The following is a 57,671-nucleotide window of genomic DNA, read 5'->3' on the forward strand; positions in this document are numbered from 1 at the left end:
GCTCGAGCAGCAGTTCCATTCGCCGAGCCCGGGCCTTATTCCTACCGTCGGCATAAGCCCGGTTATCCAGGCGATCGCTTCCGCCGCCGTTCGGAAAGCCGGCTGTATCTCCGATTGTTGATCGTTCATCGTTGCCATGCCTCCATCATCCCCGCAGCCGGCGATCCTAGCCAGCACTTTGTCGCTTGTCGCGGTAATCGTCGCCCTTGCCCGCTCCTGCTCCACGACGTGAGCAGGCGCTTTGGCGATGTAGCCTTCGTTGCCGAGCTTTTTCTCGACACGCTCTACCTCGGAATTCAGCGCCGCAAGCTCTTTCTCCAAACGGGCGATTCCTGGCCGATATCGATTAGTCCGCCAGCGGCAAATAAGCTCCGCGCCCGTCATCATAGCCGACATCGCTTGTCCGGCGCCGATAGCGAGGCATCGATCGCAAGCTGCGACGTATTGCAGAAGCGGCGCAAATAATCCTCGTTGCGAAGCATGATTCAAGCTCCGCTTCTCCCGCAGGCTTGATGAGCAGCTCGATCTTTTGCCCGCGCAACGTTTACTTCTGCGCGAACGTTGCGGACGGAACGAATCGCTTCCATCAGAAGCTCCATTTCCTTGACCGCATCCGGAGCTTCGAAAGCAGGATCGTACTTCGGCCACTCGGCAAGCGAGATTGTCTCGCCCGCTCGTGCGGCAGATGCTGCCAAATCTCTTCGACAAAAACGGCATGAAAGGATGGAGCAGACGCTGGGTCCGATCCAGCACGTAGGCAAGCACCGACTGCGTTCCTTTTTTGGCTTCCGCGTTATCGCTCCACAGGTTCAGCTTGGCGAACTCGATATACCAGTCGCACAGATCGTCCCAGATGAAATTATACAGCAGACGTCCCGTCTCTCCGAATTCGTAGGAATCCATCATGCGGGTAATGTCGCGCGTCGTCTCGTGGAACCGGTGCAAAATCCAACGGTCGGCAGTCGAAAGCGGTCCGGTCAAATCGATATCGGATACGGAGAAGCCTTCCAGATTCATAAGCGCGAATCGGGACGCGTTCCATATTTATTGGCAAAATTGCGCGCTTGCTCGACCTTCTCCCAACGGAAACGAAGGTCTTGCCCCGGCGTGCTTCCCGTCGAAATCATGAAGCGCATCGCATCCGCGCCGTACCGCTCGATAACTTCGATAGGGTCGACGCCGTTGCCGAGCGACTTCGACATCTTGCGCCCTTCGGAATCGCGGACGAGTCCGTGAATAAGCACGTCCTTGAACGGAATTTGCTCCGTAAATTCAAGGCGGTGAAAAATCATCCGGGCAACCCAGAGAGTAAATAATATCGTAGCCGGTAACGAGAACGTCGTCGGGTAATATCGTTGCAAATCTTTCGTGTCGTCAGGCCATCCGAGCGTTGAAAACGGCCATAGCGCGGAGCTGAACCACGTGTCGAGAACGTCCTCGTCCTGACGCCATGGAGAACCCGGCTCGCCCGACCCTTCCGGAGCTTCCATGCCGACGTGCAGCTCGCCCGTTGCATCGTTGTACCAGGGGGAATGCGATGCCCCCACCACAGCTGACGGGAAATGCACCAATCGCGGACATTCTCAATCCAATGCAAGTAAATTTTCTCGAAACGGTCGGAACGAACTGGACTCCCGTACCCGATTTTTGCGAATCGATCGCTTTCTCAGCGAGCGGCTTCATGGATACGAACCACTGCGTAGACAAATATGGCTCGACGACCGCACCGCTGCGCTCGCTGTGGCCGACCTGATGCACGTGCTCCTCGATTCGAATGCACACTTGCTGCTCCTGCAAATCCTTCACGATCGCTTTGCGCACTCCGCCCGGTCCATCCCTTGTACGGACCCGCATTGTCATTCATGCGGCCGCTCTCATCCATCACGATGATTTGCGGCAATTGGTGACGCGCGCCCACCTCGAAATCGTTCGGATCGTGCGCAGGCGTAATTTTGACGGCGCCGCTGCCGAACTCCTTGTCGACATACTCGTCGCCGATAATCGGAATTTCCCGACTGACGATTGGGAGCAGAAGCATCTTGCCGATCAAATGCTTATAGCGCTCGTCTTCCGGATGAACCGCTACGGCCGTATCTCCCAGCATCGTTTCCGGACGCGTCGTCGCGACGGTCAGATGACCGCTTCCGTCTGCGAGCGGGTAGCTCAGATGATAGAGGTTCCCGTTCACTTCTTTGTATTCGACCTCGATATCGACAGAGCCGTACGCGCCGCCGGATCCCAGTTGATGATCCGCTTCCCGCGATAGATCAATCCTTTGTCGTACAGACGAACGAACACTTCGCGAACCGCTTTGGAAAGGCCTTCGTCCATCGTAAACCGTTCACGCGAGTAATCGAGGCTTAGGCCCATCTTGGCCCATTGGCTCCGAATCGTGCCCGCGTAGTGTTCCTTCCAATCCCAGACTTTCTCCAGGAACGCTTCGCGGCCGTAATCGTAACGGCTTTTGCCTTCCTCCTCGCGCAGCTTCTGCTCGACCTTCGTCTGCGTGGCAATGCCCGCATGGTCGGTGCCGGGCAGCCAGAGCGCGTCGAACCCTTGCATTCTTTTGAAGCGAATCAGAATATCCTGCAGCGTGTAATCGAGAGCGTGGCCGATATGAAGCATGCCCGTCACGTTCGGCGGCGGAATGACGATCGTATATTTCGGTGCGTCGGGACGGCGTCCCGCTTGGAAATAGCCGCCTTCGATCCAAGCGTCGTACCACTTTTTCTCGGCGCTAGTCGGATCGTAGGTTGTCGGCATTTCAAGATTGACCCGATCTTGGGTTTCGGACATAAAAGATTAACCTCCAGCAGGCGATCTATTCTAAAAAACACAAAAACCTCCCGTCACAAAGGACGAAAGGTTAACTTCCGTGGTGCCACCTTAATTCCGAACAGGCTTCCATTCGCGGGAACCGTTCGGCGCTTGGTGCAGGATAACGGCTGCAACCGTCCCGTCTTAGTCCAGCCGCAAAGGCCGGTTCGAACGGGAAACTCCGGGGCGACTCGTACAAGCGTTCGTTCCTGCGGAAACCTTGCAGCGCCGTCTGACCGGCGGTTCCGCTCTCTGTAGGGATTTCGCTCGCACTCTTCCCTTTCCACGTCTTTCTCTCCTATTCTACCCGTCCCGCAAAAAGAGTCAACTGGCGGCCGCCCCAGCCGTCGGCCCATCTTGGGCTCCTATGCGTCTCAACCCGGCTTAATGGATTTTCCGGTTTCCGGCGTCGTCAGCTTGTCGAAAAAACCGAGAGACTTGTCCCGGTCAGGGGAACCCCGAAGCGCCATAGCCGAACGAGGATGCTCCCCGAGCGTGCCCGTTATCATATACGGAACGATATAGCCCCATTCCTCCTTTTCCCTTAGAGGAATCATATAATCGTCGATCATTCTCAAGATCGGCCGGAGGCTGTATTTGGCAGGGTTGAGCCGGGCGGCCAGCAGCTCCGTCGGACAATTCCCCGCCGCTCGTCCCATCCCGTAGACGGAGCCGTCCAGCAGCTCCACGCCTTTCTCGGCGCATAGCAGCGTATTGGCGAACGCCAGCTGCAAATTGTTGTGCATATGGGCTCCAGCCGTTTGTTCGGCAGAAGCTTACGAAACTTCTTTACCAAATAGCCGATATCGCTCGGCATCAGGCTGCCGTAGGAATCGACGATATACACGACGTCTACGACGCTGTCGTTGACAAGGCCGAACGCGCTGTCGAGCTGATGTTCTTTGACGCCCGAGAGCGCCATGATATTCAGCGTCGTCTCGTAACCCCGATCATGGAAAATGGAAATGAGCTCCAACGCCTTATCGACTTCATGAATGTAACAGGCGACCCGAATGAGATCGAGAACACTTTCCTCGCGCGGCAAAATGTCGTCAACGTCGACCCGTCCGATATCGACAAGCGCGGACAGCTTGGTGCTTCCCTTTCCGTAATGACCGCCCGCAGCCAGTCGTCGTTCAGGAAACGCCAAGGGCCCGATTTCTCGGCCCCCGGCAGCAGCTTGGGCGAATTTTTATAGCCGATTTCCATATAGTCCACGCCGGCTTCGTTCAAGCATCTATAGAGGCTCCTCACGAAATCGACGCTGAAATCCCAATTGTTCACGAGGCCGCCGTCGCGAATTGTGCAATCGACGACTTTATGATGACGTTTTTTTGCATCCATTGACGGTAAGCTCCTTTTGGCAAACCTTAATTTGATCCGATTAACGCGCCCGCCTCTTTCGCGCGGCCGGCTTGGTCCTGATCCGGACTGCGCTTCTGCGGGCGGCGGCTTTCGGACTTCGTTTGGTCTTCTTTTTGAATACGGCTTTTTGCCGGGTCCCGCTTGCAGCTTTGGTTCGATTGACAGGGACCCGTTTCCTAGTCCGTACGGGCTTGCGCGCCGAACGCGATCGTGGACGCCGGCCTTCGGCAACAGCGGCGGCAGCCGCGTTCGAAGGCTCGGACAGCGGAATTGGAGCCGCTGGTATCACGCTGTCGACTATCGCAGGCAGCATCGGCTCGCTAGCAACGGCGACGATGGCATCTGTCGGCGCAAAATCCGCGATTGCAATGGCAGCTTCAGGCTTAGGATTGGGTGGCTCGATTGCTTCGACATGCGCAGGCGTATGAATCGCGTTCCCTGCAACATGCGTTGGCTCGGGAAGCTTCTTTTCGGCAATTGGCGGAGACTTGTGCCATTCTCTGGCTCCCCGCTCAAATCTGCGTGGCTCGTTCCTTTCGCTCCTTGTCGGTTCGAGCAGTTCTTTGCGGATTTTGCGCTCCTTCGCCGGTTCGGGGGCTGTTTTCTCTGCCGGCTTCACAGGCTCGGACGGCTTCTTCTCGGCTTTCCGTTTGAGAACTTTGGACTCCGCGCCGGTCGGAGCCGCGGGAATTGCCCGGGGACTGGCGGGAATGACGGCTGGCGCCAACGGAATTCCTACATCAGAAGCGCCTCTGCCGTTAGTCAATGGCTGCCAGTCGTCCGCACTCGTTCCATGCTTCTTAATCAGTTCCTTCCGTATAAATTGCGCCCACTCCAGCTCCCCGTCGTCTTTTGGCGAATCGGCTTCCCGGGCATCCTCCTGTTGCTCCGGCGTCAAAATTTCTGCGGCCGGCGGTTCGATGGAATCGCGCTCGCCCTTAGAGGAATCCGCTTCAATAGGCCGATTGCGCGGCTCCGTTCCTTCATCGTCCACACGTATTCCTCCTTGATAGTTATGAAAGCTTACACGCTATTCTTTTTTAGAAAGACTTACTTCCCTATCAATATGTCGGAACGCGCGCCTTCGGCATGTACAGGAGCGGAAAATGGCTTAAACCTAACACTAATAACGCTCGGTCACCATACCGTGGAATGTGATTTCCATTTAGGAGGTTGATATATGGCACAGGAGGACTCCGGCGACAAACGGCTGAAAGAAGCCGTTAAGCTGCTGCGAAAAGGGGTGGACGGGGATAAAAAAGCGGCAAAGGACGCTTATGAACGCTTCGTCGAAATACGCGCCGCCAACCCATCGGATGCGCTGATTGAGGCCTATTACGGCAGCGCGCTCGCATTGACGGGCCGGGACGCCGTGAAACCGTTGGACAGGTCGGACAAAGCCCAGCAAGGATTGGACGCTCTGGATCGCGCGGTTGCGATGAACCCGGAAAGAGCGGAAATCCGACTCATACGCGCGGGCGTGTGCTCGCGTCTCCCCGAAGATTTTTTTCACCGCACAAAAACGGCCGTCGAGGATTTCGAATGGTTGCTGTCCCGCCATCGGACGGATCCAGGCTCGCTAACTGATCGGCAGCTCATCCAGGTATTGCTCGATCTCGGCGCGGCATACGAAAAAACCGATAAACCCGAAGAGGCGAAGGCCGCTTGGAAGCGTCTCGCGCAATTGGATCCGAAATACAAGCATTTGGCGAAATAGATTCACGTACGGAACATTATAGGGGAGAGATTGGAATGGAAAGGAAAAGCACGGGGAAGACGGAAAAAATATTGCTCATTATCGGCTTTATTCTCGGCGGCATCATCCTGATTCTGTTCATAGCAGCGATCATTGCGGCGATGCTGAAAAGGCCGAGAAAAAGCGCAATGGCCATAAAGGAGCTTCCGGTGAACCCGGATACGGCCGCCGAGCTTGCCGTTCCGCCTCCGCCGACAAACGAGCAACGGCTTGCCCGAGCCATCGACTTGCATAATGAAGGAGTGGCGGGTAATGCGGAGGCCGTCAAGGAAGCCGACCGCGAGTTCGAGCGGCTGCGCCGAGACTGCCCCGGCAATCCGGTCGCGGACGCGTTCCACGGCAGTGTAAAAGCGATGCTGGCGAGGGACGAGACCGACCTGGAGGAGCGATTTCTGAAGGCGATCGACGGTCTGTCGCTGCTTGACGAGGCGGTCGCCGCTTCCCCTCAAGACGTAACAATCCGAATTCTTCGCGGCAAAGTCGCTTATTGGCTTCCCGAGCCTGTATTCCAACGGACGGAAACTACGATTGAAGACTACGTTGTCGTCATCGACAAGGAGCTGCGCAAGCCGGGAAGTCTCGACGGTGAAATCTATTTCGAATTGATCGACGAGCTTAGCCAAGCCTACCGGCGGCTGAATCGGCAGCGGGAAGCGGAATTATGCGGAAGAAAGCTGCTCGTTCAGCGGGCGAACCGGCGAATGAAGCAAACGGGAACTATCACTTAAAGGGAGGCGGATTTCGACTTGTCGTCCTTAATATCGGAAAAAGGGAATACGCAGATGCTGAAAAAAAAGGCGGCCGGGCTTACCCGGAAAAGCTCTCAATCGGAACTATCGCCTGATGCCCCTCCTTCCACGCCGTTCGAGTACGGGCTGGATCTGGCGATTCGTCTTCATCATCAGGGCATCGAGGGTGATGCGAATGCCGTCAGAAAAGCGAACATCGCTTTCCAGCGATTGCGCGACGGACATCCCGGCCATCCTATCGCGGACGCTTACCATGGCAGCGTCATGGCCTTGATGGCTCGAGACGAGACGAATGTGATGCAGAAGATGCAATTGGCGAAACGCGGCCTCGAACTGCTCGACCAGGCGGTAGCTTCAGAGCCGCGCGACCGAACGATTCGAATGCTTCGCGGCAAAGTCGCTTATCGTCTTCCGGAGTCGTTTTTTCGGCGAACGGAGACCGCCATCGAAGACTACATCATCTTGATCGACGGTGAGATTCGTTCGCCGGGCGGCTTCGATAAGGAGACTTATTCGACGTTGATCAGCGAGCTGGCCGAAGCGTACGAGCGGATCAATCGTCATGAAGAAGCGGCGCTTTGCTGGAAAAACCTGAACAAGCTGACGGAAAATCCGGCATATCGCAAGCTCGCGCAACGAAAGATGAAGCCGGAAAAAAGCCTCCCAAGCTCCTCCAAGGCCGTCGAGACAAAGCCTCCGGAGCTTCGCGATTGGATCGGAGCGGCGGTTCTCGTCGCCGGGGCATCCGTCGTGCACTGGATAGGGAGGAGGTGAATCGCATGTCGAAAGCTAGCGAGGAATTTTCCAGTTTCGTCGGCGGACTGAAGCAGGAGTTTGATCAATTCTCCGCCAAATTCGCCGCAGCCGTCAAAGAAGGCGCGGAAGCGGCCGGCGAGCAAATTATGCCGTCGGTAGAAGAATTCTCCCGGCCGTCTTCGGTATTCGCCGAGAAGTTCGCCGCGGCCGTCAAAGGCGGCGCTACCGTCGCCGGCGGGCAGATCATGGCGGCGGGCATGGAGTTCGTTCAAGCGCTTATCGCGTCCAAAACCAAAAAACAATAATTGATCGTCTTCATAAATCCTTGCGGATATCGCGCAGCGTAAAAGAATGGCGAGTGCCGAAAGCTATCCGGCATTCGCCTTTCTTAATTTTTATATCTACGTCAGGTCGTCCTTTTTTTGATTGTCGACGATCGTCCGTTGGACTCGATGCATCACAATGCCGGGATTAAAATATTCGAGTAATAGAATACCGGGAACGGGGCCGAAGGACATCGTGTATTTTTTATAGGGCGCCTTGTCTTTCATGCGGGGAAATTGAAGCGCAAGCGGCCGATCGAACAAATCGACCGCTTCATCGGCCGATTTCCACCCGTATTCGGTCAATTTTCGCAATGTCTGCAAGCCTAGAGCGCTGATTGTCTTTCCGATTCCTTCCTGCTTCGAAGAGATAGCTTCGAACAAAGGCAGCGGCACGTGCGGGGAGCAGACGAGCGCGATATTGTGCGATACGACGAACCCGCTCTTTTCTCCGATCAGAACGGATTCCCTTACATAATACGGCCCGCCCGACGGTTGTCCGAACGGCGCCGCTTCCCTATCGTCCAGCTGCTCTTGCCGAATGACCTTCACCGTCATTTTGTCGTCCATCAACGTTTCAAGCATATCCGTCGTCCGTCCGTCGGTCGTGAGCAGAATATCGAACAGCAAGCCGTGCAAATAGTCGAACATCGGCTTGTCGTACGGAGATTCCTCATCCTTGTCTTCCTCGTTGGTCACATAAAAACCTCCCTCAACCGAATGTCCCTTCCCTTGGCAGAACTGCCCTTTGCGCCAATCTGCGGCGGTCTGCCTTTCCGGCAGCGTTGACCGGAATATCCTGAACGAACCATACCGCCGCGGGAACCTTGTAACGAGCCAGCCGGCTCTCGCAGTGTGCCAGCAGCTCTTGTATTTTGGCCGATTCCGAGCTCCCGTCCTTCCGTCCTTGATCGCGCAAACGAATGAATGCGACAGGCTCCTGCATCCGTTCCGGGTGATCGAGTCCGACGACTACGGCATCTTCAACGTCACGCGCGGCCCGCAGAACGTTTTCCACCTCTTCGGGGAAAATATGAAACCCGCTGCGATTGATCAAATCCCGCTTTCTTCCGGACAAGTGCAAATACCCCTGCTCATCGAGAAAACCAAGATCCCCGGTTCCGATGTAATCGTCCTCTATCGTTTCGCTCGTCGCCGCGGGATCTCCGTAATACTCCCGCATCCGGTAACGCGTTTTAACCCATACCTCCCCTACCTCGCGCGCGGGCAGCTCCTTGCCGTTCTCTCCTCTGACGACGGCATGCAGGAAGAAAGCGGGCTTGCCGCACGAGCCTCCCCTAGCCGCCCATTCGTCGTTATCGATCATTGCTATCGCTCCGGTCTCGCTCGTCCCATACAGATCGGTCACCTTCAAGTCCGGCATTCGCCGCGTTACGGTCGCCTTCAAGGAATCCGGCAACGGCGCGCCGGTTATCATGAGATGGTTCACCGAAGACGGGAATTTGGCTCCGGTACGTTCGAAAAATTTCAGCAAGCCCATCAGATCGATCGGGCCCATGCTAACAAACGAGACGCGGCGCAGAGCCATAGCGTTTATCCATGCGTCGAAATCGGCTTGCCCGGACAACACGACCGTGCCTCCTTCTTGCAGAATGTTGCATGCAGCCGTCAAATGCGCGCGAAAAAAGAGCGGACGGCACAGCAAATGCGCTTGCGGAGCCGTTCCGGAATCCGCTGGCGGCAGCGCCATATCGAAGACCGATTTCGGCACGACGATACCTTTGGGAGCCCCGGTCGTCCCCGACGAAAAAAAGACGATGTCCGATCCGAGCTCCGTTGCCGACCCCGCGCAATTCGGATAATCGCAGAGGTCCAGCTCCTCCAAGCAATAGACGCGAAAAGAAAGCTTCTCTTCGAAATCCCTTTCGTTCGCGAACGTACGAGTCGTTATCAATATCGACGCACGCGTTCTTGCCGCCAAGCTCGCGATATCCTCCGCCGTAAAGTGGACGTTCAGCGCAATCGGAACGAAATCCGCCCTTACTGCCGCTATCAGCACCGCTACGAATTCGGCGCGATTATCCAATAGCAGCAGAATTTCATCGCCCGGAGCAACCCCTGCCGACTGAAGAAAACCGATCCATCGTCCTGCATGCTCATCCAGCTCTCCGTAGGAAAGGGCAACGTTCTCGTCAACGACAGCAGGACGTTGCGGTTGAACGGAAGCCCAGCGGGCTATCGATTTCGAGACATCCTTCATTGGTCTTCGCGCACCTCTCCATCGGAGGGGGATGCTTCGGAATTGCCGGCCAATTGCCTCATCCATTCGTTCGCCCTCACATGCTTCGGAGAACGATCCAGCGCCTGCCGAAGCGATTCTATCGCTTGGCGCGAATCGCCCAGCTTCATATAACATTCGCTTAGAGAAACCCAAACGTCCGCATCGGCTTGCCCATGAGCGATGCAATAGCGGAACTCCTCTGCGGCAGCGGAGGGATCTCCTCCGAGCGTCCCGGGCGTATTCAGCAGCCTTGCTCCGTTCATGCGTCTGGCGAATGGAAGCTTCTGATCGATCGCGAGAGCGGCGGCAATTTCTTTCTCCAGCTGAGGGAGAAGCTTGATCTTCTCGAGCATGTTCCCCGCTTCGATCAGACGTCCGTACGCCGCTGCCAGCAAAGCGTGCGCTTCCGCGTCGGAAGGATCGAAAGCCGTCGCTTGCCCGAACAAGCGCCTTGCTTCCGAAAACCTCCCGTCGATCAGCTTGCGACGTCCCCGTCCGAGCCAATCGCGGACGGGATTGGCAGCGGGCGCATCGGGAGCGGCGTCGCCGTTGCGTTGAATATATACCGGTTTTTTCGACGGCGCATTGCGAACAAGCTCATCGCGATCCAGAAGCATCCCTTCCGCTGCAAACTCAACGTCGACCGGTACGCCTAACCGTTCGGACAAGCGAGCCCGAACCCCTTCCTCCGACCATTCCTTTCTCCGATGAGAATCGAGCAGGAATCGGATACCGTCCGCTTGTTCGACCGCTTTCCACGCATCCGGAGCCGGAACGAGCGAATAGACGGCATCTTGAATGTCCTTGCCGTCCAGGACGATCTCTCCGAACCTTATTCGATCCTTCGCCCTGCCGTAATGAACGAGCTTGCTCCCCGTCCGGCCGCAAGCGCATGCGCATGCCTCCACGCTAACGACGTCTTCGTTAAAATACCGCAGAAGCGGTGAAGCTTCGTGGGTTAGCGTCGTGATCGCGGCAAAGCCTTTCGCTCCCGGGTCGACGGGAGCAAAGCCGTCCTCCGCCAACGTTTCAACGACGAAATCCTTCTCTACAATGTGCATGATGCCGTGCTCGCACATCGCGGCGATATTCCCGGTCTCGGTAGAGCCGTACAAGTTGAATACCGGCACGCCCCATAACCGTTCGATATGCTGTCTGCGAAGCTCCCCCGTCAATTCTCCCGCCACGCAGAGCGCCCTCAAATCGGGATAGTCCTTCTTGATATCCGACCCGAGAAGACGAGCCGTCTCTGCAAGCAATTCCATCTCCCGGGGCAAGCCCGCGACGATGGTGACGCCAAGCCGTCTCATAAGCTCCAGCACGCGAGGGTACGGAGTAACGGGAGTCCGGCCGCTGGCGGGAACGACCCCCGCTCCGGCTTGCCTGGCCGCGTGCTGCATCAGAAACGCGGGAAGCGACATCGCGTAAGGAAACCGAATCAGCACCAAATCGTCCGGATTCAGCCCGACTCCGCACTCCCGCATCTGCTTTCCGCCCGTCTTCAAATCTTTGGACGTGAACCAGGACGCCGATGGCTCTCCCGTCGTCCCGAACGATTCGTGATATTGCGCGACTTCCCGCATGTCGACGGCAAGATGTCCGAATGAACCCGCTCTCCTAAGCTCCTCCTTGCGGGTTAGCGGAAGCAAGCCGATTTGAGCGAGACTAAGGCGCGTCACGTTTCTATTCCCTAGCTTTTCGATGTACAGCGGCGACTTGGTCAAGCGCTCCAGCAATTCCCGAAAAACTCGCTCCCGGCTCTTCATCTCACAAAAACCCGCGTCGCTTTGCCGAATGTCCGCGGCAAATCGCGCTTGATTTCGACATGGCAATCGACGCCCGTGCGGTTCGACATATGAGCGCGGATTTTCTCGGCCAACTGCGAATCGGTTAGCTTGGTGCGATACGGCTCGGCTTCGATCGTTAAACGACCTTGTTCGAGAATAAAGTGATACCACATGCCGACGTCGGGAACTTCCATCAGAAAATGCTCCAATAAGAACGGGGAGTAGTCGTCGCCGTTCAGGTTGATCATATTTTCCATTCTGCCCCTCAGCTGCAGGACGTCCATCCGAATCCCGCAGGCGCATTGCGACTTCTGCAAATAACCGATGTCTCCGCTCCGGTACCGAACCATCGGCATGCCTTCGCGAAGGAGCGTCGTGACGACGATTTCCCCGGTTTGGCTGTAGCCTAGCGGCGCTCCGGAAGCCGGATCTACGATTTCGACTTTGACATGGCCTTCCATGATGTGATAACCGTTATGTTCCTTGCATTCGACCGCAACGACGCCGCACTCGGTCGATCCGTAGAAAAACGACACCTCGCAGCCCCAGGCTTTTTCCAGACGCTTGCGAAAAGTGTGGGAGCAGCCTTCCCCCGTCAGCATAATTCTCCGCAGCTTAATATCTTCGCCAAGCCTGAAGCCGATTCGCTCGCTTTCTTCCGCCAGGAGCGCCGCGTAAGACGGCGTGGTGGCAAGCACGGTCGCTTCATACTCCTTCATCAGCGCAAGAGATTTGTCGACGGGAGCCATATATCCGCCCTTGCCTAGCGAAAGAACGGCCGTTCCGAACGCAAATTGGTACAGCCTTTGAAACCCGAGACCCGGAAGCGCGAATTCGTAAGGCAGCGCAATAGCCGCGACATCCTCTTCCTTCTCCGTGAAAAGCTCCAAATATTTGGGCAACAAATCGTAGACATATTGGTCGGCCAACGTGTAGGACGTATAGATCGGCTTCCCCGAAGTTCCGCTTGTAAGATGGACTTGACCTATTTGCTTCGGCTCGACGCAGAGCAGCTTTCTCTTATCTCCGCGAATGACATCCTTGTTCAACAGGGGCACGGTCGACAATTGCTCAAGGCTATCGATGCGCGGCTCCGCGAAACCGGCCTCCTCCAACGCAGTACGGTAAAACTCGTTATGGCTCCAAATGTGCTCTAGGGTCAAATTGACGGCCTCGAGTTGGTATTGTTCGCGTCTCTCCTGCGGGAGCTTCTCGATCGTTGTTCCTTCCTCGTCCAATCGGGTGAAAAACGGGATGAGCCGCTCCAAATGAGACTGATGCTCGTCAATGGAAACCGACATTTTATGGGACTGGGTTTTCACGAGTATCCTCCTCTTCGCATCGTGACTCTAGTTGCTCGGATCATGATATGTTAGAACCTTGCGAACAACTATCAACATACACCCAAAAGCTCGTATTACCCGGGGAAATTGGTGCAATCGCTCATGCTCTCGCACCTGCTGTATGAAGAAGAAAGGCAAGAACGAGGACGGAAGGACTGGCGCGACGGAGTTGTGACGCTTTTCAGCACAACGGGGGCTGGCGGCGGTGAGTTGGAGAGTAATTGTGACGCTTTCGAGCACAACTGCGACTATATGCGGGGAGTCGAGGCAGGGTTGTGACGCTTTTCAGCACAACGGGGGCTGGCAGCGGTGAGTTGGTGAGTAATTGTGACGCTTTCGAGCACAACTGCGACTATATGCGGGGAGTCGAGACAGAACTGTGACGCTTTTCAACACAACGGGGGCTGGCGGCGGATAGTTGGTGAGCAATTGTGACTCATACGAACACAACTGCGACTATATGCGGGGAGTCGGGGCAGAGTTGTGAAGCTTTTCAGCACAACGGGGGCTGGCGGCGGTGAGTTGGAGAGTAATTGTGACGCTTTCGAGCACAACTGCGACTATATGCGGGGAGTCGGGGCAGAGTTGTGAAGCTTTTCAGCACAACGGGGGCTGGCGGCGGTGGATTGGAGAGTAATTGTGACGCTTTCGAGCACAACTGCGACTATATGCAGGGAGTCGAGGCAGGGTTGTGAAGCTTTTCAGCACAACGGGGGCTGGCAGCGGTGAGTTGGAAAGTAATTGTGACTCATACGAACACAACTGCGACTATATGCGGGGAGTCGAGGCAGGGTTGTGACGCTTTTCAGCACAACGGGGGCTGGCAGCGGTGAATTGGAGAGTAATTGTGACGCTTTCGAGCACAACTGCGACTATATGCGGGGAGTCGAGGCAGAGTTGTGACGCTTTTCAGCACAACGGCAACTTTCTGCGAAGAGTCTGTTTGCAGCTCTTCCCTTCTCCCGAAAGCGCACAAAAGCGGTCCCGAGGTCTTTTCAGACCTGTCGGGACCGCTCTTGGCAGAAGCGTTGACGCTATGGAATATAGAGCACCTGGCCTTCCGAAATGTACGGATCGGTCAGCCGATTATGGAGCTGCAGCTCCCGCGTCTGCACATTGTAGCGGGTCGCGATCGCTTCCAGCGTGTCTTGCCGCTGTACGATGCACAGCTTTACTTTACGGAACGATTGATGCTCGGAGTCTTTCGCGAGGAACAGCTGCGTCCATTCCACTTCGTCGCCGGTGCTTTCCTTCGCTTCTTTTAACAAAGCGGCTTCTTCTTCCGCAAGCTTCGCGGCCAGAAGCTTCTGCTCGGCTTCGCGAATCGCTCCCTTTTCTCCGAGCAAGGAGAGCACCGTGACCGAAGCCGTCGGCTTGACCGGAGCATCGAGCGGCCTGCCTCCTACGGCAACCTTCAAATCCGCTTTGTCGTCCTTTGGAGCCTCCGAAGGAGACTCCGAAGGAAACTTCGATGACTCCTCCGCCGCATCGAGCTCGTCGCGGCGATCGGATACGTCGCCCCACAGGTTCGCGGAAGACGATCCGTCTGAATATACGATCCGCGACAATTCATCCTGACCCAAGAACCCGTCGGAAGCTTGAACAGCCGCTTCCTGCTCCGGCTCCCTGCCGACTTCTTCCTCGTATTGTACCGCCTTATGGCCGAACGAGGGATTCCCGTTCTGAAAAAAGGACAGCCAGCCGTTGTCCGGCTGCGTCTGCTGCTCGGCGGAAGACAGCGTCGCGCTTGAATAAGCCTCGCCCCCGCCTCCGCCATCATCGCGCCCGACTGGCGCGCCTTGCTCCTCAAGCTCGTATCCCGGCCATGCCGGCGTGAACGCTTGTTGTCCGCCGGTCCCCCAGACGTTGTCTTGCTGAGCCGGCGCAGGCTCATAAGGCGGGCGCTCCGTCGTTCCCTGAACCGACTGGGCATAATCCGAATAATAAGGCTCTTCCACAGGCGCTTGATGAACGACCGTAAAGCTGTCCTCCCGCCATACGGGCGCCCCGCGCTCGCTACTTCCAGCCCTCGCAAAGCGAGCACTCCCGTCACGTTAAGCGAACGGGTGGACAACAAATCGACATCGAAGTTGTCGATCTCCACCGCCAAATCCTCGACCCGGTGAACCCTGCTCAGCGGCAGTGTAATTTCGACCGGAATCCAATGCTCCAACTGCGAGATTCCGGGCGAATCTTGCGATTTGTACACGCCGGATAGCAGCAGATGCCCCTCAGGAGCACCTCGTCCTCCTGCGGAAGCGCCTGCATATGCGGGACGAGCTCGATTTCCTCGAGTTCTTCGATAGCGGCCACTTCATCGGGTAGATGAACCCGCTCGTAAATATCGAAACGCAAACCGTTAGACTGATCCGTCACGACTGACGTCCTCCTTTCGGCATTGGCGCCGGAAGCTCCGTTTTCCGGGCCGTTCCAACTCACTAACTATCTATATGCCGCCGAAAGTCGGGCATGCCACCTAAGGGCACAAAATACAAACAACCCCTTCTTCTGCCGAACCGGCTCGCCTCATTCGATCGGCAAAGAAAACCGGTTGCCCAATTACCGAGATCAGACTATTCTATAAATAGAATTTTATTACAAAATATACAGAGAAAAAGAGGGGTCGCATTGAAAAGCTCAAAAGCAAGTTCGTCTCTAATTCTATTGCTATGTTTGTTGCTGTTGTCCGCCTGCTCCCAAGACGGCAAAAAGCTGAAGCCGTTCGATCCGAAGAAATCTACCCGCATTAAAATCATGTACGACAGTCCGGGCTATTACGATCAGGATTACGGCCGATATTTATCTGCCAAATATCCGAATTTGGAGGTAGAGGTTGCCTCTACGGACACTCTGTTCGGAAAACCGTCGTCGGAGTATAAAAAATTCATCCAAAATGAAAATCCCGACGTACTTCTGCTCACTCCCGATTTGTACGAGGAATACGTATTGGCCGGAAAGCTGATGCCGCTGGACGAATTAATTACGCAAGACGCGTTCGACATCGAGAACATTCAGCCTTTTATCGTCGAGTATCTTAAAGAGAAGGGCGAAGGAAAAATTTACGGGCTTGCCAACAGCTTCTACAGTCTAGGACTGTACTACAACATCGATTTGTTCCGGAAGCACGGAATCGAAACACCTCGAAACGGCATGACCTGGGAGGAGGTCGCCGCATTGGCGGGCCGGTTCCCTCATAGCGGCTCCGGCGATGATCGAGTCTATGGCCTGCAAGTGGACGGCGACTACTCTCCCGCGCTTAATCTGCTGTTGTCGCTGACCGGCACGCAAAATTTAAGGCTTGTCGACAAAGACGGCTCCAAGCTTCTGCTCGATACGGCTTCCGTCAAATCGGCTTACGAGAAGACCGTAGACATGCTCGCTTCGGGAAGCTTGTACGCCGATCCGATCGACAAGACGCTGCAAATCGGCGATACGCTCGAAGGCTTTTTGGAGCGCGATCCATTCCTCATGAATAAAGTAGCCATGACCATTCGCCCTTCCTGGTATATGTCCGACATCAGAGGATTCTCGTCCGGCCCGAAAAAACATAAGCCTGCCTCCTACGGCGTCGCCACCGTCCCGGTCGATCCGTCCAACCCCGGCGCTTCGGCTCATGTCGGGTTAAGCAAAATTTTTTGCGTGAGCGCTTCGGCTTCAAACCCCGGCGCCGCTTGGGAGTTCGTGAAATACGTTAACGGCGGGGAGCTTGCAGCCATCAAATCCAAAACGGACTTGCCCGAACTCCCGGCCCGAACTGCCGCCAAGGAAGACAAGGACGGTCGAAGCCTGGAAGCCTTCTACTCTCTCAAACCAAACATTTCCTTTCATCCTCTAACGGAAGACGTTCCGCGAGCCTTCCTTCTGGATTGGGACAAAACCGTATCCGAGCAGACGACGGCTGCTATTGAAGGCAAAATTTCGAGCGAAGCCGCCCTCAAGTCCATCCAATCTGAAGGTCAAGCGAAGCTTGCAAAAGCGGGCAGCGCCGAAAGCAAGAAGTCCTAAACAAGCGAAAGAGCCTCTCCTCATCCGATGTGCCGGTTGAAGAGAGGCTCTTTCGCTTACCTAATCATTCAGCTCTGAAAAAGCGTCTTTGTATGCCTCGATAGTCGAATCGATATCCGCTTCCGTATGGGCCGTCGACACGAACAAGCCCTCGAACGGCGATGGCGCGATGTTGACGCCCCGATCGAGAAGCTTCGCGAACAAGGAGCGGAACCGTTCCGTATTCGCTCTTTTCGCCGTCTCGAAATTGATAACGTGCTCATCCGTGAAAAATGGACAAATCATCGATCCGATCCGATTGATCGTCAGCGGAATGCCGGTTTCCCGGGCGCTATTCTCAAGCCCAAGCTGCAGTCTGGCCGACAATCGCTCAAGCAGTTGATAGCTCTCCGCGTTCATCAGCTTCAACGTGGCGAGTCCGGCGGCCATCGCCAGCGGGTTGCCCGACAGCGTTCCGGCCTGGTAGATCGGACCTACAGGCGCCATCTGCTCCATAATGTCTCTTCGGCCTCCGTAAGCTCCGACCGGAAGCCCTCCCCCGATCACTTTGCCGAGACAGGTCAAGTCCGGCGTAACGCCGAACAAGCCTTGGGCGCAATTCAAGTGAACGCGGAAGCCCGTCATGACCTCGTCGAAAATGAGCAGACTGCCGTAATTTGTCGTCAGCTCGCGAAGCCCTGTCAAAAAGCCGGGCAGCGGAGGCACGACGCCCATATTGCCGGCAATCGGCTCGACGATAACCGCCGCGATATCGCCCCCGAACTTCTCGAAGGCGGCCTTCGCCGATTCCAGATCGTTATAGGGAACCGTTATCGTATGCGCAGCGACGCTCTCCGGAACGCCTGGACTGTCCGGCAGCCCGAGCGTCGCGACTCCTGAGCCCGCTTTAATAAGCAAGCTGTCCGCATGCCCGTGATAGGAGCCTTCGAACTTCAGTATTTTGCTCCGCTTCGTATAGCCTCTTGCGAGCCTAAGCGCGCTCATAGTCGCTTCCGTACCGGAGTTGACCATCCGAACGATATCAATGGAAGGAACCCGCTCGCTGACCAACTCGGCCATCTCCGTCTCCAGTTCCGTCGGCGCTCCGAAGCTCGTTCCCTTTTCCGCCGTACGCTTGATCGCTTCGACCACGGTCGGATGCGCATGTCCCGCGATCAGCGGTCCCCAGGAAAGCACGTAATCGATATAAGTCTGGCCGTCGATGTCCGTAATGCGGCTTCCGGACCCGCTCTCGATAACGAGAGGAGTAAGTCCGACGGATTTGAACGCCCGAACCGGGCTGTTCACGCCGCCAGGGATAAATCGCTTCGCTTTTTCAAAAGCGGCTTTGGAACGGGAATCCGACCGATTACGACGATTTTCACTCATGTTCGTCACATCCTACTATCTGAATTGGAAAAGGCTGTGGTACACTAAGAGACGTCAAGCAACTCACAGGAGGGTACGATAATGATAGAGTGGCTCAAAAAAGTATCCCTATTCGACAATCTAAACGACGACCAATTGGAACATATTTTACGTATCGCCAACCGGAGGACGTTTCAAACCGGAACGATTCTGTTTCAGGAAAAAGACTACGGCAACACGTTCTATGTCGTCTTGACCGGAACGATCAAGCTGTTCACGCGAAGCAATTCCGGCGAAGAAAAGATTTTATCGCTCGTCAACGCTGGGGAAAGCTTCGGAGAGCTGTCCTTGCTAGACGGAAGGCCGCGGTCGGCTTCGGCGCAAACGCTGGAGACGACAACCGTGCTCGAGCTGTCCTCCCAGACGTTCATGGAGCTGCTGCAAACCCATTTCGACATTACCCGCGGCATTCTGGCCGAGCTTTGCAGAAGGCTGCGCCAGACGAACGAGCACGTCAACGACTTGACGTTCCTCGACGGCCGCACCCGCGTACTCAAAAATCTGATTACGCTGGCCAACCAGAACGGCAAGCGCGACGGCCAGATCATCACCGTCCATATGGCTCTCAACTTCGACGAGCTGGCCCAGATGGCTGGCGTCACCAAGATCGTGCTGACCGACGTTATCCGGGAATTCGAGAGCCGAGGCGTACTTCAATTCGGCATCGGCGAATATAAAATCAATCTGCTCAAGCTAAGAGGCTGACCGTCGGTCAGCCTTTTTCGTTCAGCCAGCGAGCGGCATCCTTGGCATGGTACGTAATGATCATATCCGCTCCAGCGCGCTTCATCCCCGTCAGCGTCTCCAGAACGATCGCTCTCTCGTCGATCCATCCTTGCAAAGCCGCCGCCTTTACCATCGCGTATTCCCCGCTGACGTTGTAGACTGCAATCGGCAGATCAAAGCGGTCTTTTAGCAGACGAAGAACGTCCAGGTAAGCAAGACCAGGCTTCACCATAAGGAAGTCGGCGCCCTCGTCCACGTCGGCTTGCGCTTCGCGAAGAGCTTCCCGGACGTTGGCCGGATCCATCTGATACGTCTTGCGGTCGCCGAATTGCGGTGCGGAATGAGCCGCTTCGCGGAACGGCCCGTAATACGCCGACGAATATTTGACCGCGTAGGACATAATCGGCACGTGCGACAGCCCCGCCTCGTCAAGCCCGGCGCGGATAGCGGCCACGAAGCCGTCCATCATATTGGACGGCGCGATGATGTCCGCGCCCGCCTTCGCTTGCGATACCGCTGTCCGCGCAAGAAGCGCGAGCGAATCGTCATTGTCGATAACGGGACCATCGGCGGTATGATGCACGACTCCGCAATGCCCATGGTCGGTAAATTGGCACAAGCAGGTGTCCGCTATGACGATTAACTCGGGATAAAGCTGCTTAATTCGGCGAATGCCCTGCTGAACGATGCCATCCTCGGCGTAGGCCGACGATCCGACCGCGTCTTTGCTATCCGGAACTCCGAATACGAGCACCGATCGGATTCCTGCGGACACAAGCTCCGACAATTCCTGTTCGACAGTGTCAAGCGAAAAGTGAAAGACGCCGGGCATCGACCTGATTTCATGCTTGATGCCGGTGCCGGGCACGATATAGATCGGAGCTATGAAATCGTTCGCGGTCAGAATGGTCTCTCTTACGAGCGAACGCATGGATGCGCTGTTTCTGAGCCTCCGATTGCGAGTTACGGGAAAAGTCATTGGAAGATTAACCCCTTTCTTTCGAACGCCGATTGGCCGCCAAAGCGTCGATCAATCCTTCGATCGTCGAATGCTCCGCGGTCACGGTCACTTGAAGTCCGTTTTCTTCCGCCGTCCGGGCCGTTATCGGTCCGATACATACGATGTCGATGCCCTTCAGCCATGCGGCGGGATCTTCCGCCCCGAGTCTTCTGAGCGCTTCCAGCAAGTTAGTAACGGTGGACGAGCTGGTGAACGTGATCGCATGGATATCTCCGTCGCGGAGCATTTCCGGCAGGAAAGGATCGTTGTTAACCGCCAGCGTCGTCTCGTAAACGTCGATTCCTACCGTCTCGACGCCTCTGCCCGCGAGCTCGCGGACTAGAACGTCGCGCGCCAAATCGCCGTGCGGCAACAGCGCCTTCTGGCCCGGGAGCAGCTCTTCCGCCAAGGAATCGAGCAAGCCCTCGGCATGAAATTTATCCGGTAGGACGGCGGCTCTGACGCCTCGAATACGAAGCGCCTCCGCCGTCTTCGGTCCGACCGCCGCGAACTTTGCCCGGTGAAAATCCCGAATATCTCTGGAGCACTCATCCAGCCAGCGGAAAAAGTAGTCAACGCCGTTGACGCTCGTAAGCACGACCCAATCGTACGTCTCCGAACGAAGAAGCGCGTCTCGAACGGCTTGAACGGCCGTCTCGGAAGACACGGCCCGTGTTTCGATAACCGGGAATTCGTAAGGCTCGCCGCCAAGCTCGTCGATCCGGTTCGTCAGCTCGCTCGCTTGAGATCGTGCCCGCGTAACGAGTATGCGCATCCCGAAGAGCGGCTTATCCTCGACCCATGCAAGCGTCTCGCGCTGACGGACGACATCTCCGACGATAATAACGGCGGGCGGCTTAAAGCCCGCTTCTTTCACCTTGTCCTCGATATTGGCCAGCGTGCCTACAATCGTTCGCTGTTCCGCCCGAGTCCCCCAGCGCACTAGCGCGATAGGAGTTTCCGGCGAGCGTCCGTGCTTGACGAGCTGCTCGCTAATATAGCCGACCTTGGCGACTCCCATCAAAAAGACGAGCGTGCCGGTGGCGTTCGTTACTTTGTCCCAATGAATCGATCGATCCAGCTTGTCCGGACTTTCATGACCGGTAATGATCGAAAAGGATGAGGCCAAATCGCGATGAGTTACCGGTATGCCAGCGTAAGCGGGAACCGAAATCGCCGATGTGATGCCGGGAACGATTTCGAACGCGACGCCGTTCTGCTTTAGCAGCTCAGCTTCCTCCCCTACCCGTCCGAACACGGTAGGGTCGCCGCCTTTCAACCTCGTTACCGTTTTGCCTTGAAGGGCAAGATCGACGAGAAGCCGATTAATGTCCTCTTGCTTCATCGTATGGCGGTCAGGCAGCTTGCCGACGTAGATTCGTTCGGCATCCGGTCGAGCTTCCGCAAGAAGCTGAGGGCCTGCCAGCCGGTCGTATACGATGCAATCCGACTTGCGAAGCGCTTCAAGCCCTCTTACGGTAATCAGCTTCGGATCTCCCGGACCCGCGCCTACGAGATACACTTTTCCTTTGGCCATCGCCTATTCCCTCGCTTCCGCCAATATCCGATCGGCTCCTTGCCCGATGAGCGCTTCCGCTACGGTGCGCCCGACCGAGACAGGATCTTGACCTTGAAAGCTTTCGCGCAATATGCGCAAGCCGTCCGGCGAAGCTACCATGCCGGTCATCTTGACTTGATCTTCCACAACTTCCGCGAAGGCTCCGATCGGCACCTGACAGCCGCCGTTCAGCAAGCCGAGAAACGTCCGCTCCGCGGTAACCGCCTGCCTTGTCGCATCGTCATCGAATCGGGCAAGCAGCGAAAGCAGCTCTTCGTCGTCGGCTCGGCATTCGACCGCAAGCGCGCCCTGCCCAACGGCAGGCAAGCAAACCTCAGGAGGTACGTAAGCCGTTATCCGGTCTTTCCAGCCCATTCGATGCAGCCCTGCCGCAGCCAGCATAATGGCGTCGAACCCTTCTTCCGTCAGCTTCCTTATCCGTGTGTCGATATTGCCGCGAAGCGATTCGATCGCAAGATCCGGACGAAGCGCCTGCAGCTGGGCTCCGCGCCGCAAGCTGCTTGTGCCGACCCGCGCTCCTTGCGGCAGCTCTTCGACGGAACGCGCCGTCAGGCTGACGAGGCAATCCCTGGGGTCTTCCCGCTCCGGTATGGCGCCGATAACGAGTCCTTCGGGCAGTTCGAACGGCATGTCCTTCATGCTGTGAATGGCGCAGTCGATTTCCCCGTCCAGAAGCGCCTGCTCGATCTCTTTCACGAACAGACCTTTGCCTCCAACCTTGGACAGCGTTACGTCCAATATCCGATCGCCTCGCGTTACGATCTTTTTGATTTCGAATGCAAACGGCAGTCCGGCTTGCTCGCAGATAGCCGTAAGCTTATCGATCGTTTGTTGCGTCTGCGTCAGCGCCAAGGCGCTCTGCCGGGTTCCGACAACGATAGTGCGCATGGATGATTCCTCGATTCTTTGGGGTATCTTCAAGCAACAAACGGTCCGGCAAGAGCGGCCGCTTATGCGGACTCCGACTCCCCGGCTCGTTCTCTCAATCTAGCTATAAGCTTATCCGAATCGACCGGCCAATCGCCTGTCCGCCACTCCTCCAGAGCTTCCTCGGTTACGGCAGCCGCCAGCAAACGACGACGCTCCGACCGATCGGACACGCTTGCTTTCACGATGGTTCGAATATGGCGCAAGCGGCTTGCGTAGTCCGAGTAGGCTTCTCCGTACCGCACCGCCAATTCTCCGGCTATGCGCGCCGCCAAAGCGGGCCCAGCGCCGGAAGCGCTCGCAGCCAGAATCAGCTCGCCCCGGCGAACAACCGCCGGAACGATAAAATCGCCGCTCTCGCCGTCATCCGCCACGTTCGCCAATCCGCCTGCCTTTCGCGCCGCCTCCGCCATTGCCCGGTTCGCTTCCGGGAGGCTCGTTGCCGCAAATAGCAATGCAGCTCCCTGAACGTCCGTTTCCTCCGCTTCCCGACGGCGCCATTCGATACGACCCTCGCTTGCGAGTCGATGCAAGCCCTCCGTCAGCCGAGGCGACACGACGCATACGCTCGCTCCGGCTTCCAACAGCCCGTTCGCTTTGCGTTCCGCCACCGGTCCTCCGCCGACGACCACGCATCTTTTTCCGGTCAAATCAAGCAATATCGGATACCATGCGGCCATCGGCAATCGAGCTCCTTCCCTACATCCAGCTGTGAAAAGAAGACAACGAGCTGGAAAAAAAGTCCGCAATTATAAGCGCGTATCCCGACAAATTCCACCAAGCCAGCCGAGAACCGTCATCCTTCAACGCGGCTCTCCTGAGCAAGTAAATGATGTACAATGCCGCCGCTGCGTACGATAACAACAGCTTCTCGTCCAGCAAATTCCCGTATCGTCCTTCCGCGAGCAACGCAGCCGTCCCCGTCGATAACGACAAGAACAAAAGCGGAACGCCGATCAAGCCGGCTCGATAGGAGTAACGGTCGATCAGCTCAAGTCCCGGCATTCGACTCATCACGTGCGACCATTGCTTGCGCTTTAATCTGCCGTGCAGGAACAAATACATTCCCGACAGAATGGCCGCCACCGTCAACACCGCGAAGGCAACGACGATAAGCGAAACGTGAACGATCAGCAGACGGCGCGCCGCTTCGTGGGAAGACAGCGTGATCGCATTGTCCGGACGCTGGATCAGATTTAGCGCCAGCACGGCGAAGCCTACGGCGTTCACCAGCAGCACGAGGAGATCGGCCCGAATCCACTTGTTCAATATGAACGAAGCGGAGACGAGCAGCCACGATACGAAAAACAAATACTCCCTAATCGTTAAGGCCGGTTCCGAAAACTGTCTGATTAGCAGCATGAGTAGAAAAGCCGTCTGAAGAACCCATACGAAAACAAGCAGCCCTGTTCCCATCTTTTTCGCCGTCCGATTGCCGGAAGCGGCGTCGGATACGAAAAAAAGCAGGCTCAGGGCGTAAATGTACAAAATGGCGTCTGTCAGCCAATCTTGCGTTATCATGGGAGCAGCTCCTCCCGTATCCCATGCGCACCCCGTCTAATCCATCTTCTGTTGCCGCGCCGGGCAAGCGCCCGCAAGGCTGATTTATCACCTCATGGCGCCGGCCAGCTGATTAAGCAAGTGCTCGACATCGCGAAGGACGGAAGAAGAGTGCTTCTCCTCGGCTTTGACGGCGACGACCGATTCTTTGCGAGCCAGCTCCTCGGCCTTCGCTTCCGTACGAAGACGGTCAACGTCTTCCTCCAGGGAGAACAAATCGACGAACAGGCTCATCGCCTCGTCTCCGCGCTTTTCCGCGGCGAGCTCTTTGATTCGAAGAATCGGATCATGAATGACTTGGGTTACGATGCTTTTGGTTAATTTGCGAATCACTTTCGCTTGTCGTTCATCGAGCTCCGGCAGCTTGCGGAACAAGCTTTCCATCGTGTTCTCGTGCACGGCGGCCGCTTTTTCCTGAAGCGCCCGGATCAAGGGGCTGACGCCGAGCGTCGCGAACCATTGCCGATAGGCTTCTTGCTCAACGACTATCATATCCTCGATTATCGAAGCTTCCTTGCGGCGCTGAGACAAGTTCGTCTCCACAATTCCTTCCAGATCGTCAATATCGTAAAGGAACACATTGGGAATGTCTCCGCATGCCGGATCGATATCGCGAGGCACGGCGATGTCGATCAGGAACAAAGGCTTTTTCTTGCGTCTTGCCATGGCGGCTTCTACCGTCTTGCGATCCAATACGAAGCGTTGAGCTCCCGTGCTGCTAATTATGATATCGGTCTCGTTCAATCGGTCCAGCGCTTCTTCAAGGCCCAGCGCCGTTCCCTGAAACTTGACGGCAAGCTCTTCCGCGCGCGCGACCGTACGGTTAACGACCAGAACCTTCTTCGCACCGTTCGCATGCAAATGCTGGGCGGTCAGCTCGCTCATCTTGCCCGCGCCGAGAATCATGACCGTCTTGTCGTCGAAACGTCCGAAAATGCGCTTGCCGAGCTCGACAGCCGCGTAGCTGACCGATACGGCTTTCTCGCCGATCGACGTCTCCGAATGGGCGCGCTTGGCTAGCGTAACCGCCTGCTTGAACAAACGGTTGAACATCGTGCCCGTTGCCCGCTCTTCTTGAGCGAGCAGGAAGGCGTCGCGAACTTGACCGAGAATTTGCGTCTCCCCGAGGATCATCGAATCGAGCCCGCAAGTAACGCTGAACAGATGCTCGACCGCCCGATCGTCCTCGTACATGTACAGATGCGGATTGAACTGCTGACGCGGAAGCTTGAACCATTGCTCCATGAAGGAGCGGATAAAATGGCCGCACAGCTGCTGCCTGTCTACGACAGCGTATATTTCCGTTCGGTTGCAAGTCGCCACGATGACGCCTTCGAGAATACCCGGCGTCTGCTTCAGCCCCTTCAACGCGGCCGGCATATCGCTGTCCGATAAGGCGAACTTCTCGCGAACCTCGACTGGGGCTGTGCGATAGTTCAAGCCTACGACGATCAAATGCACGGGTAATCACTTCCTCTCCGGTCATGGTGTGGACTTGCACATTCAACGATTATTATAGCATAGTTGCTTCGCAGGGTTCACCGCAAATTTGAACAGTTTTTGAAAATGCGCAGCCTTGTCCGGCACCGCTGCCGATCGTTGAAGCGTCGCGAGTTGCGGCATGTCCTGCACCGTGAACCATTCGCATGGGCGCTTTCTTGTCTAACACCTATAATTGTCAATAAGGATCATCGCTATTCCACTGCTGCAAGACCGAAAGCGATGCCGTTGTACGCGTCGGGCAATCGGGCGTTGCGTCTCGGCTGCCTGACGGGCCAGTTAATTAACTGCAATAGATACAACTATTCATCCTGTAGAGTCGCGCCGCTCGGATTGAACTGCAGAAAGTACCGTTATTTTTTGCCATTTCAGAGCTGGACGCCAAAAACGCTCTAAGTAAATGCACCTTCTGCAGTTAATATTGTTTGAACACCGATCTAATATCAAAATAAAGATATGTTTTACAGTTGAACATCAGGCTTTTCGCGCTGCTGTTTGCCATATAGCGTATCCAAATGGTGCAGAATTTCCTTTTGCAGCAATGAAGAACAAGCCGCGCATATCAGCAGCTTAAAACCAGCCCTCAAATAGTTATAGGTCCTAACATATTCAAAAAGCCGACGCTTTCGCGTCGGCTTCGCTCGCATACCGCTATTATCAAACCAATTCGACTTGCTTCATCTTCGGCTCTTCGACTTGAAGTTCGCCGAGGCCGCGCACAAGCTTCTTGGCATAAGTGCGTTCCGGCTTGAGTACGCTAACCAGGTAGTCGATAGCAGCTTGCGGATCGACCGTCTCGCCGCAGGTGTAGCAATCGATCGCGGCAAAACCTTTCTCAGGATACGTGTGAATGGAGAGGTGACTCTCCGAAAGCAGTACGAGAACCGTCGCGCCTTGTGGCTCGAATTGTTGTGCTTGAACCGAGAGTACCGTGGCTCCGCAGGCTTCCGCCGCTTCTACCATGTGAGCTTGGAGCAGTTCTGCGCTGTTCAGCATATCGAAGCTTACTCCCCAAGTGTCCACCGCAACATGCCGTCCGAAAGTTGAATATTCCATCTTCCGGTTCCCCCTTCCTAGGAATAAAATTGTGAAACTGATTTCATCCGCTAGGACCTACGTCATTCACTACCCGAGGGAATTTGCTCATTCATCGCATTCCTTTGAGTGAATCCTGGTTCCTATTGTGTTGTCAACGAAACTAAAAATACCATCTATCCGCCCGAATTGCAATAGTTTTTTTTGGATAGGCGGAATGCTTGGAATCCCGCGCCGCGGCTAGGAAACGCAGCCATGACTTTACAATCCGCGCCATGCCGTACCGTCAAAGCTTATGCGGGGCGGTTGCGGGGCGTGAGCCCGATTCGTGAGCGTCCGAAAATAATAAAGAGGAGAGCCGTCTTCCGGCTCCCCTCGAATAAAGGCGTACAATAGCAATCTAGGCTTCCAATGCGAACAGCAGGCGGCTGTGATACTTGAGCCGCTCGTCAATCTCGCGCACTTGCGCGCTGCCGACCGACTGATTCCGAATGTCGAGCAGTTCGTTGACCGCGTTCTTTATTTTCCTAATCTCTTCTTCGACGAAGACAAGCTTGAACTGATGCTCCAGACGACCGATCGTATCCGAATATTCGAACACGGTTCTGTACTCGGCGCCTTTGCATTCCACGATTCGGACGACGGCTCCCGCCATGTAGTGGTAAACCATCGTAAATCCATGGTAAATCCGGTTCACAACCGCGTCGCCTTTGAAGAAGGAGACAAGCTTGCGAAGAGTATTCGTCAGCTTAGGCTGGACTACGCGGCACGACAGCACGCATCTGTACCTTCCGTTGGAGCGCTCGAACGTGAGGCGGATCGTCTCGCCGCCGGCATCGTCGTCAAGAACGACTTCCTGATTTCCGTTATCAAGCACGAATACTTGCATTCTAAGAAGTTGCGTTTCGCATAAGGACAGCAATTTCGGCATTTCGGCTTCCGTCAAATTAAAATTCGCGTTGACATACTCCGTGGCTACCCGATGAGCCATAAAATCTACCCCAATTCCATTTTCTTGCGGATTGTAATTCTTTGTTACCCACCTTTATTATACGATAATCACGGCCGCGTTTCCTGCTGTCCGTTCTCGATTTTCCCGCAAAAAACCCGCAAAAAACGAAATTTCCCGCCTTCTCGCCGGAACTTTACCCGTTATCCTCTGTTTCCTGCATGACTTTAGCGGGTTCTGAGGGGGACTCGGTCTCAATTCCGCAAGCTTGCGCGATGATGCTCCATAATTCATCCCTTCCCATGCCGGTCTCCGAAGAGAACAAAACGAGCGGTACGTGACCGGGCATGCGAAGACCCGTACGGATAATTTTAGCATGCTTTGGCCATTGGCTCTTCGAGATCTTATCCGCTTTCGTGGCGACGACGCACATCGGAAATCCATAATGCGCCAGCCACTCGTACATCGCGCAATCTTCCGCGGATGGCGGATGGCGCAAATCGACCAGTTGCAACACTAAGCGGAGCGGCTTGCGTTCCCGCAAAAACCGCTCCACCATCTTACCCCACGATTGGCGCTGGGATTTGGATACTTTCGCGTAACCGTAACCGGGAAAATCAACGAAATACATCTCGCCGTTAATCCGATAGTAGTTCAGCGTCTGGGTTTTGCCCGGCTGCGCGCTCGTGCGGGCCAAATTCCGGCGCAGCAGGAGCTTATTGATAAGAGAAGACTTGCCGACGTTGGAACGTCCTGCAAGGCATATTTCCGGCAATCCGTCGACGGGACACTGGTCCTCGCCGACGGCGCTAATGACGAATTCGCTGGTTTTAATTTTCATGACTTTCGATAATCTCCTGTCAATGGGTGCCGAGCGGCGGAACGTCTTCGGCATCGGATTCCGCGGCTGCTCCGAGAGGCGGCATATCGTTCCGCTCCTCTTCCGCAGAGTTGGCAGCCTGAGCCGGCAGCGGATCGGACAATGCATGTCGCAGCACTTCGTCCATATGGGCCACCGGAACGAACGTCAATTCGTTGCGGACGCTCTCCGGAATGTCCTTCAGATCCCTTTCGTTATCCTTCGGCAGCAGTATTTTGCGAATGCCCGCTCGGTGGGCGGCAAGCGATTTCTCCTTGAGCCCTCCGATCGGCAGCACCCTTCCCCGCAGCGTAATCTCGCCGGTCATGGCGACTTCGCGGGATACCCTTAAATTGGTCAACGCCGAGATAAGAGCGGTAGCTAGCGTAATGCCGGCGGAAGGGCCGTCTTTCGGAATAGCTCCTTCCGGAATATGAATATGAACATCGTTCTTCTCATGGAATTGCGGATCGATACCGAGCTCCTTGACGCGGCTGCGCGTGTAGCTGAACGCCGCCTGAGCCGATTCCTTCATGACGTCCCCGAGCTGGCCCGTCAGCGTCAGCTTGCCCGTACCCGGCATGACCGTTACTTCGATGACGAGGGTGTCGCCTCCGACTTCCGTCCAAGCCAGACCCGTCACGGCGCCGATCTGGTCTTCCAGCTCGGCCATGCCGAACCGGAACCTTGGAGGTCCCAGCAGTTCCTTCAGCTTCGGCAGGTCGACGACGATCGGAGCTACGTCCGGATTCGTTACGATTGCCTTCGCCGCCTTCCGGCAAAGCGATGCGAGCTGCTGCTCCATGTTGCGCACCCCGGACTCCCGGGTATATTCCCGAATCAAGGATCGCAGCGCCTCCGGCTTGACATCGAGCTGCTCCGGCTCAAGACCGTGATCGCGCTTCTGCTTGGGCAGCAAATGGCGCTCGGCGATTTGTTCCTTCTCCAGCTCCGTGTAGCCCGGAATCGAGATGAGCTCCATCCGATCGAGCAGCGGACGCGGAATATTGTGCACGACGTTCGCCGTCGTCACGAACATGACGTTGGACAAATCGAAAGGCATCTCGACGTAATGATCGCTGAACGTATTGTTCTGCTCGGGATCGAGCACTTCAAGCAGCGCCGAAGCTGGATCTCCCCGAAAATCCATCGCCATCTTGTCGATTTCATCCAGCAGGAATACCGGATTTTGCGTGCCGGCGCTCTTCATCCCTTGAATAATGCGTCCGGGCATTGCGCCGACGTACGTGCGCCGATGGCCGCGGATTTCCGCTTCGTCCCGCACGCCCCCGAGCGAGATGCGAACAAACTCGCGTCCCAGCGATTTGGCGATCGAACGAGCCAGCGACGTTTTGCCGACGCCGGGCGCTCCGACGAGACAGAGAATCGGCCCTTTCATCTTTTTGACGAGCTTCTGAACGGCCAAATATTCGAGAACGCGCTCTTTCGGCTTATCAAGGCCGTAGTGCTCCTCCTCCAGAATAGCTTCGGCCTTGGCGATATCCAGGTCATCCTCAGTCATCTTGCTCCAAGGAAGGGCAAGCAGCCATTCCACGTAATTGCGGATGACGCCTCCCTCGGCCGACGCTGCGGGCATTTTCTCCAGCCGGTCGATTTCCTTCTCCACCTTGGCGTGAATCTTCTCGGGAAGCTCCGCCTCGGCCAGCTGATTGCGCAGCTCCTCGACTTCTCCCGCCCGGCCTTCCTTCTCGCCAAGCTCCTTCTGGATCGCCTTCATTTGCTCGCGAAGATAATATTCCTTCTGGGTTTTTTCCATCTGCTTCTTCACGCGTTGGCTGATCTGGCGCTCCAGCTCCAGCACCTCGCGCTCGTTGTTCAGCAGATCGAGAAGCTTCTCGAGACGCGGACGAACCTCGACAGTCTCCAGAATGTCCTGCTTGTCTTTGATCTTGAGCGAAAGATGGCTCGTTATGACGTCCGCTAGACGGCCCGGCTGTTCGATGTCCGCGACGGCGGCCATCGTCTCGGGGGTCACTTTCTTGGAAAGGTTGATATAATGCTCGAACTGGCTCAATACGGCGCGCATGAGCGCATCCAGCTCGGAGTCGTTCGTTTTCCCTTCGTGCAGCTCGCGCGCAAGCACCTCATAGAAGTTCTCGTTCGGCAAATACTGCTCGATCTCCGCCCGCATGACGCCTTCCACGAGAACCCGGATCGTTCCGTTCGGAAGCTTCAGCATCTGACGGACTTTCGCAATCGTTCCTATTTTGTAAATATCGTCCTGCGTCGGCTCCTCGATGTTGATTTCCGACTGGGAGCACAGCAGGATCATGTGATCGTCGATCATGCATTGTTCCAGCGCTTTGACCGACTTCTCCCTGCCCACATCGAGATGGAGCACCATGCTGGGGTAGACGAGCAGCCCGCGCAGGGGCAGCAAAGGGATAGAACGGCTTTTCGGTTTGCCCGAACCCATATGGACGGCACCTCCCTGACTGATCTGGAACGCGAATCGAATACTTCGTCATTGTACCAAATGTATCCTTCCGCCGCAAAACGGACAGTCGAACGGGGCCGTCTCCTTACCCTTTTGCGGAGAGACAGCCCCGTTAATGCGTGTAAAAGCTTATGAAAGTTTCGAGCGAACGACGGATGTGTCCGACGGTCAGCGGTCTCGATCAACAGCCGCAGCCGGCAATCGCTCTCGGCCGATAGTTATCCCGGCGCCGTCACACCCGCTCCCGATCCCGCACTCGGACCGACCGTTCCCTCGCGCCGATGAGGCTGCGGCGAATCGCCGGATGCCGAGTCGGTTCCAAGCGTCATTGCATGCATGACGGACACGGCTGCATAAGTTTCGGGAGCCTGTTCGGCTTCGACTGCGGTTGGATTGCGTACATCGGTAAATGCGGTCTCGTGTTGATCTCCGAACACATGGCGGAATACCTCGTCGATGCGATCTACCGGTACGACCTTCACGCCTTCCAGCCCCTCGAAAATCGCTTGCCAGTTCTCTTTCGGTATCAGCACCGTATTCGCGCCGGATTGAAACGCCGCCTCCACCTTGGCCACAACGCCGCCAACCGGCTTCACCTTGCCATGGATGCTCACTTCGCCCGTCATCGCCAGCTTATTGTCGACCGGCCGCTTCGTAATTGCCGACGCAATAGCTACAGCCATTGCGATTCCGGCCGACGGACCATCGACTGGAGAGCCTCCCGGAAAGTTGATATGCATATCAAAATTTTCGGGGCGCAATCCGGTACGGCGCAAGACGGTCAGTACGTTATCGACGGAGCCTTTCGCCATGCTTTTCCGCCGAAGCGTTCTCCCGCCGCCGCCCAGCTCTTCTTCCTCTACGACGCCTGTTATGGTGAAGCGGCCTTTGCCCGGAACCGTCGGCAGCGCCGTCACCTCGATTTCAAGCAGAGCGCCCATGCTCGGTCCGTAAACCGCAAGCCCGTTAACGAGGCCGATTTGCGGCTCCGTCGGCACTTTGCGGTCGGGCCGGGGAGGCAGTTGGCTGCTGTTCACTACCCACTCGATGTCCGACGCCGCGATTCCTTCGCGGTTTTCGCTCAATGCCAGCCCGGCCGCAAGCTGAATGACGTTTACGGCTTCGCGTCCGTTCGTTGCATAGCGCTTGACGACCTCGACCGCATCTTGCTGAGGCTGCAGTCCGATTTTTACAATCGCGTTTTCCGCGATTTTGCCGATTTCCTCGGGCAGCAGCGGGCGGAAATACACTTCCATGCAGCGGCTGCGCAGAGCCGGAGGAAGATCGTTCGGAGACCTCGTCGTCGCGCCTACCAGCCTAAAATCGGCGGGAAGCCCGTTCTGAAAAATGTCGTGAATAAACATCGGTATGTTCGGGTCTTCCGCATGGTAATAGGCGCTTTCGAGAAATACTTTGCGGTCTTCGAGCACCTTCAGCAGCTTGTTCATCTGAATCGGATGCAGCTCGCCGATTTCGTCGATGAACAGAATTCCGCCGTGCGCTTTCGTAACCGCCCCAGGCTTGGGCTGCGGAATTCCCGCTACCCCCATCGCCCCAGCGCCTTGATAGATCGGGTCATGAACCGATCCGATCAAAGGATCGGCGATTCCCCTCTCGTCGAACCGAGCCGTCGTGGCGTCGATTTCGGTAAACTTCGCCTCCGAACGGAATGGAGAGAGCGGGTTTTGCTTCGCTTCCTCCAGAATGACTCTCGCTGCCGCGGTTTTTCCCACGCCCGGAGGGCCGTAGACGAGCACATGCTGAGGATTCCCGCTGCATAGCGCGGCTTTCAGCGCGCGCAGCCCTTCCTTCTGACCGACGATGTCCGCCATCGATGCGGGCCGCGTCTTCTCGGAAAGCGGCTTCGTGAGCGAGATGGAGCGAAGCTTGCGAAGCTTGTCCATCTCCTTGCGGGATTCGCGGTCGACGGCGCTTCGGTTGCTTTTCTGGTTGCGCAGAAGGTTCCAAAAATAAATCCCGATAACGACGGCGAAAAACACCTGTACGATCATTAATATGGTGCCTAGAGTCAAGTTCGATCTTCCTCCCCAAACCCGCTTCATTCCCAAAACAAAAAAATCCGGTAATCGGGCTATACTTGGTAGTATTGCCCGATTATCGGATTATATAGTCATAGACGTTTTCAATTGTCTTTTTCGCCATTAGGCGGTTGTATGAGAGCACGTACCACTGTTGCACGGTTCCCCGCGATTTCGCCGAATGTATGGGATCTCGTACCACTGTTGCACGGTTTCCCCCGCGATTTCGCCGAATGTATGGGATCTCGTACCACTGTTGCACGGTTCCCCCGCGATTTCGCCGAATGTATGGGATCTCGTACCACTGTTGCACGGTTCCCCCGCGATTTCGCCGAATGTATGGGATCTCGTACCACTGTTGCACGGTTTCCCCCGCGATTTCGCCGAATGTATGAGAGCACGTACCACTGTTGCACGGTTCCCCCGCGATTTCGCCGAATGTATGGGATCTCGTACCACTGTTGCACGGTTTACATGCGTTTTCGCCGAAGAATGTATGGAGCTTGTCCCAATTGCCGGTTGCCGCCAGCGCCGGTTGCGATCCCGATCAAGCTTGAGGCATCGGCGTGTCCGTCGGCTTGGCGAATCCGCCTTTGCCGTACTGGGCGTCAATGTATTGACGAATCTCAAGATGAGATTTGCCTTGCTTCGAGAGCTCCGCAGATTGAAGAGCTATGTTCAGGCAAGTCATGCACCGGGTGCCGTGATCGTCCCAGACGACAGTTCCGTCCTCGCGAATTTCGTGGATAAAGCAGCTCAGATTGCTCTTATGACCCGCGCTCTCGCCGCAGCCGCAGTAGCAGGGAATCCACTGAAGAGTATCGCTCAGCGTGCCCGCCACTTGGTAAGCGAGCTGAATCTCCTTCCGCTGATCGCTCAGGAACGCCGGAAGCTTCTGCACCGAGGCCGTCGTTTCGCGCAAATCTCCATTAGCGGCATGCTCGGAATGCGTCTCCGAATTTCCTCCGGCGCTCTTGCCGCAAGCCGCTGCGACGAACAAAAAAGCGGCAACCGTGAACAACCAGAACAGACGCCTCTTCATCAGGCTCCCGCTCCGGCGCCGGCTCCGTGCTTGCGCCCCGGAATTTCGCCAGTCTCGGTATATACCGCTACAATGTGATCGATTTCCTTTTTCAGCTCACTGACGAGCTCGGCTTCAGGCACTTTGCGGATCATCTCGCCATAGCGGAAAAGCATGCCTTCGCCGCGAGCTCCGGCAATGCCGATGTCGGCTTCCCGCGCTTCGCCGGGACCGTTCACCGCACAGCCGAGCACGCTGACTTTGATAGGAACCTTCAGCTTCGAGATATACTCTTCCACTTCGTTCGCGACCGAGAACAGATCGATATCGAGTCTGCCGCAAGTCGGACAAGAAATAAGCGTCGGCGCGTCGGTAATGAGTCCGAACGTCTTGAGCAGCTCCCTGGCAACCTTGATTTCCTCTACCGGATCGGCGCTAAGCGAAATACGCAGCGTGTTGCCAATGCCCGCATTCAAGAGGACGCCGATGCCTGCAGCGCTCTTTACCGTGCCGGAGAACAGGGTTCCCGCTTCGGTAATGCCCAAATGAAGAGGATATTTAATGACTTCCGCAGCTTTCGTATAGGCGGCGATTGCCATCGGAACGTCGGAAGCTTTAAGAGAGACGATAATGTCGTGAAAATCGAGCTCCTCCAAAATGCCGATGTGGAACAACGCGCTTTCCACCATCGCTTCGGGAGTCGGATAACCGTATTTCTCCAGCAGATGGTTTTCCAACGAGCCCGCATTGACGCCGATCCGGATCGGGATTCCTTTCTCCTTGCAGGCTTTGACGACCGCCTCCACTTTCTCTCGGCGGCCGATGTTGCCCGGATTGATCCGAACTTTATCGATTCCGTTCTCAATGGCTAAGAGAGCCAGACGGTAGTCAAAATGAATATCGGCCACGAGAGGGATCGAGATCTGCTTCTTGATCTCCTTGATGGCCTCGGCGGCTTCCTTGTTGTTGACCGTTACGCGAACGAGCTGACAGCCCGCTTCCTCCAGGCGCTTGATCTCCGCCACGGTAGCCGCGACGTCCGCCGTCTTCGTCGTGCACATGCTTTGAAGAATGACTTCGTTGTTGCCGCCGATCGTCAAGTTCCCCACTCGGACGGGCACGGTGTCGGTACGCTTGAACATACGTATTTTCTCCCCCACATACACGGAATCCACCCCAGCCTTCGCAAGCGGCACCGGCGTCCCGGAAGGACGAAGGAGCCGCTCTCGACAGCGAAGATCCGGAAAGCGTGCGATAACGCGAGACTTTCCGAATCGTTCATGGACGGGGTGGAGCCGGTAAAATCAACGCGGTCGTTACGCGCTTTCTTCTTTTTTCTTGCCTTTTTTGGAAGTGAGCTCGGGAGACATTTTCTCTTTCACGACTTTCTCGGTGACGAGGCAGTTCGTGACATCTTCGCGGGACGGGACTTCGTACATGACGTCCAGCATGATCCCTTCGATGATGGCCCGCAGTCCCCGTGCGCCGGTATTGCGCTTGATCGCTTCGCGCGCAATCTCTTCGAGCGCTCCGCCGTCGAACTCCAGCTTCACGTTGTCCATCTCGAGCAGCTTTTGATACTGCTTCACGAGAGCGTTCTTAGGCTCGGAGAGAATCCGGACAAGCGCTGCTTCGTCAAGCGGCTCAAGCGTGGAGATGACCGGCAGACGGCCGACGAACTCGGGGATAAGCCCGAATTTGAGCAAATCTTCCGGCTGAGCCAGAGAGAGATACTCGCCCGCTTTCATTTCCTTCTGGCCTTCGATAGCGGCGCTGAAGCCGATCACTTTTTTGCCGATGCGGCGTTTGATGAGCTGCTCAAGACCGTCGAACGCGCCGCCGCAAATGAACAGAATGTTCGTCGTGTCGATTTGGATGAATTCTTGATGCGGGTGCTTGCGACCGCCTTGCGGAGGAACGGAAGCGACCGTGCCTTCGAGAATTTTTAGAAGCGCTTGTTGGACGCCTTCGCCCGATACGTCGCGCGTAATGGACGGATTTTCGGATTTGCGCGCCACTTTATCGATCTCGTCGATGTAGATGATGCCGCGCTCCGCTTTTTCCACATCGTAATCCGCTGCCTGGATAAGCTTTAGCAGAATGTTCTCGACGTCCTCGCCGACGTAGCCCGCTTCGGTAAGCGAGGTGGCGTCTGCGATGGCAAACGGGACATTGAGAATTTTGGCCATCGTCTGCGCAAGCAGCGTCTTACCGGAGCCCGTAGGACCGACCAGCATGATATTGCTCTTCTGCAGCTCGACGTCTTCGATCTTCGACTGGGAGTTAATCCGTTTGTAGTGGTTGTACACCGCGACGGACAGCGATTTTTTCGCTTGCTCTTGGCCGATGACGTATTGATCGAGAATGTTGCGAATATCTTTCGGCTTCGGAATGTCTTTGAGATCGAGCTCTTCTTCGCTGCCGAGCTCTTCCTCTACGATCTCCGTGCATAGCTCGATACACTCGTCGCAAATATATACGCCGGGTCCGGCAACCAGCTTGCGGACTTGATCCTGGGATTTACCGCAAAAGGAGCACTTCAGCTGGCCTTTTTCATCGTTGAATTTGAACATGGAATCACTCCCCTATCCGAGAATGGGCGCGGAAATGACTTTGTCGACCAGTCCGTAAGCCTGGGCTTCGTCCGCACTCATGAAATTATCGCGGTCCGTGTCGCGTTCGATCTTCTCGTACGGTTGTCCCGTGCGCTCCACGTAGATCTTGTTCAGCTTCTCTTTCGTCTTGACGATCCAGTCGGCGTGAATCTTAATATCCGATGCTTGGCCTCGTACTCCGCCAAGCGGCTGGTGAATCATGATTTCGCTGTTCGGAAGAGCGAATCGCTTGCCCGGCGCTCCAGCCGTCAGCAGCAACGATCCCATGCTGGCTGCCATGCCTACGCAAATGGTGGAGACATCCGGCTTAATAAACTGCATCGTATCAAAGATGCCCATTCCGGCCGTCACCGAACCGCCGGGTGAGTTGATGTACAGATGGATATCCTTCTCGGGATCTTCCGCTGCCAGGAAAAGCAGTTGGGCGATGACGAGATTGGCGACGTCGTCGTCAATAGCGCTTCCGAGAAAGATGATTCGGTCTTTCAAGAGCCGGGAGTATATGTCGTACGACCGTTCTCCGCGATTCGTTTGTTCGACGACGATAGGTACCAAGTTCATGCAACCAACCTCTTTTCTGAGTGGACTTCAAATCTTCGGTAATATTCTAACACGTTCACTTTCGAATGTCATGTTGGCGAACCGGCCGCCCCAAATTCCAGAGAGAAAAATAAGGCACGCGGGAATCACGTGCCTTATCCGGATCGTTTGTTTGATTATGCGGTCTTGCTGCTGTCGACCAGCAATTTGACTGCTTTGCGCACTTTCAGATCGGCTTGGAGGTTTTCCAAGTATCCGTTGGCCGCGAAAATCGAGCGGAGCTCATCTGCCGAACGATTGTACACCTTGGAAAGGTTCTCCAGCTCTTCGTCGAGATCAGCTTCCGTCGCTTCCAGGTTCTCCGCTTTGGCAATTGCTTCAAGCACAAGGTTGTTGCGAACGCGTTTTTGCGCGTCGCCCTTCATTTGCTCCTTGAGGGCCGCTTCGTCTTGGCCGCTGAATTGGAAGTAAAGCTCCAAGTTCATTCCTTGCTGGCGAAGGCGGTTCTCGAAATCCTTGAACATTTGCTCGACTTCGGATTCGATCATTACATCGGGAACTTCAAGCTCGGCGTTCTCGGAAGCTTTGTCGACGACCGCGGATTCTTTCGAGCTCTCTGCGTCCTTAGCTTTGCGCTCGCTCAGCTTGCTCGTAAGATCTTGCTTATACTCGTCAAGCGTATCGAACTCGCTTACGTCTTTCGCGAACTCATCGTCAAGCTCAGGCAAGTTCTTGCGTTTGATCTCGTGAAGCTTCACCTTGAAAACAACCGGCTTGCCGGCAAGGTTCTCCGCGTGGTAGCTTTCCGGGAACGTCACTTCGATGTCTTTTTCCTCTGCGATGTTCAGGCCGACGACTTGATCTTCGAAGCCGGGGATGAACGAGCCGGATCCGAGCTCCAGCGAGTAATTATCGCCTTTGCCGCCATCGAACGGAACGCCGTCCAAGAAGCCTTCGAAGTCGATAACCGTCAAGTCGCCTTGCTGAGCAGGGCCTTCGTCGATAACGACAAGCTCCGCGTGACGCTGTTGCAGGCGCTCCAGCTCTTTCGTAATTTCGTCTTCGGACACTTCCAGCTCAGGAGCCGAAACTTCAAGTCCTTTGTACTCTCCAAGCTTCACTTCCGGCTTAACCGTTACTTTTGCTTTGAACTTGAACGATTGGCCTTTGGCGAATTGCTCGACATCCACGTCCGGACGGGAAACCGGCTCGATACCGGCTTCGTTCACGGCATTCGTGTACGCTTCAGGAAGCAGGATGTCGATAGCGTCTTGGTACAGGCTTTCCACGCCGAAGCGAGCTTCGAAAATGGTGCGAGGCACTTTGCCTTTGCGGAAGCCAGGTACGTTAACCTTTTGAACGACTTTCCGGAACGCTTTGTCGAGCGCTTGCGCGACTTGTTCCGCTTCGATTTCGACGTCGAGCACGCCGACGTTGTTCTCTATTTTTTCCCAATTCGCTTTCATATTATGCTTTCCCTCCAGAGACATCTTGCCGCATCCACGGCGGCCGTTCACATAAACCACTCTATTATAAAAAACATTTCGCTTCATTTCAAGACAAAGCGAATAATCATGGAACTTTGCCCGGTTCAGCCGCGTATTGACGCAGCCAACGGAGAGCTTGTTCGTACCGAAAACGCAGCTCGTCTGTAATGCCGTACTGCTCCCTCACGGATTCATCAGACAGCCGTCCATGAAGCTTTTCCATCAGAAGCTGATGCAAAGCCGCCGCCCAAATATCTCGCGAGCCGTCGTCATCCTCGGCCATGGAGCGATAGATCGACGTGCCGAATGCCGTCTGCACGCATTCCTTCCAAAATTCCTCGGCAAAATAAGACAAAGTCGGATCCGACACTTCGGCCGCTTGCCTGACGCGTTCCAGAACATCAAGCACTCCTTGAGCGAATTCGCCGAACGAGAGCGGAGTGTCGGCAACTTCGACAAGCAGCGTCTCTCCCCCTCGCCATACCGGCGTCGGTCCGACCGCTCCTTGCTTGCGAAGCGCCTGCAGCGCTTTGAATTGAACCGACGGATGATGCGCAGGGGCCGCCAGCCATTGACGCAGAGCCTCTTCGATGCTCGGATGTGACAAGTGCATCAATTGTCCGATCACGAGCGCCTGCTGATCGGGATCGGCTGCGGATTGCAGCGTGGCGATCAGCTTGGGCAAATATTCCGCATCTTGCTCCGATCGGTCGATCGTATGCTTCCTGGCCCAATCCGCCTCGTTTTCTTCCTCGTCGTCCTCGATCGAATCGGGAAGTCCATCGATAGGCTGCGCCTCGGGAAAAGCCGCCTCCAACCAGCCAAGGAGCGCCTGCCATTCCGTATGATGGCGTTCCGCGTCGCCTTTGCAGTGCAACAAAAAAGAAAGAAGCGACTTCGCGTCGCCGTAGCGTTCCGTCTCCAGCATTTTGGTCAATTGGATTTGATAGTAATCAAGCGTCTTCGGAAACAACACCAAATTGTCGCGCGTTTGGTCGGTCATCCCTATCCCCTTCCATGCCGACTGGGCGGCCTTAAGGTTCGGTATGACGAATTATACCATGAACGACCGCAAAATAGGAAAAGAAGGACACGCCTCCATCTTTCGCCTCCTTCACTCTTCCGCTGGAGCTCCTGTAACCCGCTCAAACCTGGCTATTCGCACTTATTCTTCCTCCTGGGCATCGCTAACCCGCTCAAACCTGGCTATTCGCACTTATTCTTCCTCCTGGGCTTCGCTAACCCGCTCAAACCTGGCTATTCGCACTCACTCTCCCGCCTAGGCTTCGCTAACCCGCTCAAACCTGGCTACACGCTCTCGCTCTTCCGCCTAAGCACCGGTAGCCCGCCGAAAGCCGGCTATTCACACTCACTCATCTATCCGGCACTTTGTAAACCGTCAGAAGCCGGCTAATTGCTCACGCTCTGAGCAACGTTGCAATTTGCGTGTACCCTTCTCCTCCGGTTGAATCCTCATAAACAGCTATGATAATATAATTGTTATCTTCAAATTAAAATGCGCGGGTGTAGTTCAATGGTAGAACGCCAGCTTCCCAAGCTTGAGGCGTGGGTTCGATTCCCATCACCCGCTCCACTTTGAATACCTTATTCCTCTAACGGAAAGCCTTGATATTCAAGGCTTTTTTTGCATCCTCAGCCTGAATATCATTTCGCAGAAGGACCGTGAAATCGACATGACCATTAGACGAGCAACTCCATCCGACTCCAAAGAGGTGTCCGAACTTATTTTTCTCGCGATCCAGGATATCGCTTATCAGTTGACCGGAGAGACGACGGAGGATCGCGCGCTCGCATCCCTCGAAGCTTACTTTCTGAAGAACGGCAACCGCTTCAGCTATGACAAAGTATCGGTAAAAATCGCCGACGAATCCGTAGCCGGAATGATTCTGTGCTATGAAGGAAGCGAAGCCGACTCTTTGTACGAGCCGATCCTCCGTCATCTTCGAAGAAAGAACGGCGATCCGGACTTCGAAATCGATCGGGAAACGGATGCAGGCGAATATTACATCGACGCTTTAGCCGTCTTCCCCGAGTACGGAGGACGAGGTTATGCCCGCCAATTGCTGGATGCGGCCGAACAGTGTGCCCTTGATTCAAACTGCAGCCGCATCGCGCTAAACGTGGAAAAAAACAACGAGAAAGCTCATTCCTTGTACCGTAAGTTAGGTTACGAGGAGAACAAAACAATCACAATCAACGGCCACCTTTATCGCCATATGATAAAAAAACCGTCTCCCGCGCAAATTTTCCAATTTTCTACTTGAGCAAAACCATATTGTTGTGTTAATATAATCAAGCTGTGTCCCAGTAGCTCAGTTGGATAGAGCACACGCCTTCTAAGCGTGTTGTCGGGGGTTCGAATCCCTCCTGGGACGCCAGCCATTCTTTTTTGACTCTATCCCGATCGTGCGATAAACCCCGGAACCTTGATACATCAACGGTTCCGGGGTTTTTTATGCAGTTCGCCTCCATCGAACCAGCCACGCTCCAAAAAGCAGACAAAGAAGCTCCCGACACAGCCGAAGCGGCGCCGGGAGCTTCTTTATTATTACCGAGTAAGCATTGAGACTAGAATAGCAGCGTTACGGCTTCAAATAAGGCCCGTCCTCGCCGATCTTGCCAGGAGCCGGATTGCCCGCTTGATCGTAAACGTAAATGCGCAGATTGCCTTTGCCCGATACATTGGCGGTCAGGGTGCCGTTCGAAATGTTCTTAACGTCGCCCGTGATCGCGTCTTTGTATGTGCCGTTCGGAATTCCGTTGAAGGTCGCGCTTCCGCTGACCGTAATCAGAGCGAAGCTGTCGACTCCTTTGGCCGAATCCGTGAACCGGCGCTTATACGCCATCGAGCCGCTAACTCCTTCGGTCGAATACTGCCCCTTCTGCAGGGCTGGAATTTTGCGGCGAATCTGGTTCAGCCGTTGGACATGCTTGACCAGCGGATAATTCAGCGTACTTGCGACCGTTCCGGACGCCGAAGATACTTTGCCGAAATCGCTCGCCGTCACGGTACCTTCGATCTTGTCGCCGAAGTAGGCGCGACGGGTCGTGGCCAACGGACAGGAAGAGCCGCAATCGATTTGCTTGCCCGCCTGGAATTCGATTTCCGATCCCATGTAAAGTGTCGGGATGCCCCGGAACGTCCACATCAGGCTCATATTCTCGGCCCAAGCGTCGGTTCCTCCGGAGTAAGCCGTGCTCGACTTGTTCGGACCGTAATCGTGGCTGTCGACATAGACGACGTTGTAAGTCGCATCGTTGGTGGAATCGTCGGAATCCTTGCCGTTAGAGAAAGCGTTATTCGCATCGCCGAAGTTCATATGCATGCGCATGTCGATGATGTTCATTCCCGAGAACTTGCTGTGATCCGGCGTATGATAGAGGTTGCCGGTCAAAAACGCGTTGGTGGACGTCGGTTGATTAGCCGTTCCTTGCTGATTCTCGTAATTGTACTGGTCGAGCGCAGCCTGCACGTCGTCCAGCGTATATTCCTTGCGTTCCTTCCATGTGAAAAATTGAGCCGAGTGGTTGACCGAGCCCCGATTCCACTTGTCGTTCACGAAGGCGCCTACTTCCCCGAACATGAAGAAGTTCTTGCCCTTGTCGCCGAACTTGGTCACGGCATGCTCCTGCGCAGCCGGCAGGAAATGACGGTTCCAGGTGATTCGCGGAACGTGCACGGCCGTATCGATTCGGAAGCCGTCGACTCCCATGTCGATGAAATTGTTATACGCGCCGATCAGGTAATCCTGCACGGGCTTGCTCTCCGTATTGAAGTCGGCCAGATCTTCATGCAGCCAGCAGCTTCGAGAATCCTCGCCCTCCCAGTTGCCTAACCAGCACTGGTGATAGTACAGCGACGGGAACATCCCGGAAGTAGGATTCGGCCATTGGCAGTTATAGATTCGATAACCTTCCTTGCTGAAGTTTTGCGTTGGCGTACCCCAGTTTCTGCATGTATTGCCGACAGGCTCCTCGGTAGACCATAAATCGCCGTTATACGGCTTGGCCGATACGGACGTCGGAGTCAGAGGGTCGTATTGCTGGCCGGCAACCTTCTCGTCGTAGTACCAGCTCCACTGCGAATCGCGAATTCCGAACACGGTAGGAGTGAAAAGTCCTTTCGCTCCATAACGGCTGGAATGGTTGTATACGACGTCCTGAATGATTTTGATACCTTTGTTATGCGCCGCATTGATCAGGTCCTGATAGGAAGCCCCAGAGGACTCCAATCGAGGATCGACACGATAAAAATCATAGCCGTGGTAGCCATGGAAATCGTAATCGGAACGATTCAAGACGACCGGAGTAATCCAGATGGCCGAGAAGCCCAGAGCTTTAATATAATCCAGCTTGTCCATCAGGCCTTTGAAGTCGCCGCGGAACATCGGGTCGTTGTTCGCCGCATTTCCGCTGGAAACATTCAATTGTCCGCCGCGATTGTTAGAAGAATCCCCGTCGTAGAAGCGGGCGGTCATGACGAAATAAATGGAGTCTTCACGCATGTCGGTTCCAAGCGGAGTTCCTCCGACAGGAGGCGGCGGAGCATCGCCTGTCTTTGCCGACACGGCAACGCTGCTGGCCGATACGTTGCTCGGGGTAGCTTTGTCGTACGCCTTGATCGTGTACGTATACGTCGTCTGCGCATCCAAGCCCGAGTCGTAGAAGACGTTGCTTGTCGCCGAGAATAACTTAGTTCCTTGCGTGCCGCCCGTACGGGTGATTTCGTACCCCGCGAGTCCGCGTCCGCCTGCATTGTCGGTCGAAGAATCCCAAGTGACAGTGATCTTAACACCGTCCGCAACCGCTGCCGGATTAAGCGGCACCGACGGCGGCGTCACATCCGGAGGAAGCGTAACGCAGGGACTCGCTGCATTAGCGGTAACGACTCCGTCTTTGACGGTAATAATCCCGTAGCCGAGACTGTAATCCGATCCGTTATTGTTGTCCCATACCGAACCGTTGCTGTTAAAAGCAACTTTCATGCCCGTAGCGGTCCGAAGATCGATCGTCTTCTTTGCCCAGTCGGTGCATGCGCTTTCATTCATCGGTACGCCTGGAACCGTCGTCCAGCTTCCGCCGGTAGGCATGTAATGAATATTGACGGAGCTCCAACCGCGAGTTTTCGTATAGTAGTAGACTTCTGCGGTGTTGCCCTGCGCGACGGGGGACGTCGTGACCGACAGAGCGGTGGATTGCGCCGATGAATTGCCTGCAACGTCCTTGGCGAGCACCGTATAAAGGTAGGTCGTCGATGCGGCCAAGCCCGTATCCGTATAGGAGGTTGCGGTTGCACCAGCTTTCACCAGCGCTCCGTTGCGGTATACGTCATACCCGGCTACTCCGCTGCCTCCCGCGTTATCCGTAGAAGCCGTCCAGGAAATCACCGCCGAAGAGCTCGTTACGCTCCCTTGGACGAGACCTGTCGGAACGCTTGGAGCTGTGGTATCCGCAATAGGAGACGTCGTGACCGACAGAGCGGCGGATTGCGCCGATGAATTGCCTGCAACGTCCTTGGCGAGCACCGTATAAAGGTAGGTCGTCGATGCGGCCAAGCCCGTATCCGTATAGGAGGTTGCGGTTGCACCAGCTTTCACCAGCGCTCCGTTACGGTATACGTCATAGCTAGCTACTCCGCTGCCTCCCGCGTTATCCGTAGAAGCCGTCCAGGAAATCGCCGCCGAAGAGCTCGTTACGGTTCCTTTGACAAGGCCGGTCGGAATGCTTGGAGCTGTGGTATCCACGATAGGGGACGTCGTAACCGACAGAGCGGCGGATTGCGCCGATGAATTGCCTGCAACGTCCTTGGCGAGCACCGTATAAAGGTAGGTCGTCGATGCGGCCAAACCCGTATCCGTATAGGAGGTTGAGGTTGCACCAGCTTTCACCAGCGCTCCGTTGCGGTACACGTCATACCCGGCTACTCCGCTGCCTCCCGCGTTATCCGTAGAAGCCGTCCAGGAAATCGCCGCCGAAGAGCTCGTTACGGTTCCTTTGACAAGGCCGGTCGGAACGCTCGGAGGCGTGGTATCCGCGATAGGAGATGTCGTAACCGACAGAGCGGCGGATTGCACCGATGAATTGCCTGCAACGTCCTTGGCGAGCACCGTATAAAGGTAGGTCGTCGATGCGGCCAAGCCCGTATCCGTATAGGAGGTTGAGGTTGCACCAGCTTTCACCAGCGCTCCGTTGCGGTACACGTCATACCCGGCTACACCGCTGCCTCCTACGTTATCCGTAGAAGCCGTCCAGGAAATCGCCGCCGAAGAGCTCGTTACGGTTCCTTTGACAAGGCCGGTCGGAACGCTTGGCGGCTCGGTGTCCGTACTTCCGGTGCCGCATGGGTCTCCCTGAGACACGACGCCGTTCTCCACCTTAATATTGCCTATGCCTAGAGCGTAATTGCGCCCTCCGTTATTATCCCAGGAGGAGCCGTTATTGAAAGTAACGGCCAATCCGGTAGCCGTTCCCAGATTAATCGTTTTCTTCTTCCAGCCGGTACAAACCGTTTCCATAGCAACCCCCGGTGCGGTCGTCCAAGCGCCGCCGTTCGGAGAATAGTGAATGTTAACGGTCGTCCAGCTTGCGTTCGGCTTGTAGAAAACGGTAGCCGTATTGTTGGTGGTAACATCGCACGGATTTCCTGCACCCGCGATCAATTGGCCGTTCTTAACTTGGTAGATGCCGGAGCCAATCGTGTAGTTGTTTCCGTTGTTGTTATCCCAAGCTCCGGAACCGTTCGTAAAGACGGTCTGAAAGCTGGAACCGCTGAAGCTTAAAGTTTTGCTCGTCCAGTTGGTGCAAGCCGCTTCCATCGCCGTGCCCGGCACAGCCGTCCAGCTGCCGCTTGCGTTATGATGGATATTGACCGAGCTCCAGTTCTTGTATGGCGTATAGTAGTAGATCGTTGCCGTTCCGGTGGCTCCCTCCGCATAGGCTTCCTCGGCTTTGCTAGGTATCGAGAACAAGCTCAATAATATTGAGCACCCGAGAATCAGACTAAACAGGCGATTGCTCCATTTTTTTGTTGACATATCGACTCTCCTTCTTGATTTGCTTTTTCGTCTTCCTTGCTTGACGATTACAGCCTTTCTAACGCTGACACCCCCCAAAAAATATTACAAAAGTTGTGCAAACGTTTGCATTTACATCGAAAAGCGGTCGCACCTTTTTGTCGAAAATACATGATGGGCATCGTGATGTAAACGCTTTATTTGCAGAAATATCATACAATCGTAAAGATAGGATGTAAACCCGAAAATCAATTATTTCCAAAATATTAACTAATGCTATCTTCGATTTTGCTCCAAAAGAACCTCAAAGCCTCAACGGTTTCTCCCTCGATACGTCTAAGAAACCCCGCGCCGAAAGGGCGCATGGAAGTTCCTCCGTAATAAAGACTGCCCTCGCCGAAAATGCCGGAAACCGCATGCTTGCTTTTCCTTTAGCCCGTTTTTAAGTCAATCGATGCGGTTCCAAATCCCGAATTTAGAGCTAAAGACACTTCCATAGGCAAAAAGTCTGACATAATTTTGCTTTTTGTAACCGTCGTTACAGAATGAGCTTCTCAAGTTAAGTTACGATGGCCTCATCAGACAAAGAACCCGGCATGACCCGGGAATGGAGCGAGGGAAACGACATGCTTATGGTGCCAGTAACGGAGTTGTCGGAAGGGGATTGCCTGGGCCGGGATATTTATTCGCCGGACGGAAGGCTAATGCTTAAGCGGGGAGCGGAATTAAGTCCGAAGCTGATCGATGGAATCAAACGTCTGGGCCAGCAATATGTGTATATCGAGATGTCCTCCAGGCATGGGGCGGAGGGCGGTACGGATTGGAAGTCGAACATGCGAAGCGTAACCAAATACGTGCTCAGGCAATTGCACGAAGCGCTGCTGAGCAACGCTCCGCTGCCTATCAAAGCGCTGATGGGCTGGGCCGACCACATCTCGGATACGGTCTATGGCGAAACCGATCTGACGCTCGACTGGAACCAGATTATTAAGGAAAAGGCGGATCTGATCGAGCATAGCCTGAACGTCTGCATGCTATCGGTTCTGACCGCAAAGGCGCTCGGCTACAAATACAAGGAACTGCGCGAGATCGCGATCGGCAGCCTGCTGCACGATATCGGTCTGGTCATTCCTCATAATGAAACGCTGCTGCTGCATCATCCCGTCGTCGGACACGACATTTTGCGAAAAATACCCGAAATTCCGCAAGCTTCCTTGCAAATCGTGCTGCAGCATCATGAGCAGATCGACGGACACGGCTTTCCTCACGGCATAGAAGCGCCTCACGTGCATCAGCTCGCGCAAATTTGCGGAATCGCAAGCGAATTCGACTATTTTATGAACGGATCTCTTACCGAGAGACTTCCGTGTGAAGGAATTGAATTCCTTATGTCGAAAATTGATACAGCATACAGTTATGTCGTCGTACGCGCATTTCTGAAAGTGTTCCAGCCTTATCCTATCGGAACGAAGGTCCGATTGACCGGTGGAATTAACGGAGTTGTCTGGGAGCAGAACAAAAGCAACCCCTGCCGTCCCGTCGTCGTGCTCGAAACGAGCGGCACCCGGTTCGACCTGCTCGAACGTCCGACATTTCGGATCGAGGCGATTCGTACGGCCGATTATCGCTAACAATTACCGTAAGAAGAAGGAGGCCGACCATGCCGATCGACTCGGTCATGCTTGCGACATCCATTCCATTCTTTGCCGACATAGAACCGGAGCTGCTTGGACGCATCGTCCCGTACATGAGAGAAAAGACATTCAAAAAAGGCGAGCTTATTTTTCTGGAGGGAGACGAAGGGAACGAAATTTATTTTGTCGGTTCCGGAGCCATCAGCATTCATACGTTCGACCGAAGCAAAAAGGTCACGCTGGCTATTCTTCGCGAGGGAGAATATTTCGGCGAGATGGCGCTCATGAAGCCGGGGCTCGTCCGTTCCGCCACGGCGCAGACGATGCAGCCTACCCTGCTCTACTCCTTGAACAGGCTTGATTTTCAGACGTTGATCGAGCTCGACCGCAATCTGGCGTTTCATCTTCTGAACTATACGATGGAGCGGCTTCGCCGGGCGAATCAGCAAATTTACGACCTTACCTTCCTAAGCGTTCGTACCCGCATCATCAAGCGGCTATTGTCCTGGTACGACGAGTCCCGCTCCGACGACAACGGCAACGCCGATCGGATCCCCCATAAGGTTACTCACCAGCAGCTCGCCGATCTTGTCGGCGCCGTTCGAGAGACCGTGACGAAGGTGCTTCAGGAGCTCCAGGACGAAGGCTTGATCGCGATTCGCAATAAAGTCATCCACCTCCTGCAGCCGGAGCTCCTTCAACGCAAGCTGGACGAGGATTATTAACGAATGTCCGGCGAAAAATAAAGCCACAAAACAAAAGGGAGGGAACGTTCCCGTGTGGCTGGTCTACGCTCTGTTATCCGCCGCGACGGCCGCGCTCGTAGCGGTGTTCGGCAAAATCGGACTCAAGGATATCGATTCCAATTCGGCGACTGCGGTTCGATCCGTCATTATGGCGCTGTTTTTGCTCGGCGTCGTCGTCGTTCAGGGGAAAGCCGGTCAGCTTGGAGACGTCTTCGCGCACCGAAAAGCGTTTTTGTTCGTCCTTCTGAGCGGTATTGCGGGCGCGCTTTCCTGGCTTTTTTATTTTATGGCGCTCAAATCGGGCAAGGTTTCCCAGGTCGGTCCGATCGACAAGCTCAGCGTCGTCATCGCCGTTGCGCTGGCCGTCCTCTTTCTCGGAGAAAAAATTTCGGCGATCAACGGAATCGGCGTTGCGCTGATCGCCGTCGGAGCGATCCTCGTAGCGGTAAAATAAAAAGACCGGCGGATCGATGCGATTCCGGCCGGTCTTCGGAAAGAGTTCCTTAGCTTAGCGGTTATGCGGTCTTGCCGGGCTGTTCTGAGCTTTGTGCTGCTCGCTGCGGTTGCGCAGAACTCCCTCGGCGTAGTTGTCGCCCTGGTTCCGGTATTTGTTGCCGTCGTTCTTCTTATATTTGTCCGCCATCTTCGATAATCACCTCCCCCTTCGGCTATGGCTGCCGCATATTGCGGTCAAAGTCGCCGACGATACCGTCGTATTCGAGAACCTGCCGGGCAAAATGGCTTCGGTCGTTCTCTCCCCCATGGGAAGGACCGGCGAACATCGTCATCGTGACATCGTCATAAGCGTCGTGCATTCGGTTGTCGAACCAATCCGTCTCCAAGCCGGCCTTATCCGACAATACCCGAACAAGCTGGTATCCCTTAGGTCCGGAACGAAAATAAGCGAGCAATTTCGAATCCTTCGGATGATCCGTGGACACCTCTACCTCCGCCAGCCTTTGTCCGCCTTGCTCTCGAACTCCCCGGAACACAACCTGTCGAACTGTCAGCATCTGCGCTCCCTCCCTCCTTTTCGCTCATCGTTCATGAAGGAACCGATCTCCCCGGACTGCCGCCTGCACGTATTTTCTCCCTATGGACAGACATGTTATGCCCTGCATCGCATATTCATCTTATGATCGGTTTGACTGTTGGAAGGAGGATGAAGGCCATGTGCGGCATTACCGGATGGATCGACTGGCAGGAGGATCTGACGAAGCGGGCGGATACGATCGAAAAAATGACCGACACGCTGGAGCTTCGCGGACCGGATGCTTCCGGCACTTGGCTGTCGAAGCATTGTGCGTTCGGGCATCGCAGACTGTCGGTCATCGATCCCGCGAACGGCGCCCAGCCGATGATCCGGCCGGTCAAGCAAGCGGAGGATCAAGATTGCGTCGTCGTCTACAACGGGGAATTGTATAATGCGCCCGAGCTGCGCAAGGAATTGGAGGCGCTGGGCTACCGGTTTCGAACGACTTGCGATACGGAGGTGCTGCTGCTCGCTTACGTCGAGTGGGGGCCGGCATGCGTCGACAAGTTCAACGGCATCTTTGCCTTCGCAATCTGGAGGACGGACGAAGAAAAGCTGTTTATGGCGCGCGACCGTCTTGGAGTCAAGCCGCTTTTTTATCGACGAGAAGAGGGCCGCCTCTTGTTCGGTTCGGAGCCGAAGGCTATTCTGGCGCATCCGGACGTATCACCGGACATCGACGCGGAAGGTCTCGCCGAGCTGTTCGTCATCGGGCCAGCGCGCACGCCGGGTCATGGCGTATGGCTCGGATTGTCGGAGCTGAAACCCGGGCACTGCCTGGTGTACGACAGGAACGGCATGAAGATGACGACTTATTGGAAGCTGGAGAGCCGCGACCACGAGGACGACCTGGAGACAACCGCCGAAAAAGTCGGCGAGCTGTTGCGCGACACGGTCGAAAGGCAGCTCGTCTCCGACGTTCCGGTAGGCACCCTACTGTCCGGAGGCCTCGATTCAAGCGCGTTAACCGCACTGGCGGTCCGCTACTACGATAAGACCGGTCAGGATCAGGTTCATACGTTTTCCGTCGATTACGTGGACAACGACAAGCATTTCAAAGCCCATGACTTCCAGCCGAACGCGGACGCTCCCTGGATCGAACGGATGAGCGGCTATTTGGCGACCGTTCACCATCCGGTTCAGTTCGACACGCCCGAGCTGGTCGATGCGCTTCAAGCCGCGACGCTGGCGAAGGATACGCCCGGCATGGCGGATATCGACGCATCCTTGTACTTGTTCAGCCGGGAAATCAAAAAAAAGGCGACCGTCGCCATATCCGGGGAAGCCGCAGACGAAATATTCGGCGGCTACCCATGGTTTCATAGGGAGGAAGCCCTTCAGGCGGAGACGTTCCCTTGGTCGCTGGCCGTCGGGCTGCGGGCAAGCTTGCTGTCGCCCGAGCTTAGAGAGAAGCTGCGACCGCAGGAATACTTATCCGACAAGTACGCGGAAGCGATCGGGGAAGTGCCTCATTTGCCGGGCGAAGATCAGGTGCAGCGAAGAATGCGGAGAATGTCGTACTTGAACGTGACCCGCTTCATGCCGACGCTTCTCGACCGCAAAGACAGAATGAGCATGGCCGCCGGACTTGAGGTACGCGTCCCGTTCTGCGATCATCGGCTCGTCGAATACGTCTTTAATATTCCGTGGGAAATGAAAACGGCCGGCAATCGGGAAAAAGGAATTTTGCGCCAATCGCTCGAAGGCGTTCTTCCTCACGACGTGCTGTATCGCAAAAAAAGCCCCTATCCGAAGACGCATAACCCGCATTATTTTCAATCCGTCCGTTCCCGCCTTCTCGATCGGCTCGAAGATCCCTCATGTCCGCTGCACCCGCTCATCAACGTTGACCGAATCCGGGAGCTGGCGCTCGCTTCGGACGCAGGCTCGCACTTGCCATGGTTCGGCCAGCTGATGTCCGGTCCGCAGCTCTTCGCCTATTTGCTGCAGATGGACTTCTGGCTTCGCCACTATCGCGTTAATATCGTTTTATAGCATTTTTTTCACGTAAGCAAAAAACGCCTTCGGCGTCTCACGGACGCTGAAGGCGTTTTTGTCGTTGCTACAGCTTCTCAAGGAGCAGCTTCAGAGCGTTCCCGCGGTGACTGATTGCGTTCTTCTCTTCCGGCGTCAGCTCGGCCATGCTTCGGCCGAAGCCGGGAACCCAGAACAGCGGATCGTAGCCGAATCCGGCTTCGCCCCGGGGCTCGGCCAGGATGAGCCCTTCTACCGTTCCCTCGCTCGTTACTGCGGTATCCGTCGCCGGATCGTACAAGGCCAATGAGCAGACGAAGCGCGCTGCGCTAAGCGTCCGCGGCTCTCCCGACGGTTCGGCATCCGTCTGTGCAGTTCCCGCTCCAAGCTCGGACAACAGCTTGGCGTTGTTCGCTTTATCGCCTGCGCCTTCACCGGCGTAGCGGGCGGAATAGACGCCGGGAGCGCCGCCGAGCGCATCGACGCATAGACCGGAATCGTCCGCCAATACGGGAATGCCCGTCAACCGCGCGACTTCTCTTGCCTTAAGCATCGCGTTCTCGGCGAACGTGACTCCCGTCTCCTCGATGGGAGGAATGCCGTCCGTCTCGTTCAAATCGGTTACGGTCACTCCGATCGGCTCGAACGCTTTGCGGAATTCCTTTGTCTTGCCCCGGTTTTTCGTAGCGATCAATACCGTGCCGCCCGCCCGAATCACTTCGTCCCTCCGCCGATGCGGACTCCCGCTTCGCCGAGCGTTTCCTTTTGCCATTCGACCAGCTTCAGAATTCCTTCTTCGGCGAGCCCCAGCATGCCATCGAGCTCGGAGCGCGAGAACGGCGAGTCCTCTCCCGTTCCCTGCACCTCGACGAATGTCCCGGAGCCCGTCATAACGACGTTCATATCTACCTTTGCCTTGGAATCCTCTTCATAGTTCAGATCGAGCACGACCTCATTATGGAAGACGCCTACGCTAACCGACGCGAGAAAATCCGTCAGAGGATACTTGTTGAACGTTACCGTGCCGGACAGCTTGTGAATGGCGAGCGCCAGCGCGAGAAAACCGCCTGTAATCGAAGTCGTCCGCGTTCCCCCGTCGGCTTGCAGGACGTCGCAATCGATCGTGATCGTCCGTTCGCCAAGCGCTTCAAGGCTGACGACGGAACGAAGAGCGCGTCCGATCAGCCGTTGGATTTCCATCGTCCGGCCCGTCGGCTTTCCTTTGATCGATTCGCGCTGATTGCGCTGCTGGGTCGCTCTTGGCAGCATCGAATACTCCGCCGTGATCCAGCCTTTGCCTTGGCCCTTCAAAAAAGGCGGAACTCTCTCGTCGATCGTCGCCGTGCAGAGAACCTTCGTCTCCCCGGCTTCGATCAGAACCGAACCCTCCGCGTATTTATTGGGATGAAGTGTCACCGCAAACGAACGCAAATCGCGGGCTGCCTTCCGTCGAATCTCATATGTATATGCCTCCCGGATACGAAATCCTTCCCATTTTACCAAAGTATCGGGACAAAAGCACCTGATGCTTCCGGTATGAGATCGCAGCGTGCGGGCAACCTAATGGAAATCGAAGGAATGGAGGGTTTCATTTGCTTAATCGGCTTGTCGCAGAATTGAACGATCCCGACGATCTATGCTCGGAAACGATCGACAACGGCTATTGGACAATGGAGCTCGTCTATTTTCCCGCTCTTTGCGATGAAGCGTTCATTAAGGACGGCTTGCTCGTTCCTTTCTCGTATCGTTTCGATCCCGACGAGTTTCGCCGAATGCTCAAAGCGAATCCGAAATTCGTCAAGCAGGACGACCGGAGCGACCTGAAGAAGCACGTCCTGCAAGGCAAGGTTATTCTAAGTCTGGAAGGAACCGTCTACTCCTTCGACGCGATCCGCAAGCTAATTACGAAGCCGGATACCGCCCAGGTTGAAACCGCCCTCCAAGGCCCCTACTCGGCGCTGGCCGAGGATCTGGACATCAATCTGTACCTGATCCGTTCCTCCTACAACGATTCTTCGCTGGCTATCGAATACCGGAGACTGGGGGACATATCCAACACCCGGATTTCGCTCGTCTACGACAAAAAGCTGGTCAACGAATCCGTTCGAAAGGAGCTCGATCGCCGCCTGTCCGCGGCGGATCTCAAGCTGGTTCAGGCAGCGGGCGAATTGGGCAAAAAAATAGCCGGCAGCAAGCGTCCGCTATTCCCTCTCACGCTTGTGACCGAGAGGCCGGACCGCATTACAATGCTGCTTAAGAGGGGAAAAATCGTCATTGTCATCGACGGGAGCCGATTCGCCCTCGTATTGCCCGTCTGTTTCTCGGACTTCATGCACGCCATGGACGACGAATACGAAATGTTCTGGATGAGCAGAGCGCTGCTGCTTCTCCGTTACTTATCGCTGTTCCTGACTCTGACGCTTCCCGCGGCGTATATCTCGATCGTTTCCTACAATCCCGAAATCTTTCGTGTGCAATTAACGCTGTCGATTGCCGGAAGCCGTCTCGTCGTTCCTTATCCGTCGTTCATCGAAGTGTTCATCATGCTGTTCATGATCGAAGCGCTTACCGAAGCCAGCCTGCGGCTCCCTCGCTACATCGGCTCGACGGCGGCCACGGTAGGCGGGCTCATCCTCGGACAGGCCGTCCAGCAAGCGGGCCTCGTCAGCAGCATCATGATTATCGTCACTTCCGTCGTTGCGATTTCCAATTTCGTCATTCCGAACTCCACGTTCAGCTACGCCATTCGATTTGCGAAATACATCTTCGTCGCAGCGGCGATTTTTTTCGGAACGGTCGGCGTCGTCGTCACCTTCTTCATGCTGGTCGTCTACGTCAGCGGACTGCGCAGCTTCGGGGAGCCCTATCTGACGCTTCCTCTTGCCAAAAACAAAGGCTTCAAGCAGAAAGCGGGGTAGCGGCGATGCTTCGATACTTGTATTACCACGTTCTATACGTAGGCATGATCAATATTATGCTGTTCGTACCCCACGTATTGATCGAATACCGTTTCAAGGGAGCCGTATCCGGCATGGCGCTGGCGATGGTCGTCGGATCCATTGTCGCTATCGGGACATCCGTCTGCTTCCGTCGTTTTCCGGGACTTGGAATGTATGAGATATTCGATTGCTTCTTGCCCGGATGGCTTACCAAAATACTAAGCTCCTATTCGGCGCTGACGTGGGCGCTCGGAGGGCTGTTGGTCGTCTATATTCAAGCGGAGCTGATTCGGACGTTCTTCAATCCGGACATGAACGAATACTGGAACCTGTTGATCATGGTAATCGCCGCTTTGTGGGCTTCGACCCGCAGCATTCGAACCGTTCAATTCGCGCAGGAAATTCTTATCCTTATGTGCGCCCCGCTTATTTTTATGATTCTGTTCAAAGCGATCGGGAACGAGTGGCTGAACTGGGACGCCATACGGCTGGCGGCTGGCTACGTCCGGACAAAACCGTCGTTCGTCAGCTTTTGTGCGGCTACCTTTTTGTTCTCCGGTTATTTGAATCTTATCGTCTTCAACCGGATGGCTACGGCCAAAACCTCGAATCGTTACCTGTGGATCATTCCCATATTCGGCGTATTTTTCATGCTGGTCACTTTTTTCGTGCCCATCGGGTTTCACGGGACCGCCGGAATCGATAAATACGTGTTCTTATGGAGCACGACCGCCGATTCCATGGAGATGCAATACGGCTTCATTAATCGGGTGCTCTATTTGTTTTTGGTTTTGTATACGAATCTCTCGCTTATTTTTGTCATGAATGCTTGGCATGTGACGATCGACATTCTTCACAGCGTATTCACCGGCAAAGTGATGCCCGTCGATCCGAGCTCGACGCCCGCGGACATTGGTATTTCGCTATTGCGCTGGGCGTCGCCACGTTTGTTTACGCCGGCTTCGTTAACGATGAGTGGAACGAGCGAATCTCGGTCTACTGGCTGATCAATCGATTCTTCGCCGAAGCGATTCTCTTCGCGTTGATGATCGGGTTTACTGTAATTTCCGGAAAAAGGAACGCGCACCGCACGGCAAAAGCTTTGCCAGGAGGCGGATCTTCATGAGCCTGAGAAGATGGCTCGCGTGCGCAGCCTTGCTCGGCTTGACTCTTTGCGGAGGATGCGGCTTCAAGGATATCGACAAACGATTTTTCGTCATTGCGACCGGCATCGACTTAACCGGAAAAACCGATACCCCGTACCGGGTTACGCTAAGGCTCGCTATTCCTTATACGAAGACAGAAAGCGGAGAGGCGCACACGGAAGTCGAGACGATCGAAGGGGCGAGCGTCGCGGAAGCGATTCGCAAGCTCAAAAGCCACGTCGACAAAGAGCTCGATTTTGCCCATTGCAGAGTTATTCTGCTCGGCAAATCGCTGGCCGAAGCGGGCTTCGCGGATTCGATAGAATGGATGTCCCGTCGGCGGGACATTCAGCAGATTGCCTATCTCGGAATCGCGATGCCGGATGCCAATTCGTTATTGAAGGTCAAAATCAAATCGGAGCGCTATCCGGGCAACGCTTTTTTCCTTATGTTCGGGAAGGAAGGACCGAATCATCCTTCACGGTCAGCGAATATTTGTTCGATTTTATGAGACGTTCCTCCGAACCGGGCTTGGATCCGTATCTCCCCATCGTCGGAAGCGACGGCGATTCGTACGTAGTCGATCGGGTAGCTCTGTTCGACAAAACAAAGCTGCGCCTCATCCTCACCCCGGAAGAGACGCAGCTCTATAACATAGTGGCCTTTCAATTCAATAAATCCGGAGTCTCGATGGAGCTCGACGGCAAACGGCTCGTCATGTTCAATACTCTAGTGAAAGTCAAACGTTCCATCGATGTCGGAGCCGAGCCTGTCGTGAACCTGCGGGTAAGGCTGCGCGGCCTCGTCGAAGAGAGTCCCGAACGAATTATGAACGGTCAACTCGTCCATATGGAAAGGCGGCTTGGAGAAAGCGTATCCGAGCAGATCAGGGCGATGCTGGTCAAAGTCCGGGACGCGGGCGTCGATCCGTTCGGCTTCGGTCTGTCTTACATGGCCAAACGATTCGGAAGAGCCGACGACTGGAAACGATGGAAAGAAGCGTATCCGAACGTTAGGTATCGCGTGAAGACCGACGTCGTATTCACGAGCACGGGGCAGACGCGGTAGACGGCGACCGGCGCGGCAAGCGCGCTCGCTTGCGGCCGTCGAAACGCTATCTCTTCAAGGAATTGATTGCGGTTGGGCGTGTGACGGGGTGATCGTAGCTATTGCTGTCCGAATCGACGAAAGTATCGTCTCCGTTCATAGCCAGCTTCACTTGGGGAGCTCCGGTCGCTTCCGTCATCGTTAACACCAGAGCTTGCATCATTTCGGCGGGAACCGGCGATTGCGGACTCCATCCGGCGTCCTTGAGCGACAGATCGACTGTATTTTCCACCGTCGATAGCTGATCGACAATCAGGTCGGTCGTCAGAACCGGATTAAGGCTGGCCAAATCCTGCGGTCCCTTGATCAACTCCTGCAAGGCGGCTCGGGCGCGGTCGGGCTGACGGTTGATGAGGCGCGTGACAGGAACGAAATAGCCTTCTCCTTCTGCGGAACGGGCGGAGAAGTACAAAGTAACTCCCATCGCGCGCTTGTCTGGACGTCCTTCGCCGCTTCGACGTTAATACCAATTCCGCGCGTCAGCTTCGCATCGACCGGGATGGACGATCCCGGCAGCAATTGAAGCGGCTTGCCCGCGACGGTAAGCTTGACGCTGTCCGTTCCGGGCAATTCGGTCATTGTCCATACGAGAGCCTCGATCGCCTTTCGATCCTTGCCCGTCTCCAAGCCCGTGAGCGGCTCGGCGAAGTCGATCGTAACGGAGCGGGACTCGGCGTCCGGAACGACGGAATTGATTTTGGTGCCCGCCGGCAGCAATGCACTGAACCCCGGAGGAAGCTGATCCCTCCGTTCCGGATTATCGATCATCCATGATAGCGCGGTTTCCGCCAACGTTTGGCCGGCTGCGTTGTCTCCGCCTTTTTCTTTGCCGCCGGATTCCGCGGCTGTACGGAGAGTCATAGGCGCCACATAGCCGTTCCGATCAAGCAAGTACACCGTAACCGTGTCGCCCGCTGCTTCTTGCGAGACTTGTCCGGCTTGTCCGGCTTGTCCGGCGGCGTCTCCGGCTTTGACCGCGTGTCCGTCTTGCGCATTGTCGACGGTTGCGATCGACGGATGTGACGGCTGTTCGTCCGTTTGTTCCAGCATAGACTGCTCGACGCTTGCGGGCGGAGCATCGATATCGGCAACGTCTGGCTCGCCGCCCCCTCCTCCCAGGCTGCATGCGGAGACGACAGGCAACAAAAGGAGCATCGCCGCCAACAATCGGGTTCTCGATTTTCTCGTCCAACTGCTTTTCATAATTTTTCCTC

General features: G+C 55.5%; 50 protein-coding genes, 2 tRNA genes and 3 pseudogenes. 17 read left to right on the top strand and 38 right to left on the bottom strand.

The window, feature by feature from the left end:
* From D3H35_RS35350 to D3H35_RS07860, 6 genes and pseudogenes are all read right to left on the bottom strand, one after another.
* Positions 1 to 1,017: class I tRNA ligase family protein (locus D3H35_RS35350; protein ID WP_459178244.1), on the bottom strand; the 1,017-nt coding region annotated here is incomplete at its 3' end.
* Positions 1,014 to 1,550 carry a class I tRNA ligase family protein gene (locus tag D3H35_RS34695; RefSeq protein ID WP_411675131.1) on the bottom strand — a complete coding sequence of 179 codons (537 nt, stop codon included), beginning with the start codon at positions 1,548 to 1,550 and terminating at the stop codon, positions 1,014 to 1,016. The genes D3H35_RS34695 and D3H35_RS35350, both read right to left, overlap by 4 nt.
* Before the next feature lie 116 nt (positions 1,551 to 1,666).
* Positions 1,667 to 2,188 (bottom strand): hypothetical protein, encoded by a 522-nt coding sequence (locus D3H35_RS34700; protein ID WP_411675132.1) that lies wholly within the window; start codon positions 2,186 to 2,188, stop codon positions 1,667 to 1,669.
* Positions 2,185 to 2,796 carry a class I tRNA ligase family protein gene (locus D3H35_RS34705; RefSeq protein ID WP_411675133.1) on the bottom strand — a complete coding sequence of 204 codons (612 nt, stop codon included), beginning with the start codon at positions 2,794 to 2,796 and terminating at the stop codon, positions 2,185 to 2,187. Before D3H35_RS34705 ends, D3H35_RS34700 begins: the two co-directional genes overlap by 4 nt.
* A gap of 395 nt (positions 2,797 to 3,191) precedes the next feature.
* Positions 3,192 to 4,161: pseudogene (locus tag D3H35_RS07855) on the bottom strand (aldolase catalytic domain-containing protein).
* A gap of 40 nt (positions 4,162 to 4,201) precedes the next feature.
* Entirely contained in the window at positions 4,202 to 5,176 is a 975-nt protein-coding gene (locus D3H35_RS07860; RefSeq protein WP_119148551.1) for a hypothetical protein, read from the bottom strand.
* 186 nt (positions 5,177 to 5,362) lie between these two features.
* Here D3H35_RS07860 and D3H35_RS07865 point away from each other — a divergent pair, with 186 nt between their 5' ends.
* Genes D3H35_RS07865 through D3H35_RS07880 form a run of 4 tightly spaced genes read left to right on the top strand, consistent with a single transcriptional unit; the run spans position 5,363 to position 7,748 of the window.
* Complete coding sequence (locus D3H35_RS07865) at positions 5,363 to 5,899, top strand: hypothetical protein (RefSeq protein ID WP_119148552.1); 537 nt, start codon at positions 5,363 to 5,365, stop codon at positions 5,897 to 5,899.
* Between the two features lie 35 nt (positions 5,900 to 5,934).
* Positions 5,935 to 6,666 (top strand): hypothetical protein, encoded by a 732-nt coding sequence (locus D3H35_RS07870; protein WP_119148553.1) that lies wholly within the window; start codon positions 5,935 to 5,937, stop codon positions 6,664 to 6,666.
* An 18-nt stretch (positions 6,667 to 6,684) separates the two neighbouring features.
* Entirely contained in the window at positions 6,685 to 7,461 is a 777-nt protein-coding gene (locus D3H35_RS07875; RefSeq protein ID WP_119148554.1) for a hypothetical protein, read from the top strand.
* A 5-nt stretch (positions 7,462 to 7,466) separates the two neighbouring features.
* The gene (locus D3H35_RS07880; protein ID WP_119148555.1) at positions 7,467 to 7,748 is read left to right on the top strand and encodes a hypothetical protein; all 282 of its coding nucleotides are present in this window, start codon (positions 7,467 to 7,469) and stop codon (positions 7,746 to 7,748) included.
* 96 nt (positions 7,749 to 7,844) lie between these two features.
* Here D3H35_RS07880 and D3H35_RS07885 read toward each other — a convergent pair whose 3' ends face one another.
* From D3H35_RS07885 to D3H35_RS07910, 7 genes and pseudogenes are all read right to left on the bottom strand, one after another.
* Positions 7,845 to 8,465, bottom strand: a complete 621-nt coding sequence (locus tag D3H35_RS07885; RefSeq protein WP_233567823.1) for a 4-hydroxybenzoate synthetase — start codon at positions 8,463 to 8,465, stop codon at positions 7,845 to 7,847.
* A gap of 13 nt (positions 8,466 to 8,478) precedes the next feature.
* Complete coding sequence (locus D3H35_RS07890) at positions 8,479 to 9,987, bottom strand: class I adenylate-forming enzyme family protein (RefSeq protein ID WP_158593991.1); 1,509 nt, start codon at positions 9,985 to 9,987, stop codon at positions 8,479 to 8,481.
* Complete coding sequence (locus D3H35_RS07895; protein ID WP_119148557.1) at positions 9,984 to 11,774, bottom strand: AMP-binding protein; 1,791 nt, start codon at positions 11,772 to 11,774, stop codon at positions 9,984 to 9,986. The genes D3H35_RS07890 and D3H35_RS07895 overlap by 4 nt, the downstream gene beginning before the upstream one ends.
* On the bottom strand, positions 11,771 to 13,117 hold the full coding sequence (locus D3H35_RS07900) for a phenylacetate--CoA ligase family protein (RefSeq protein ID WP_119148558.1): 1,347 nt from the start codon (positions 13,115 to 13,117) through the stop codon (positions 11,771 to 11,773). Before D3H35_RS07900 ends, D3H35_RS07895 begins: the two co-directional genes overlap by 4 nt.
* A 1,055-nt stretch (positions 13,118 to 14,172) precedes the next feature.
* Complete coding sequence (locus D3H35_RS07905) at positions 14,173 to 15,096, bottom strand: LysM peptidoglycan-binding domain-containing protein (RefSeq protein WP_119148559.1); 924 nt, start codon at positions 15,094 to 15,096, stop codon at positions 14,173 to 14,175.
* A 125-nt stretch (positions 15,097 to 15,221) separates the two neighbouring features.
* Positions 15,222 to 15,311: pseudogene (locus D3H35_RS34065) on the bottom strand (hypothetical protein); the annotation flags it as partial.
* Positions 15,272 to 15,514 (bottom strand): hypothetical protein, encoded by a 243-nt coding sequence (locus D3H35_RS07910; RefSeq protein ID WP_119148560.1) that lies wholly within the window; start codon positions 15,512 to 15,514, stop codon positions 15,272 to 15,274. The pseudogene D3H35_RS34065 and the gene D3H35_RS07910, both read right to left, overlap by 40 nt.
* A 252-nt stretch (positions 15,515 to 15,766) precedes the next feature.
* Here D3H35_RS07910 and D3H35_RS07915 point away from each other — a divergent pair, with 252 nt between their 5' ends.
* Positions 15,767 to 17,143, top strand: a complete 1,377-nt coding sequence (locus D3H35_RS07915) for an ABC transporter substrate-binding protein (protein WP_158593992.1) — start codon at positions 15,767 to 15,769, stop codon at positions 17,141 to 17,143.
* Positions 17,144 to 17,203: 60 nt separating this feature from the next.
* Here the strand turns inward: D3H35_RS07915 and hemL are convergent, their stop codons facing one another.
* The gene (gene hemL / locus D3H35_RS07920) at positions 17,204 to 18,511 is read right to left on the bottom strand and encodes a glutamate-1-semialdehyde 2,1-aminomutase (RefSeq protein WP_119148562.1); all 1,308 of its coding nucleotides are present in this window, start codon (positions 18,509 to 18,511) and stop codon (positions 17,204 to 17,206) included.
* 81 nt (positions 18,512 to 18,592) lie between these two features.
* On the opposite strand from hemL, the gene D3H35_RS07925 reads away from it, so the two are divergent.
* Entirely contained in the window at positions 18,593 to 19,255 is a 663-nt protein-coding gene (locus tag D3H35_RS07925) for a Crp/Fnr family transcriptional regulator (protein ID WP_119148563.1), read from the top strand.
* A gap of 7 nt (positions 19,256 to 19,262) precedes the next feature.
* Here the strand turns inward: D3H35_RS07925 and hemB are convergent, their stop codons facing one another.
* The 17 genes from hemB to D3H35_RS08015 all read right to left on the bottom strand — a co-directional run bounded on the left by hemB (position 19,263) and on the right by D3H35_RS08015 (position 39,848).
* Positions 19,263 to 20,255, bottom strand: coding sequence for a porphobilinogen synthase (hemB, locus tag D3H35_RS07930; RefSeq protein WP_119148564.1), 993 nt, complete (start codon positions 20,253 to 20,255; stop codon positions 19,263 to 19,265).
* A gap of 7 nt (positions 20,256 to 20,262) precedes the next feature.
* Positions 20,263 to 21,813, bottom strand: a complete 1,551-nt coding sequence (gene cobA, locus D3H35_RS07935; RefSeq protein WP_119148565.1) for a uroporphyrinogen-III C-methyltransferase — start codon at positions 21,811 to 21,813, stop codon at positions 20,263 to 20,265.
* A 3-nt stretch (positions 21,814 to 21,816) separates the two neighbouring features.
* Positions 21,817 to 22,743 (bottom strand): hydroxymethylbilane synthase, encoded by a 927-nt coding sequence (gene hemC / locus D3H35_RS07940; RefSeq protein ID WP_119148566.1) that lies wholly within the window; start codon positions 22,741 to 22,743, stop codon positions 21,817 to 21,819.
* Between the two features lie 62 nt (positions 22,744 to 22,805).
* Positions 22,806 to 23,462, bottom strand: a complete 657-nt coding sequence (locus D3H35_RS07945; RefSeq protein WP_119148567.1) for a precorrin-2 dehydrogenase/sirohydrochlorin ferrochelatase family protein — start codon at positions 23,460 to 23,462, stop codon at positions 22,806 to 22,808.
* A gap of 19 nt (positions 23,463 to 23,481) precedes the next feature.
* Complete coding sequence (gene ccsA, locus D3H35_RS07950; RefSeq protein ID WP_119148568.1) at positions 23,482 to 24,303, bottom strand: cytochrome c biogenesis protein CcsA; 822 nt, start codon at positions 24,301 to 24,303, stop codon at positions 23,482 to 23,484.
* Positions 24,304 to 24,390: 87 nt separating this feature from the next.
* On the bottom strand, positions 24,391 to 25,803 hold the full coding sequence (hemA, locus tag D3H35_RS07955; RefSeq protein WP_119148569.1) for a glutamyl-tRNA reductase: 1,413 nt from the start codon (positions 25,801 to 25,803) through the stop codon (positions 24,391 to 24,393).
* Positions 25,804 to 26,499: 696 nt separating this feature from the next.
* Entirely contained in the window at positions 26,500 to 26,898 is a 399-nt protein-coding gene (gene speD / locus D3H35_RS07965) for an adenosylmethionine decarboxylase (RefSeq protein WP_119148571.1), read from the bottom strand.
* Between the two features lie 379 nt (positions 26,899 to 27,277).
* Entirely contained in the window at positions 27,278 to 27,868 is a 591-nt protein-coding gene (locus tag D3H35_RS07970; protein ID WP_119148572.1) for a non-ribosomal peptide synthetase module, read from the bottom strand.
* Between the two features lie 154 nt (positions 27,869 to 28,022).
* Complete coding sequence (gene yihA, locus D3H35_RS07975) at positions 28,023 to 28,667, bottom strand: ribosome biogenesis GTP-binding protein YihA/YsxC (RefSeq protein ID WP_119148573.1); 645 nt, start codon at positions 28,665 to 28,667, stop codon at positions 28,023 to 28,025.
* Between the two features lie 19 nt (positions 28,668 to 28,686).
* Positions 28,687 to 31,122 carry an endopeptidase La gene (gene lon, locus D3H35_RS07980; protein ID WP_119148574.1) on the bottom strand — a complete coding sequence of 812 codons (2,436 nt, stop codon included), beginning with the start codon at positions 31,120 to 31,122 and terminating at the stop codon, positions 28,687 to 28,689.
* A 239-nt stretch (positions 31,123 to 31,361) separates the two neighbouring features.
* A complete protein-coding gene (gene lonB / locus D3H35_RS07985; protein ID WP_378124852.1) occupies positions 31,362 to 33,155 on the bottom strand; it encodes an ATP-dependent protease LonB in 1,794 nt (597 codons plus the stop codon).
* A 574-nt stretch (positions 33,156 to 33,729) separates the two neighbouring features.
* Positions 33,730 to 34,224 carry a PCYCGC motif-containing (lipo)protein gene (locus D3H35_RS07990; protein ID WP_119148575.1) on the bottom strand — a complete coding sequence of 165 codons (495 nt, stop codon included), beginning with the start codon at positions 34,222 to 34,224 and terminating at the stop codon, positions 33,730 to 33,732.
* Positions 34,224 to 35,345, bottom strand: coding sequence for a flavodoxin-dependent (E)-4-hydroxy-3-methylbut-2-enyl-diphosphate synthase (gene ispG, locus D3H35_RS07995; RefSeq protein ID WP_119148576.1), 1,122 nt, complete (start codon positions 35,343 to 35,345; stop codon positions 34,224 to 34,226). The genes D3H35_RS07990 and ispG overlap by 1 nt, the downstream gene beginning before the upstream one ends.
* Positions 35,346 to 35,519: 174 nt before the next feature.
* Positions 35,520 to 36,776: an ATP-dependent protease ATP-binding subunit ClpX gene (gene clpX / locus D3H35_RS08000; RefSeq protein WP_119148577.1), complete on the bottom strand. Its 1,257-nt coding sequence runs from the start codon at positions 36,774 to 36,776 to the stop codon at positions 35,520 to 35,522.
* Between the two features lie 12 nt (positions 36,777 to 36,788).
* A complete protein-coding gene (gene clpP, locus D3H35_RS08005) occupies positions 36,789 to 37,379 on the bottom strand; it encodes an ATP-dependent Clp endopeptidase proteolytic subunit ClpP (protein ID WP_119148578.1) in 591 nt (196 codons plus the stop codon).
* Between the two features lie 155 nt (positions 37,380 to 37,534).
* Positions 37,535 to 38,824 carry a trigger factor gene (tig, locus tag D3H35_RS08010; RefSeq protein ID WP_119148579.1) on the bottom strand — a complete coding sequence of 430 codons (1,290 nt, stop codon included), beginning with the start codon at positions 38,822 to 38,824 and terminating at the stop codon, positions 37,535 to 37,537.
* Positions 38,825 to 38,930: 106 nt separating this feature from the next.
* Positions 38,931 to 39,848: a HEAT repeat domain-containing protein gene (locus tag D3H35_RS08015; protein WP_119148580.1), complete on the bottom strand. Its 918-nt coding sequence runs from the start codon at positions 39,846 to 39,848 to the stop codon at positions 38,931 to 38,933.
* A 517-nt stretch (positions 39,849 to 40,365) separates the two neighbouring features.
* On the opposite strand from D3H35_RS08015, the gene D3H35_RS08020 reads away from it, so the two are divergent.
* From D3H35_RS08020 to D3H35_RS08030, 3 genes are all read left to right on the top strand, one after another.
* Positions 40,366 to 40,439: transfer RNA gene (locus D3H35_RS08020), tRNA-Gly, on the top strand.
* A gap of 100 nt (positions 40,440 to 40,539) precedes the next feature.
* Positions 40,540 to 41,130 (top strand): GNAT family N-acetyltransferase, encoded by a 591-nt coding sequence (locus D3H35_RS08025; RefSeq protein ID WP_119148581.1) that lies wholly within the window; start codon positions 40,540 to 40,542, stop codon positions 41,128 to 41,130.
* Positions 41,131 to 41,167: 37 nt separating this feature from the next.
* A tRNA-Arg gene (locus D3H35_RS08030) sits at positions 41,168 to 41,244 on the top strand.
* A 204-nt stretch (positions 41,245 to 41,448) separates the two neighbouring features.
* Here the strand turns inward: D3H35_RS08030 and D3H35_RS08035 are convergent.
* Positions 41,449 to 45,900 carry a carbohydrate binding domain-containing protein gene (locus D3H35_RS08035; RefSeq protein WP_233567825.1) on the bottom strand — a complete coding sequence of 1,484 codons (4,452 nt, stop codon included), beginning with the start codon at positions 45,898 to 45,900 and terminating at the stop codon, positions 41,449 to 41,451.
* A 605-nt stretch (positions 45,901 to 46,505) separates the two neighbouring features.
* On the opposite strand from D3H35_RS08035, the gene D3H35_RS08040 reads away from it, so the two are divergent.
* The 3 genes from D3H35_RS08040 to D3H35_RS08050 are packed head-to-tail and all read left to right on the top strand — an operon-like array spanning position 46,506 to position 48,713.
* Entirely contained in the window at positions 46,506 to 47,510 is a 1,005-nt protein-coding gene (locus D3H35_RS08040; protein WP_158593993.1) for an HD-GYP domain-containing protein, read from the top strand.
* 29 nt (positions 47,511 to 47,539) lie between these two features.
* Positions 47,540 to 48,238, top strand: a complete 699-nt coding sequence (locus tag D3H35_RS08045; RefSeq protein WP_119148583.1) for a Crp/Fnr family transcriptional regulator — start codon at positions 47,540 to 47,542, stop codon at positions 48,236 to 48,238.
* Between the two features lie 52 nt (positions 48,239 to 48,290).
* Entirely contained in the window at positions 48,291 to 48,713 is a 423-nt protein-coding gene (locus D3H35_RS08050; protein WP_233567826.1) for an EamA family transporter, read from the top strand.
* 54 nt (positions 48,714 to 48,767) lie between these two features.
* Here the strand turns inward: D3H35_RS08050 and D3H35_RS33425 are convergent, their stop codons facing one another.
* Positions 48,768 to 48,902 carry a hypothetical protein gene (locus D3H35_RS33425; RefSeq protein WP_267901360.1) on the bottom strand — a complete coding sequence of 45 codons (135 nt, stop codon included), beginning with the start codon at positions 48,900 to 48,902 and terminating at the stop codon, positions 48,768 to 48,770.
* Positions 48,903 to 48,927: 25 nt separating this feature from the next.
* The gene (locus tag D3H35_RS08055; protein ID WP_119148585.1) at positions 48,928 to 49,272 is read right to left on the bottom strand and encodes a hypothetical protein; all 345 of its coding nucleotides are present in this window, start codon (positions 49,270 to 49,272) and stop codon (positions 48,928 to 48,930) included.
* Between the two features lie 158 nt (positions 49,273 to 49,430).
* Here D3H35_RS08055 and asnB point away from each other — a divergent pair, with 158 nt between their 5' ends.
* A complete protein-coding gene (gene asnB, locus D3H35_RS08060; RefSeq protein ID WP_119148586.1) occupies positions 49,431 to 51,287 on the top strand; it encodes an asparagine synthase (glutamine-hydrolyzing) in 1,857 nt (618 codons plus the stop codon).
* A 67-nt stretch (positions 51,288 to 51,354) separates the two neighbouring features.
* Here the strand turns inward: asnB and D3H35_RS08065 are convergent, their stop codons facing one another.
* Together D3H35_RS08065 and rph are read right to left on the bottom strand one after the other, a co-directional pair.
* Positions 51,355 to 51,984, bottom strand: a complete 630-nt coding sequence (locus D3H35_RS08065) for an XTP/dITP diphosphatase (protein WP_233567827.1) — start codon at positions 51,982 to 51,984, stop codon at positions 51,355 to 51,357.
* Positions 51,981 to 52,726 (bottom strand): annotated as a pseudogene (rph, locus tag D3H35_RS08070) (ribonuclease PH). Before rph ends, D3H35_RS08065 begins: the two are co-directional and overlap by 4 nt.
* Before the next feature lie 132 nt (positions 52,727 to 52,858).
* Here rph and D3H35_RS08075 point away from each other — a divergent pair.
* The 4 genes from D3H35_RS08075 (at position 52,859) to D3H35_RS30630 (ending at position 56,418) form a co-directional block, all read left to right on the top strand.
* A complete protein-coding gene (locus tag D3H35_RS08075) occupies positions 52,859 to 54,184 on the top strand; it encodes a spore germination protein (RefSeq protein ID WP_158593994.1) in 1,326 nt (441 codons plus the stop codon).
* Positions 54,185 to 54,189: 5 nt separating this feature from the next.
* Complete coding sequence (locus D3H35_RS08080) at positions 54,190 to 55,212, top strand: GerAB/ArcD/ProY family transporter (protein WP_119148589.1); 1,023 nt, start codon at positions 54,190 to 54,192, stop codon at positions 55,210 to 55,212.
* 115 nt (positions 55,213 to 55,327) lie between these two features.
* The gene (locus tag D3H35_RS30625; RefSeq protein ID WP_158593995.1) at positions 55,328 to 55,861 is read left to right on the top strand and encodes a Ger(x)C family spore germination protein; all 534 of its coding nucleotides are present in this window, start codon (positions 55,328 to 55,330) and stop codon (positions 55,859 to 55,861) included.
* Positions 55,846 to 56,418 carry a Ger(x)C family spore germination C-terminal domain-containing protein gene (locus tag D3H35_RS30630; RefSeq protein WP_158593996.1) on the top strand — a complete coding sequence of 191 codons (573 nt, stop codon included), beginning with the start codon at positions 55,846 to 55,848 and terminating at the stop codon, positions 56,416 to 56,418. The genes D3H35_RS30625 and D3H35_RS30630 overlap by 16 nt, the downstream gene beginning before the upstream one ends.
* A 46-nt stretch (positions 56,419 to 56,464) precedes the next feature.
* On the opposite strand, the gene D3H35_RS08090 is transcribed toward D3H35_RS30630, so the two are convergent.
* Together D3H35_RS08090 and D3H35_RS08095 are read right to left on the bottom strand one after the other, a co-directional pair.
* Positions 56,465 to 56,881, bottom strand: coding sequence for a GerMN domain-containing protein (locus D3H35_RS08090; protein WP_119148591.1), 417 nt, complete (start codon positions 56,879 to 56,881; stop codon positions 56,465 to 56,467).
* On the bottom strand, positions 56,764 to 57,660 hold the full coding sequence (locus tag D3H35_RS08095; protein WP_119148592.1) for a GerMN domain-containing protein: 897 nt from the start codon (positions 57,658 to 57,660) through the stop codon (positions 56,764 to 56,766). The genes D3H35_RS08090 and D3H35_RS08095 overlap by 118 nt, the downstream gene beginning before the upstream one ends.
* Positions 57,661 to 57,671: the final 11 nt, after the last annotated feature.

The sequence above is a fragment of the Cohnella faecalis genome, assembly GCF_003570905.1.
GTDB lineage: Bacteria > Bacillota > Bacilli > Paenibacillales > Paenibacillaceae > Cohnella > Cohnella faecalis.

Coding starts and splice junctions, on each gene's coding strand:
- clpP (WP_119148578.1), bottom strand. CDS start 37,379: ATGAACTTGGTACCTATCGTCGTCGAACAAACGAATCGCGGAGAACGG.
- D3H35_RS08095 (WP_119148592.1), bottom strand. CDS start 57,660: ATGAAAAGCAGTTGGACGAGAAAATCGAGAACCCGATTGTTGGCGGCG.
- D3H35_RS08015 (WP_119148580.1), bottom strand. CDS start 39,848: ATGACCGACCAAACGCGCGACAATTTGGTGTTGTTTCCGAAGACGCTT.
- hemB (WP_119148564.1), bottom strand. CDS start 20,255: ATGACTTTTCCCGTAACTCGCAATCGGAGGCTCAGAAACAGCGCATCC.
- asnB (WP_119148586.1), top strand. CDS start 49,431: ATGTGCGGCATTACCGGATGGATCGACTGGCAGGAGGATCTGACGAAG.
- D3H35_RS07865 (WP_119148552.1), top strand. CDS start 5,363: ATGGCACAGGAGGACTCCGGCGACAAACGGCTGAAAGAAGCCGTTAAG.
- lon (WP_119148574.1), bottom strand. CDS start 31,122: ATGGGTTCGGGCAAACCGAAAAGCCGTTCTATCCCTTTGCTGCCCCTG.
- D3H35_RS30625 (WP_158593995.1), top strand. CDS start 55,328: ATGAGCCTGAGAAGATGGCTCGCGTGCGCAGCCTTGCTCGGCTTGACT.
- cobA (WP_119148565.1), bottom strand. CDS start 21,813: ATGGCCAAAGGAAAAGTGTATCTCGTAGGCGCGGGTCCGGGAGATCCG.
- D3H35_RS08090 (WP_119148591.1), bottom strand. CDS start 56,881: ATGGGAGTTACTTTGTACTTCTCCGCCCGTTCCGCAGAAGGAGAAGGC.
- D3H35_RS08040 (WP_158593993.1), top strand. CDS start 46,506: ATGCTTATGGTGCCAGTAACGGAGTTGTCGGAAGGGGATTGCCTGGGC.
- D3H35_RS08035 (WP_233567825.1), bottom strand. CDS start 45,900: ATGTCAACAAAAAAATGGAGCAATCGCCTGTTTAGTCTGATTCTCGGG.
- speD (WP_119148571.1), bottom strand. CDS start 26,898: ATGGAATATTCAACTTTCGGACGGCATGTTGCGGTGGACACTTGGGGA.
- D3H35_RS07970 (WP_119148572.1), bottom strand. CDS start 27,868: ATGGCTCATCGGGTAGCCACGGAGTATGTCAACGCGAATTTTAATTTG.
- clpX (WP_119148577.1), bottom strand. CDS start 36,776: ATGTTCAAATTCAACGATGAAAAAGGCCAGCTGAAGTGCTCCTTTTGC.
- D3H35_RS07880 (WP_119148555.1), top strand. CDS start 7,467: ATGTCGAAAGCTAGCGAGGAATTTTCCAGTTTCGTCGGCGGACTGAAG.
- D3H35_RS08025 (WP_119148581.1), top strand. CDS start 40,540: ATGACCATTAGACGAGCAACTCCATCCGACTCCAAAGAGGTGTCCGAA.
- D3H35_RS07890 (WP_158593991.1), bottom strand. CDS start 9,987: ATGAAGGATGTCTCGAAATCGATAGCCCGCTGGGCTTCCGTTCAACCG.
- ispG (WP_119148576.1), bottom strand. CDS start 35,345: ATGTTCAAGCGTACCGACACCGTGCCCGTCCGAGTGGGGAACTTGACG.
- hemL (WP_119148562.1), bottom strand. CDS start 18,511: ATGAGTGAAAATCGTCGTAATCGGTCGGATTCCCGTTCCAAAGCCGCT.
- tig (WP_119148579.1), bottom strand. CDS start 38,824: ATGAAAGCGAATTGGGAAAAAATAGAGAACAACGTCGGCGTGCTCGAC.
- D3H35_RS07895 (WP_119148557.1), bottom strand. CDS start 11,774: ATGAAGAGCCGGGAGCGAGTTTTTCGGGAATTGCTGGAGCGCTTGACC.
- hemC (WP_119148566.1), bottom strand. CDS start 22,743: ATGCGCACTATCGTTGTCGGAACCCGGCAGAGCGCCTTGGCGCTGACG.
- lonB (WP_378124852.1), bottom strand. CDS start 33,155: ATGATCGTACAGGTGTTTTTCGCCGTCGTTATCGGGATTTATTTTTGG.
- yihA (WP_119148573.1), bottom strand. CDS start 28,667: ATGAAAATTAAAACCAGCGAATTCGTCATTAGCGCCGTCGGCGAGGAC.
- D3H35_RS33425 (WP_267901360.1), bottom strand. CDS start 48,902: ATGGCGGACAAATATAAGAAGAACGACGGCAACAAATACCGGAACCAG.
- D3H35_RS07870 (WP_119148553.1), top strand. CDS start 5,935: ATGGAAAGGAAAAGCACGGGGAAGACGGAAAAAATATTGCTCATTATC.
- D3H35_RS08055 (WP_119148585.1), bottom strand. CDS start 49,272: ATGCTGACAGTTCGACAGGTTGTGTTCCGGGGAGTTCGAGAGCAAGGC.
- ccsA (WP_119148568.1), bottom strand. CDS start 24,303: ATGATAACGCAAGATTGGCTGACAGACGCCATTTTGTACATTTACGCC.
- D3H35_RS08080 (WP_119148589.1), top strand. CDS start 54,190: ATGCTTCGATACTTGTATTACCACGTTCTATACGTAGGCATGATCAAT.
- D3H35_RS07990 (WP_119148575.1), bottom strand. CDS start 34,224: ATGAAGAGGCGTCTGTTCTGGTTGTTCACGGTTGCCGCTTTTTTGTTC.
- D3H35_RS07925 (WP_119148563.1), top strand. CDS start 18,593: ATGATAGAGTGGCTCAAAAAAGTATCCCTATTCGACAATCTAAACGAC.
- D3H35_RS34705 (WP_411675133.1), bottom strand. CDS start 2,796: ATGTCCGAAACCCAAGATCGGGTCAATCTTGAAATGCCGACAACCTAC.
- D3H35_RS08045 (WP_119148583.1), top strand. CDS start 47,540: ATGCCGATCGACTCGGTCATGCTTGCGACATCCATTCCATTCTTTGCC.
- D3H35_RS07945 (WP_119148567.1), bottom strand. CDS start 23,462: ATGGCCGCATGGTATCCGATATTGCTTGATTTGACCGGAAAAAGATGC.